Raw genomic sequence first — 57,671 nt, forward strand, 5'->3', positions numbered from 1 at the left:
CAGTTTCATCCGGAGAAGAGCCAGGATTACGGCCTGAAGGTCCTGGAGCATTTTCTCAGTTGGAAGCCGTGAGGGGACGATGCTGAAGCGCCGATTGATCCCGAAGCTTCAGATGAAGACGAGCGCTCATGGCGGATCGGATCGAAAAGTCCTGGTCACCACCATTCAATTTAAGGAAGTCCTGGAGATCGGCGATCCGGTTTCTCAGGCGAAGATCTACGAAGCGCAGGCGGCGGATGAGCTGATTTTTCTCGATCTGGATGCTTCGTCGGATCATCGCAAGCCGATCTTGGAGGTGATCCGCAGAGCGGCCGAGGAGATCTTCATGCCGTTTACAGTCGGAGGTGGGGTGAGGTCGATTGATGATTTTCGAGATCTCCTCTCGAGCGGGGCCGATAAGGTCAGCATCAACACCGCGGCTGTTGAAACCCCGGACCTTATCAACGATGCGGCGGAGGTCTTCGGCGCGCAGTGTGTGGTGTTGAGCATCGACTGTCGAAGCGAAAAAGAGGGGGGCTTCCGGGTGTGGATCAACGGAGGAAGAATCAAAACAGAGCTCGACCCGGTCGCGTGGGCGATCGAGGGGGAAAAACGAGGCGCGGGCGAGATTCTGCTGACGTCGATCGACCGCGACGGGATGCGCTGCGGACTCGATCTGGAGCTGACCCGGCGGGTGGCGGAAGCGGTCTCGATTCCGGTGATCGCGTCGGGCGGGTGCGGCGCGGCCTCTCATTTCGTGGAGGGGCTCCAAACCGGACGGGCCGATGCCGTCGCCGCCGGCACGTACTTTTGTTTTAAAGATGAAAACCCGATGCAGACCCGGTCCCAAATCCGGAATGCCGGAATTCCGATTCGAATGCATCGATAGAAGGGAGGGGGACGGGTGCCAGAGGCCGGGGGCCGGAAAAAAGGTGAAGCATTGACCTACTTTTTGGAAGGAAAACGGATTTACCTCCGCGAGGTGCGGCCTTCGGACGTCAATGAACGTTATTATCGTTGGATGAACGATCCGGAGATCACCCGATTCCTGGAGAGCCGGTTTGCGCCGAACGCGATCGAAAATCTCCGTGACTATGTCGCCGGAAAACTGGGGGATCGCGACAATCTCTTTTTGGCGATTGTCCTAAAAGAAGAGGATCGCCACATCGGCAATATCAAGTTGGGCCCGATCCAGTGGATTCACCGTCTGGCCGACATCGGCCTCTTGATCGGCGAGAAAGATTGCTGGGGGAAGGGGTATGCTACTGAAGCGATTCAGCTGGTTTCCGATTATGCTTTCAACGTTTTGAATCTCCATAAGGTGGCCGCCGGATGTTACGGCCCGAATGAAGGCTCCGCCCGGGCCTTTCAAAAGGCCGGTTTCGTGGTGGAAGGGGTTCGAAAGGAGCAGTTTTATTCAAACGGATCTTATGTCGATGATATTCTCTTGGGCCTCATTCGGCCCGACTGGAATCAAGGAAAGCGAGCGACGGGATGATCAAAGTTTTGATTTTAACGGAAGGGCGCCGGGAGATCGGCTTCGGACATGTCACCCGATGCACCGCGTTGTATCAGGCGTTCGAGGAGAGGGGGATTCCGGCCGAGCTGATCGTGGAAGGGGATGAGAGTGTCGTGGGGCTGCTTCACGGGAAACAATACCGAATCCTTTCTTGGCGGAGCGATCGGTCGAAGCTCTCTTCATTGATGACGGGCGCCGAAATTATGGTGGTCGATTCTTATCTCGCCGAGAAGGGGGTCTACGAGGCTGTCTCGAAGCAGGCGAAATGCCCCGTTTTCATCGACGATACTCAGCGGCTCGACTATCCTGAGGGGGTGGTGGTGAACGGAACCCTTTACGCGGAGGAGATGGATTATCCGCAAGGGGGCGGAAGGAGCTATCTGTTGGGGAGCAAATATATTCTCCTTCGCAGGGAATTCTGGGAGGCGCCCCAGAGAGATACCCCAGAGACGATCGGTCGTATTCTGATCACGTTCGGCGGAGATGATGCGCGCGGGATGACGCCGAAGGTATTGAGTTTGCTCGTCGACGCTTTCCCGGAGTGCAGCAAGAGGGTCATCATCGGAAAAGGTTTCCGGGACGTTGAAAAAATTGAGCGGTTGAAGGACAGCCGTACCGAGCTGATTTATTTTCCCGGCGCCGATGGGATGAAGAGAGCCATGCTCGATTCCGACGTGGCCGTCTCCGCCGGCGGGCAAACACTCTATGAGTTGGCGAGGATCGGTTTGCCGGCGGTCGCGATGGCCGTCGCGGAGAATCAGGTGAACAACGTGATGGGATGGGAGCGCGCCGGCTTTATCGATTACGCCGGCTGGTGGGAAAATCACACCGCCCTTGAAAGAGTCCTCACCTCTCTCATTCAGTTGAGAGATCAAGGGGAAAGAGCGCGAAGAGGTCATATCGGGAAAAGACTCGTCGATGGGGGAGGAAGCGGGCGCGTCCGAGATTTCGTATTGGGACTTTAGATCCGCCGGCGAGAAAGAGACGGCTTTCATGATGAAATCGACAATTAAAATCGGCCCGATCGACCGGCTGGTCCTCTTCGGAGGGGGGCCGTTGATGGTCGCGTTCGCAAAAGAGGCGATCAAGCGAAAAATCAAAACGACCCTCTTCGCCGTGAAACGCCACCTTGAAGAGGCGCTGGAAGGAGGGGCCGGTCCCACGTTGCGCGAGGTGTTGGAGAAAGAAAAGATCCCTTTCTTCCATGCCGACGATATCAACCGCGCCCCGGAGCTTCGGTCTGCGGTTTCAATCGGGACGATCGGGATCGGGCTCGGCGAGACATACACTTTTTCGAAGGAGACGATCGCCCTCTTTCACGGGAAGCTCTTCGATTTTATGACGATCCGGCTTCCGCAATATCGGGGGGGGGCGCACTTTACCTGGCAGATCCTTCGAAAGAACCGGATCGGCTGTTGGAATATTCAGGTGATCAATGAAGCGATGATCCCCGGCGTCTACGACTCCGGCGAGATCTTAAAATCGAGGGAGTATCTCCTCCCGCCGTCGGCCAAGATCCCGAACGATTATTACGACGCCGCGCACGAGGAAGGGTTCAAGCTCTTCTGCGAGTTTCTCGATGAAGTCCAGGCCGGGAAAGAATTCGGGCTGGCAAAACTCCAGGAAAACTTCAGCTCCTATTTCCCGAGGCTTCATACCCTGCGGCATGGATGGATCAACTGGTCGTGGAATTGCGACGAGATCGAGACGATGATTTCCGCCTTTGACGATCCTTATCCGGGGGCGTCGACTTTTTTAAACGGCCGTCGGGTTTTTCTGAAACAATGCCAAGCCGATGCCGGCGAGGGGACGTTCCATCCTTTTATGTCGGGGCTGATCTACCGGATGGCCGATCGCTCCGTTTTCATCGCGACCCGCGAGGGGGCGCTGGTGGTCCGCAAGGTGTCGGATGAAAAGGGGCGCGATTTGATTCCTACTCTCAACGTCGGACACCGGTTTTTCACGCCGATGAAGGTCCTGGAGGAGGCGATGCTCTACAGCGCCGAGTACAATGCGGCCGGCCTGGTAGAAGAACAGGGTGGGACACTGCATGCAACGGAGGAAGAAAAATGAGCGCGATGTTTGATCTTCTGAAAAAGATCTACCCTCTTCGGTTGGCCCCGGTGTCGGAAGACACCGACAAGGCGGCGGAAATCCTCTGCGGCGTCCTGCCGTTTCAAATCCACGAATACGCTTCGGGCCTGGAGCACAACGGCTGGACCGTTCCGCAAAAATGGAAAGCGGTCCGGGCGGAGATCAAGAAAAACGGAAAGACGATCTACGACGGAATGAAGCATCCATTGGGGGTGATCGGCTACTCCACCTCTTTCACCGGGAAAGTCTCTCTGGATGAGCTGAAAAAGCATCTCTTCTATCACCCGGTCTTTCCGGAGGCGCTGGTTTATCACTGCGATTACTACTACAAGCCGTGGCGGCGGGACTGGGGGATGTCGATTCCGCATCAGCTTTACAAAGAGCTCGATCGGGGGGAGTACGAGGTGATTTTGGAGACCGTCGCCGAACCGGGGACGATGAAGGTGTTGGACTATTTTTTGGAAGGGGAGACGAAAGAGACCATCCTCTTCAACGCCCATGATTGCCACGCGGGGCAGGCGAACGACGACGTCTCCGGGATCGTCGTGACGGTGGAGATCATGAAGCGTCTGGCCCAGAGGAAGAAGAGAAAATATAGCTACCGGGCGATCATCGCGCCGGAGCATTTGGGGACCGTTTTTTATCTGGCGAACCTGCCGGAGAAGGTGGTGAAGACGTTTCGAGGAGGGATGTTCCTCGAAATGCTCGGACATCAAAACCGATTCGCCTTGCAGAAATCGTTCACCGGAGAGAGCCTCATCGACAAAGCGGCGAAGGTCTATCTCACGCGCAATTTCTCCGATATCCATGAGGCCGATTTTAGGAAGGTGGTCGGAAACGACGAGACCGTTTGGGAGGCGCCCGGCTTCGAGATTCCCTTCATCTCGCTCTCCCGCGCCCATCCGATGTATCCGGAGTATCACTCCAGCCTCGATGATGAGCGGATCATCTTCGAGGACAAGCTGGAGGAAGCGGCCCAGACCGTCTTGGGGATGCTCGATATCCTCGAGACCGACACGACGTTGAAGCGCCACTTCAAGGGGCTGGTCGCCCTCAGCAACCCGAAATATGATCTCTACATCTCGACGGCCGACCCGAGCATCCGTCCGACGGTGGCCGAAGATCAGAAAAAATGGAATTATCTGATGGACTGTCTCTGCCGGTATTTCGATGAAAAGACGACGCTGCTCGATATCGCGATCAAACACGAAATCGATTACGCCAAGCTCTATCAATACGTAAAGAAGTATGAAGAAAAGGGATTGGTCTCTTTTGTCGAGAAAGGTTAAGCGCGTGACCGATCAGGAGATCGTTCTGAGGCTGTTGGAGGGCGCTTCGTTGAGAACCGTGATGGTCCCGGATGACGCCATGGCGTCCAATCGTCCTGAACATATCGAGACATATGACTTGCCGCATCTCCTCATCAATGGAGATTCTTTTTGGGGGAAGTCGGAAACGACCCATCTCGGTCACGCTCCGGGATCGGGGAAGACGGGAGAGGTCGCCTTCGCCTATACCAATATCGGCCCTCTCTTTTGCAGCTATAACCCCTTCACGCGGGGGGCGAGACTGATGAGCAAGAAGCGGTATAAAAAACACGAATGGGTCCTCAGAGATCATTTCAGATTGGTTTGGGACTCGGAGAAAGGGAGTGCAACGGAAGAAATAAAAAGGGAGATCGAAGCGGCCTCCAAATTCAAAATCGCCATGCTCGATTCCGAGGAGATCTGGAATATCCATCCGGTCGACCTGCCGATGTACTACTCGAAGGAGGGGGTGTTTGAGTTCAAAACGGTTGATGATCAGTATCCGACCTTCTTTCGATATCCGAGCCAGACGGAAGAGCTCCTTCAAAGATATCATGATTTCTTCAATCATCGGCCCGAAGACGATGAGCCGGGGTTTATTCGGTTGGGCGACTCCCCGCAGTTCTATTCTTTTTATTCCATCCGGTCCGACGGCAGCTATTATAATTTCTTCGATATTCCGAGAAACACGGTCCAAAGATACAAGCGGTTAAAGGTCTTTGCCGATGTCTCAAATGGATAAGCGCTCCAAAGTGGTTCACTTGGGACGAAACTTCGATTTAGGCGGTTTTAGATTAATCAATTTTGTCCGACTGGGCGCCGCGAGTGAGCGGGTTCGGCAATGGCGAAATCATGAAGGGGTCCGGAAGTGGATGTACTCCGACCATGTGATCTCCAAGAAAGAGCATCTTCGATTTATCGAAGGACTGGCAAAGGATCGCAAAAACTATTTTTGGATGGTCGCGGATCTGGAGGGGGAAGTCGGCGTGATCTCCCTGAATAAGGTCGACTTTAAAAATAAGAATGCTTACCTGGGAATCTACACGAATCCCGACGGCCGAAGAGGGGATGCCGGGAAAATCCTGATTCATTTGTTGAAGCAGCTCTGTTTCGAGATCGCGAATCTTCATTCCCTCCGATTGGAAGTGATCGATGGGAACGAACGGGCCGTCCGGTTTTATCGGAAGGTCGGATTTCGGAAAGAAGGACGATTGAAAGAATTTGTCCTGAAAGAGGGCCGATGGAGAGATGTGATCGTGATGGCGATGATCCATTCGAAAGGGTCGAAGCGATGACCTCCTGGACGATCGGGCCGAAGCAGGTTGGAGAAGGGGCGCCCGTTTTCATCATCGCGGAGCTTTCGGCGAATCATCTGCAGAAGTTCGATCTGGCGGTGGAGACGATCAGGGCGATCCGGGAAGCCGGCGCCGACGCCGTCAAACTCCAGACCTATACCCCGGACACCCTCACCCTCGATTCGGACAACGACTGTTTTCGAATCAAGCAAGGAACGCAATGGGACGGCAAGACCCTTTATCAGCTTTATCGGGAGGCGTATACCCCCTGGGAGTGGCAGCCGGAGCTGATGCGCCTCGCCGGGGAACTGGGGCTGATCTGCTTTTCCTCCCCCTTTGATAAAACCGCGGTCGACTTTCTGGAGGAGATGAAGGTTCCGGCCTATAAAATCGCATCGTTTGAAATTACTGACATCCCATTGATTGCATATGTTGCCGCAAAGGGAAAGCCGGTGATTCTCTCCACCGGCATCGCGACCCTCTCCGAAATAGAGGAGGCGGTGAATGCCTGCCGAAGCGTGGGGAACGATCGGATCGCATTGTTAAAATGCGTCTCCGCTTATCCCGCGCCGATCGGAGAATCGAATCTCAAAACCATTCCCGATTTGCAGGAGCGATTTAAAGTGGTGGCCGGGTTATCCGATCATACGAAGGGAATCTCCGTCCCGACCGCCGCCGTCGCGCTGGGGGCGAAGATCATCGAGAAGCATTTTATTTTGGATCGAAAGCTCGGAGGGCCGGATGCGGCGTTTTCTCTCGAACCGGCCGAATTCAAGGCGATGGCGCAGGGGGTGCGGGAGGCCGATGCGGCGCTCGGTTCGGTACGGTATGAATTGTCGGAGAAGCTTCAAAAGAGCAGGGAATTTGCGCGCTCCCTCTTTGTCGTGAAGGAGATCAAGGCCGGGGAGTTGTTTACCGAAGAAAACGTCCGATCGATTCGTCCGGGATTCGGCCTTGCTCCGAAATATCTTGGAAAGGTTCTCGGGAAAAAATCGAAGGTCCACATTCACAGAGGAACGCCGCTGACCTGGGCGCTCGTCGAAGGGAAATCAGATGACGACTGAATCGTATACGGCCAATTATCAATCGGGTCTCTCCTATCTCAAGTTGAATTTAAAAGATCCGGCCAGGGAGACGCTAAAGAGGGCGCTCGCGCAGGTCTCCCTAGACGAAATGCGGGAAGACAACCCGGTCTATTTGGGGATCGTATCGGCCCTCGCCGTTCTCTCGCTGGAGCAGGCCGATTTCGAGGGGGCCTGCCGATATGTCGATCAGGGGCTTTCAGTCAAAAAAGATTATCTCGACTTTCTTTTTATCAAAGCGCTTCTCCTGATGGACCAAAAAAGATATGACGAGATGCTGGAGACGCTGATCCATTATCTGTTGGCGAAGGGAAACGGCGATGTAACGGTTTATGATTATCGATACAGCCACGAGGGGGTCTTAAAAGAGGTCTACGAAAATCTCCTCCCGACGTCGTATCGGCTCGCCTTCCAGCAGGTCGAGATTAAAGCGCTCGTCCGGAAGTTATCCCACGCCGCCCGGAATGAATGGCTCAAAAAAGCGTATGAGATCATCGACAAAATCGACTGCCGGCGGAATCAACAGGAGCATTGATGAAAAAGTTATTGTTGCCGATCGGCCAAAGAGATTATGAAACGACCCAAGGAAGGATCGGGAACCTGGTGAAATTATTGTCGAAGACGTTCCGGGTGGAGCTGATCACCAATTCCAAAGAGGTTTGCGACGACCTGAATCAAAAACTCGGCCCGGACCATCCTATGATCGTCACGTTTGTCGAGCCGAAGTTTCTGCCGCTCACGTTTGACTATCGGGATAACCTTGCGAAGATATTCGTTCAATATACGCACGATCTTTGCCTGCCGAAGACCGATCTGGAAATATGGAAGACCGCCGCGTTCGACGACTTCTGGGGGCATATCTCCACCTGCGCTTTTCCCGAGATACAGACGGTCGACGCCGATGTGGTGATGTTCCCGTTGATGTCTCATGACGACGCGCCGTGGGAGGAGACCGATATTTTTTACACCACCCTCCTCTTTATGGCGAAGGAAGCCGGGATCAAAGTGGTCGGTTATCAGCTTTATCCTGTTTTCAACGGGGTGAAGCTGATGCCGCAGTTGATGGACGCGATTATCGTCCGGAAGGAGTTTGAAAGGGATTTCCACATCACGATGGGGATCGCTCCTGAAAAGATCCACCTGCTGACGGAGGAGAAAGACATCTATTCCCTTTCCACGATCGAGGACACGTACAAAAACCATATCTACAATTCTCAAATCGAAATAAGCCGGGATGAGTTGGGGGTCGTCGTTTGCAATCATGGGAAACTCAGGCCGCAGATTATCGAAATCTTCAAGGCGCTCGAGGAATCGAAGATCCCGGTGGTGTTGTTTTTATTAAAACGGGATTTCGTGATTCGAGAATTGCAGGAAAACGAGATCATCAAGGATCTCTTCTTCGATCCGATCCGGAAGATCGGCTGCCGCTTCTATTTGGTGGAGCAGCCGAGCCTGGTCCCGATCGCGATGACCTCCGATGTGGTGATTGCGCCGACCTATGTCGTGCCGTTGGAATTTGCGGCGCGGTACGGCATTAACGCCTGGGTGTATAACCGCTGTTATGATCCGCTCCCGGATGTGAACGGGGTGAGCTTCAAAAACCGGCTGGAAGATCTCACGGCGTCGCTGAAAAAAGTTTATGAGGAGAAGAGAAAAAAGGTGGGGGTCGTCGATATCTTAAACCGCTGCGTGAGGACATTCCATGAAGTTGAAAAATAAAAAGATCGCCTGTTTTCTGGCGCTCCCCCATCATACCCGATTTTTCATTCCCCTTCGGGAGGAGATTAAAAAGCAGGGGGGGGAGATCGCTTTCATCGTTCCCTTGTCCGACTATCCTTTCGAAAGGGACTTGATCAAACGGAATCTCTCTTTTAAGTATTTTACCGACTATATGACGGCGGACGTGCGGAAGAAGATCCGAGAGGCCCACATCGAGTTGTCCGGTTGTTGGACGGAGACCAGTTACAAATGGGATGGATTCAGCCGATGGTCTTTGTTCAAGCAGGGCTGGTTTTTCGATTCCCTCGTTGAAGAGTACTTCTGCATGGAGAAGTACATCGAGGTGGAAAAGCCCGACATGTTCATCGCCCACCATGAGTGTAATCGATGGGGCCAAATCATCGGGCATCTCGCGCGGAAAAAGAAGGTTCCGTTCGTAACGTTTCAGGAGGGGGATTACTACAACGACTATATCGGGTTCGTCGTTCATACCGAATACTCGAATGTCGATCTATTGTGGGGGAACAAGACGAAGGAGGTGTTAAAAGAATATCTCTGCTCGGACGATAAAATGTTTTTGATCGGGAACACCCATATCGACAGTGCCGTCAAGACGTACGGCTCTCCGGAAACGGTCGATCAGATCAAGAAGGAGCTTTCCATCCCGGGCGATAAGAAGGTGATTCTTTTTCTGGTCGATATCAAATATGGGGGAATCGTCGATCGAGAGAATTGGCAGACTTTTCTGAAGGGTCTCGACCAACTCGACTCGGAGGCGGTTCTTCTCTTTAAGTGGCATCCGAGCGTGATGCAGGGGGCGTATGAAAAAATCGAAGCGATGTTCAAGGAGATTTATCCGTCGGCCATTCTTTATTACATGTATGATCCTTATAAATTAATCGCCATCTCGGATTACTGCGTGTCGTTGGGAAAAACCACCCTGGCGATCGAGGCCCTCGCCTTCGGGAAACCCCTTTTCACCCTTCCGACGGCGGATACCCTGGATGACTATTACGTGAAGATGGGGATCGCTCAAACCGCCTTTCCCCCGGGGAATTGGTCGAATCTGCTGAATACGGTTCAAAACGGCGTCCCTCCGGAGGTGACGGCAAAGGTGGATCAATATCTGAAGGAATATTTTTATAAACTTGACGGCAAGTCGGTCGAGCGGGCGGTCGAGGTGATGGGGACCATTTTTGAGACGCGGAGCGGGCACGCAAAATCGAAACGCCCTAAACTGCAAGAAGCGGTTGCGGGCCGCGTCAGCGTGATCGTCCCCTCCGGTTCCGACGCCGAAGCGCTCCTCGCGACGATGACATCCCTCGCCCAAAAAGTTCAATGGCCCGATTGGGAAGTGGTGATCGTTGTGAACGACGAGAAGATGAAACCATTCCTCCCGGCGCTTTCCGGCGATCTGAGGATCGTAGAGGCCAACGATGACCGTCTTCCGTTTCTTTACAACCGGGGGGCGGAGTGCGCCACGGGCGACCGCTTCATTTTTATGAAGCCGGGGGTTCTTTACATCAAAGGCGCCGGGTTGCCCGATGCCATCCTTGATGGCGTTGCGGGGCTGCCGATCCGGAATGTCGACATGACCCCTTCTTGTCTCGGAATGGCGTTTGATTTCAACTCGGCCCCTTATCGGGTCACGACGGAGATTTCGGCGAATGAGGAATCTCAGAATCCGGAGTTCGTCGGAGGGGGGATGATCGGCGTGGCGCGGGCGCTCTTTGAATCGATCGGGGGATTCGATGAAGGGATCGCGAATCATCTCGCCGAGGTCGATTTTTGTCTTTCCGCAAAAGAGAAAAATTTCCCGCCGCGATATCTACCGGAATGTCTCGGTATTTTATTTAAAGAGACATTCAATTCGATTTCCGGCGACGAGGTTTCAGATGTTGACGAAGCATGGAAGCGGAGGGTCCGTTTTTTCGCCAAATGGGTCGGACAGCTTCCGAAAGATGAGAACTTCATGCACTTCGCAAAAGATTTATTAAAGGTGTGATGCACAAAAGAGATAAGCCTTTGACAGATAACCAAACCGAATAGGAGATCGGCGTCGATGATCATCGAAGTCAACAGCGCGAAACTGGGACCTCTGAAGGTGGAATCGGATCGGTTTATCACCTTTCCGGACGGCATTCCGGGATTTTCGAATGTGAAACGATATTTCCTCGTAGAAAACGACAAGGGGCACCCCTTTTGTTGGCTTCAAGCGGTGGAGGATCCGGAGCTTGCTTTTATCGTGACCGATCCGATGCTCTTCAATCCGCGCTACCAACCGCCGATTTCCTTGGAAGATTTCAAGCATCTTGAAATTGACGGGGGAGAGTCGCTCGCCTTGCTGGTCATTGTGAATGTTCCTCAAGAAGACCCCCTTAAAATGACCGCCAATTTTATGGCGCCGCTGGTCATCAACGCCAAAATTCGTTTGGGAAAACAAGTCATTCTGAATGACACGCAATATAGCCACAGGGAGCCTTTATTGATACCGGCCGCCTCCGGCCGACCCTAAAGTTTTCCTTTTCCGAACCGATAAGTAAAGGGAGCGGGAACACTATTCCTAAGAAGCTCCCGTTCGGAAGAAGAGAAACAGGGTCTTAATCATTCGGGCAAGGAGGCCCGGCGGTGTCTGGGGCGTTTTATCGCGCGTTCCGGCCCGACACAATTCAAGGAGGACTTTTCATGGCTTTAACAGTTAATACCAACATGTTTTCAGTCATCGCGCAGGGGAATCTGGCAAAAACGGAAAGCCCGTTGATGTCGTCGATGCAGCGCCTTTCTTCGGGTCTTCGAATCAACTCTTCGAGGGATGACGCAGCCGGTTTGGCCATCGCCACCCGGATGACACGGTCGATCAACGGTCTCACCGTTGCCGCGAGAAACGCCAATGACGGTGTTTCTTTCGCTCAGACGGCGGAAGGCTCCATGGGGGAGATGCTCAACAACCTTCAGAGGATTTATGAACTGGCCAACCAGGCGGCGAGCTACAATACGTCGGTCGACCGGAGTTCAATGAACCAGGAGGTCACTCAGCTGGTTTCCGAATTGAACAGGGTGGTCAGCCAGACCCGGTTCAATGGAGAAACCTTCCTGAACCAGGCGTTCAGCGGCGCCTTCCAGGTGGGGATCGAGGTCAATGAAACGATCTCGATTTCGACCACCAACGTGTCGCCGGATACCTTGGGGGTCCAGTCTTCGAGGACCGATTTTACCGACATCGCCGCCAACCGAACGGCGATCGCGAGTGCGGTCGCAGGATCTACGCTCCGGGCGAACGGTATCTCAGGGTCCGCCACATTGGCCGGGGTCGATTTAGGAAACGCCATCACCCAAAGCGATGCGAAGAACAACAGTCTCGCCATCATCAACCGGGTTAACCAATATACCGGGTCGACCAATGTGACCGCATTCTCCTTCGGGAACGCCTTTGTCGGAACCGCAGCGACCGGTAACGCGAGCGCAGGCGATGTCAACAGCGGTTATATCACGATCAATGGTATCTCGATCGGCTCCACCTCATTGGGGGCGCTTTCGAGCGGCTCCGTGGTGGCGGCCGCCCTCGCTTCGGCAATCAACGCCAAAACCTCTTCCACGGGGGTTTATGCCATTGTGCTCGGGAGCTTCGATGTCGGTTCGGCGAATACCGCCAGCATCGCGCTGGTCAATACGACCGGCGCGGCGATTACCGTGGCCATTGCGACGGTGAACGCCGGAGCGGGAAGCGCGGCGGTTGCTTACTTCGGGGCGACCGGAGGGAGTGTCTCCGCGGGGCAAAATGGACAGATCATCGTCAGCACCCCCTTGGGGACGACCAGCGCGTCGACCAACGCCGCTTCGGATACCCTCGGGCTTGGTTTCGGCTCTGCGGCCGCGTCGATTTCGATCAGCGGCAGCGCGTCGGTCAACTCGGTGACGGTCAACACCGTCGGGAGCGCCAACCTGGCGATCTTGGCGGCGAAGCAGGGGTTGGACAGCCTCAACGCCGAAAGAGCCAAACTCGGCGCGGTCATGAACCGGCTTCAATCGACCATCGCCAATATCCGAAACACGAACGAAAATACCACCGCGGCGAGATCGCGAATCATGGACACCGATTTTGCGATGGAAACCGCGAATTTAACAAAAGCGTTGATCACCCAGCAAGCGGGTATCTCGATCCTCGCGCAAGCGAACACCCTGCCTCAGCAGGTGTTGGCGTTATTGCAAGGATGATCACCCAATCAAGGAGGAAGGGGGTGGGGTTTCCCCACCCCCTTTTGAGAGAACATGGAGATAAAAAACATAGACGCGAGTCTTCCCTCCATTGTTTCCGAGAACGGCCGAACCGAAAAGAGGGAGAAGGCCGCCCAGACAGAACAAGCAGCGCAGGTCGGCGCAGAGCGTCAAGAAACGCAGAGCGCTCCTGCGGCCGCAAATTTTGAAACCGTCTCTTTTAAGGCATTTTTTGCGGTGGATGAGAACAAAAACGTGGTGATCAGAATAATGGACGATGAAGGAAATGTGGTCAAACAAATCCCGCCGGTGGAATATCTGAAAATGGCGGAGACACTTTCGGAAAGCAGAAAAACCCTATTCCATCTCGAGGCATAAATGGCGACAAACCCGATTTCCGGACTGTTGACCAACATTACCGGCATCGATACTACGACCATTATCAGTCAGTTGATGATTGTCGAAAGACAGCCGCTTCAGTCGCTGACCAACAGAAAGGCCGATTTTGAATCGAAGATCACCGCCTATGGAAATCTTTCGAGCACCCTTTCCAAATTGAAGACCTCCCTTTCTTCCCTCAAATCGGCATCGATCGAGGGGATGACCGCCTCTTCCTCGGATTCCGCCGTTTTCACCGCCACTGCCGACACCTCCGCTTCGGAGGGGACGTATAATATCAGGGTAAGCAATCTCGCCACGAAACAAAGCGTTTATTCAGAGACGTTTCTTTCGGACGGATCTGAAGTCGCCGATCTTTCCTCGGTTGCGACGCAGAAGCTAAGAATACAGGTCGGTTCTACTACCGCCGTCGAGGTGACGGTCGATGCGACGAATAATACGCTGAACGGCGTACGGGACGCGATTAACGACGCAGAGGCGGGGGTGACGGCCTCCGTCGTGAACGATGGAACAGGATACAGACTTATCCTCTCCTCGAACACAACCGGGGCGTCCAACCGGATTGTCATTCAAGCGGATGAAGACAATGACGGGGTTTATTCGGAGGCAGGGGCCGAGTCGGATACGACGGGACTTTCCAAACTTGCCCTGAACGCAACGTATGATGCGGCCGGGGCGGTGACCGGCGGTATCACCAACATGACGCAATCCCAAGCGGCGGTCGACGCCTCTTTGCTGGTAGATGGGTTGACCATTACCCGGAGCGCCAACACCATCACCGACATTTTCACCGGGGTCACCCTGAATTTATTGAACGACTCGGACGGGAACACATTGACCCTCACCGTTTCGAAGGATACGCAAAAGATAAAGGATAATGTCAACACATTCGTCGGGGCTTATAACGCGGTCATGGGGCTTGCCAGAAGTCTCTCTAAGTCCACGCCGGGGAAATCGGTTCTTCTGGCGGGAGACAGCACCGCGAATGGAATTATCAATCGATTGAATTCAGCGATCACCTCCCTCTATGCCGGAAAGAGCCCGGCGAGCCTTGGCTTGAGCCATGATTCGCAAGGGGCGCTTTCTTTGGACGCAGAAATTTTGGATGCCGCAATCGAAGCCGACCGACAGGGGGTGATCGATACTTTTGACGGCATGGCGGAGGCGCTTGAAGAGACGGTGACCGATTTTATCAATGTCCAGATTCCCGCGCGCAATGACGGGTTGAGCCTTTCGAGCAAGGGAGTCCAGAGAAACATCGACAACCTGACCTTCCGGCTTCAAACGATCGAGGCGACCTACAGAAGGCAGTTTTCCGCCTTGGAGCAGACCATTTCTCAACTTCAGGCGAGCGGCAACTTTTTATCGCAGCGGCTCGCGGCGATCACAAACGGAAGCGACTCATCCGGCGGATAATTTTCACCGAACCCCTTTAATGCAGAGCCACCCACAACAACACGACGGAGCCGACACAATGAACCTCAGTCCCAATTACCCGATGAATGCCTATGTTCAGGCCAGCCTTCAAACCGCGGCGCCTACCGCCGACCCACACAAGCTGATACTGATGTTATTTGACGGGGCGATCGAAGCGGTTCATTCCGCCAATGAATTTATGCTCAATCAGAATTTTTCGGAAAAAGGCCGGGCGGTTTCCAAGGCGATTGCCATTATCGGGGAACTGGCCAGCAGCTTGAACTATGAAGCGGGCGGGGAAATCGCGGCGAGCCTGGGGCTTTTATATGCGCACATGACCGTTGAGTTGCTCAATGCCAGTATCGACAACAATCCGGAGGATTTAAGCCACGTGGGACAGCTACTGACCGAGTTAAGAAGCGGATGGGCTGCGATCAACCTTCAGCAAACGGTGGCCGCGGAGAGCGCTCCTGAACCTCACCCGCCGCAGACCGTTACAGGCAGTTATGGAAAGGTCTAGCGCCATGGGTGCGGAGGAACTCATCAAAGAGTATGAGATGTTCAGAGTATTAACGCAGCAGATGTTGGAAAGCGTTAAAAACGATGAGTGGGACCGCATTGCTGAAATCGGGGAGCGCCGCGAAAAGCGCCTGAAAGAGTTGATGGCGCTCGACGATACCTTTATGACCGACCTTTCCGAGCGGGCGCGCTGGTCCGATCTGATTCGTCAATGCCTCGAAATGAATGGAGAGATGCAATCGTTGATCGAGGAGAAGATGGGAGCGCTGCAAAAGAATTACAATGATGGAAAGAAAATGTTTCAAGCCTATCACCCACATTCCGGAGGATAACTCCCGCCGATTCCTCTCGCCTACATCCGTGTTGTTCGTCGACGAAAAAGTTAGAGCAAGCGTCGCGGTTTAATCATTCTGTTGAAAGATAGCGTGCCCTTACGCCGGGGTCTTCATCGAAATGACCGTTCATCAAATCCATAATGTTCTGAGGACGTACTTTTACTTTTTTAATTCGAAAGAGGTTGAATCAATTTCAAAAGATCAGGAAAGTTTGACTTCTCGCGACCGTGTGACCATTTCTCCCGAAGCGAAAAAGAGATTAGAGGAAATTCCCCAATCCGAGGAAAGATAACCAGGCGAAGATCTTGCACCTCCTTAGTAGGTGGAGAATATAAGCAATACAGGGGAAAAAGTGCCGGAAGAAGAGTCGATTCAAATCCTCGTCGTGGATGATGAAGATGGACCGCAAGAGGTCCTCAGGATTGCCTTGGCGAGTCGCGGCTTTCAGGTCAAAGTCGCCAAAAATGGCCGTCAGGCCTGTCAAATGTTTGACGCGGCGCATTTCGACCTCGTTCTAACGGACCTTAAGATGCCTGGGATGGGTGGCATCGAATTGCTCCGGCAGATTCGAGAGAGATCTCCCGAAACGATCGTCGTTTTTATGACGGGGTATGCCTCCCTTGACTCGGCCATCGAGGCGGTCCGGGAGGGGGCCTACGATTATTTAACAAAGCCCTTCCGAATCGAGGAGCTTTATATCGCCGTCAAAAATGCGGTTGAACGGATCAAATTAATCAAGGAAAACAAAAAGCTTTTCGATGAGTTGAAGAGGGTCCATCAGAAAATGAAAGAAAATCCTCCTGATGAAAATTTAGGAGGGGAAAATAGAAACTTGGAATTGCTCCAAGCCCTCCAACGTCAGCTCCTGCAAATTTATACTCGGACCGGTCCCATCAATCAGGTAAAGTAAGAATCCCTTCTGATAAATATTTTCCTGCGATAAAAATGCTCGGAGAGAAGAAGAAATTATTCTTGCCTGGTTTGGTATAGTCATTGCATATATGCTTGAGAGGATTTGTTATCCCGGAGCAGGCTCATAATGAAAGAATCGGCTCATATCCTCCTGATCCACCAGAACCTCGATGAAATAGACGGAGAGATTTCATTCTTAAAAGGCCGCGGTTTTGACGTCTCTTCTCTTTCGGCTTCGAAGATCGGATCTATCTTTAAGGCAATCGATATCGGAAAAGTTGATGTCATTGTTTTAGACGGGGGTCTTTCTCCCGCGTCTATTTTCGATTTCCTGAAAAAGCTCCGCTCGATGCAATCCACCGCCTGTGTTCTCCTTTCCGAAGTCGTTTCGGATGCCAATAAGGCCGCCGCGCTTCTTCGAGCCGGGATTTTCGACATGTTGAAAGCACCCCGCCCTCTCGATCGACTGGAGAAGATGATTCGGCAAGGTTTAAAGAATCGACAAAAACTGACCCGCATCCTTCAACTCTCCGACCGGCTCGATTCTGCATACAAACAGTTGGAGGAGGATCGAAATCATCTCCAGAAGTGGAGCGACGATCTCGGACGGCTTTATACCTTGAATCAAACCTTAAGCGAATCGCTCGAAATTGAGGAAGTCGCACAATCACTGACCGTCAATTTGCGAAAAGTCATTCCGTATGACATCGCTTGTCTCTTTCTCAAAAACGGGCAGAAAGTGCAGATCTACACCGATCAACAAAAGTCGGCTGCTTTTCTCGAGCGGGTCTCCTCCGATACCATCCGAAGCGCGCAACAGCTTCTTGAGAAGGGGGATCTTCCATCGGGACCGATTGTTCGCAAGGGGGGGGCTGAGATATTGGTTCCCCTCCGGGTCGCGACGGAAAAGATCGGGATTTTGAGGTTGATTCGATTTTCAAAGGAGGTATTTAACGATTATCAATCGAGAATTCTTGCCATGATCTCGACCTCTATTTCATTGGCCATTCGAAATGCCGAGATTCATCAGGAAGTGCAGGAGTTGGCGTCTAAAGATGAATTAACCTCTCTCTTGAATCGGCGCGCTTTTTTGAATGTCGTCAATCGAGAGTTTAAAAGGACGGCGCGTTATGAGACATCTCTGGCGCTCATCCTCATTGATGTCGATAATTTCAAGGAGATCAACGATGGCTTCGGACATCTGGTCGGCGACCAGGTGCTCCGGGAGATCTCTCAGCTCATCATCAAGAGTGTTCGTGATGTCGATACCGTCGCCCGTTACGGCGGAGATGAATTGGTCGTGGTTTTGCCGAAGACAAATCTTCAGGAAGCGATGATTGCGGCGCAACGGATTCGGAAGCGCATCCGGACCGCGCTCTTTCAGTGCGGCGATCAAACTGTCCGCATTACAATCAGCATGGGAATCGCCCAGTGTCCCGCCTCGTTGATCAAAACACCGGAAGATCTTTTCCGATTGGCCGATCAGGCGTTGTATGCCGCCAAAAAGAAGGGGCGGAATCGAATCGAGAGTCCGCCGTTGTCTGCGGTCGGAGCGCGGGGGGGATCTCAAATTGATGGAATTCGACGATAAAGAAAGCAATGAAGCTTCCCAAAGCGGAGCGAACCGGAGAGGATATATCCGTGTCCCTGCGGAGTGCCCCGTCATCTATCGGATCGTTGATCCGGCCGCCCCTAAAGGAAACCCTAAAAAAAAGATCCATCATGTTCCTTCCCTTCCTCCTTTTGAACTGACGCAGACGAGAGGAACCGAGGAGGGATTGAACCCGCAGATCATCGAGCTGATTCTCTGGCTCGATTGGAAAATGAACTACCTTTTTAAAGCTCTGACGAAAGAAAAAGATGCGGAGATTTTCCCCTATCAGGCGGTGATCATCGATCTGAGCGCGACCGGAATGAGATTTTCCACTGCGAAGGAGGTTAAAGCGAGAGCCATCCTCGAATTTGAATTTATTCTGCCGATTCTTCCATTCCGTGAAATGAGCTTGATGGGGGAGGTGGTCCGGTGCGTTCGCTCCGATAAGGAAGAGCTTTCCGGTGAATATGAGGTTGCCATTGAGTTCCGGAGAATCAAAGAGACCGACCGGGAACATATTATCCACTACGTCGTGAAAAGGCAGCTCCAGCTCCAGAGAGAGGAAAGAAATACAAGATAGACGAAAGGTGTTTCGAATCGACTGACGCGGTCTCCTGACGGCCCGATTGGAAGTTGTGAAATCCTCACGATCCTCATAAAACATTTGACTTTTTCCGTTCAGAAGCATATTCTCAAAAACTTGTATCCTCCGATAAAGAAGGAGACCGGAGTAACAAAATTGAGACGAATAAAATTCCTTTCTCTTCCTGTCCTATTTATTTCGTTTTTTTTCCTCTTTTCCTCCCGTGATGGATCTGCCGCAATAGATCCCGGCGTTGTCCAGGGAAATATCGACGACATCGCGAAGACCGTCTTGACCTATTTCCCAAAGGTGAATGGATCGGTGACCTCGGTTGATAATGAAATTGTGATCGTTAACCTGGGGAAAGAAAAAGGGGTCACCAAGGGAGTCCTCCTGACCGTCTACAGGGAAAAGGAGTCTTTTTATCATCCGGTGACGGGGGTTGAGTTGGGCCGATTCGAAGAGGAGGTCGGGATGATTGAGGTCGATCAGGTGGAGGGAGATCATCTGAGCGCCCGAAAGATCTCAATCACCGAGCCGATTCGTGCGGGAGACCTGGTCCGCCTCTCCGCCGCCCGAATCCCGGTCGGTGTAACCTCCCTTTCTTCGGACGGACCCGATTTTTTGGCGACCGAATTGGTCTCCGCGCTCTCGGAGACGGGACGATTCCGAGTCGATCTTCTCCCTCTGCAAACGAACGCGAGTGATGCATTCAAGCGAAATAAGCTCTACCTGATTCGACTGACCACTTCCAAAGAAGAGGGTCGTTTTCTGATGAAGCTTGAGATTCAGAATACGCAAACGGGGAAATCTCTCTCGGAGATGACGGTCCAGGTGGTCCAATCGGAAGAGAGCGATTTGATCTTGGAACATCTGCAATACCAGCTCTTCCAACGGCAACAAGCGCAGCCGAATTAATTTCTCACCTTGTCTGTAGGAAAGTTTGATTGATGGCTGATCGGATGAAGGAGTCGGAGAAATTGAGCGAAGACGCGCTCTTCGCCATGATTGATCCTCATAATCTTCCAAAACATGTCGCGATCATTATGGATGGAAACGGCCGGTGGGCCGCCCAGAAAAACCTTCCCCGTATCGCCGGCCATCGAAGGGGAATCCAATCGGTGCGCGAGATCGTGACATTCTCCCGGAAATTGGGAATAGAAGCCCTGACCCTCTTTGCTTTCTCGAATGAAAACTGGAATCGGCCAGCTCCGGAAATATCTCAACTGATGATGCTTTTGGAGAGATACTTAAAGCAAGAGTTGAAGACGATGATGGAGAACGAGATCCGCTTTCGAACCATCGGACAGATCGAACGTCTTCCCTCTTCCGTGCTCCGGATGATCCGATCGGTTGAAGAGAAAACAGAAAAAAATAAAAGAATGACGCTGATCCTGGCATTGAGCTATGGCGGCCGGGCGGAGATGGTCGATGCGGTCCGGCGGATGATGGAGGAGTTTCAGGAAGAGAAAATCTCGATCAAAGATCTGGATGAAACACTCTTCTCCCGTTATCTCTACACGCAGGAGATTCCCGATCCCGACCTCATGATCCGGACCAGCGGCGAAGTCCGGATCAGCAATTTTCTTCTATGGCAGCTTGCTTATACTGAGCTTTATTTCACCAAAACGTTTTGGCCCGATTTCAGGCGGAAAGACTTCCTCCTGGCCCTGCTCGATTACCAGGGAAGAGAGCGTCGATTCGGCTTGGTGACGGAACAGGTTTCTCATCCAGGCATCCCTCGAAAGGAAGGTTCCCCGGGTACTTCCGTGAAACGATTGTTGGAAGACCTTCAGGGGGGAGAAGAGCGTGAATTTTAAGTCGAGTCGTCTCGCGACGGCCGTCGTGCTTCTCCCGATTCTTTATCTTCTTATTCAATATCTTCCGCCAGGTTTCTTTTTCCTTTTTGCCGCCGCGGTTATTCTTCGGGTGCAATACGAATTCTACCTTCTCGTTTTTCAGAATCGGGAGAAGGTTCCGATCTTCACCGGTTTGGGGCTCGGCTTTCTTTTCTCTTGGAGTTATTATCGGGCCGATCTCTTCTGGGGAGGGGGATCTGGTCCGGCGGTCGTCACCCTTTCGTTGATGGCCGTTTTGATCGTCACTCTCTTTTCTTTTCGCGACATCAAGACAACATTGACTCATTCCGCTGCCGTCTTCCTGGGGATCGTTTATATTTCCGGCTTTCTCAGCCACCTCATCCTCCTTCGGCAGATGGCTCAGGGAAGCGCGTTGATTCTCTTCCTTCTTCTGATTGTCTGGGCGGGAGACGCGGCCGCTTATTACGTCGGAAGGTCGATGGGGAGGCATAAACTCTATCCGGAAGTGAGTCCCAACAAGACGATCGAGGGGGCGATCGGCGGTTTGTTCGGAAGCTTTCTTGGAACGCTCGCGGCCCAATTCACCTTTCTTCCTATTTTTAAAGGGGTTGATTTCATTTTGATTCCTCTTCTGGTCGGCGGGATGGGCCAACTAGGCGACCTGGCGGAATCGATGATGAAGCGAAGCGCCGGCGTCAAAGACTCCAGCGCCTTGATTCCGGCCCACGGCGGTCTTTTCGATAAGCTGGATTCTGTTGCCTTTGCCGCCCCAGTCCTTTATTATTACCTCTTTTGGGTGAAAGGGTAGGAAAGCTAGGTTCAGCAGCTAGGTTCAATAGAGAGACCTGATGAAAAAAATCGTGATCCTCGGCTCGACCGGTTCGATCGGCACCAATACGCTGGATGTCATCCGTCGTTTTCCCGATCACTTTCAGGTCGTTGGTTTGACGGCCCGATCCAACAATGTTAAGCTAGAAGAACAAATCCGGCGGTTTAAGCCGAAGGTCGTTTCTTTGTCGGATGAAAAAGCCGCCCTTGCCCTTGGAAAGAAGTTTCGGCGAGCCGGCGTCGAAGTATTGGCAGGGGAGGCCGGAACAGTGGAAGTGGCCCGGATGGCCGAGAGCGATCTGGTTGTCTCGGGCATGGTGGGAGGGGCGGGACTTCTTCCGACCTTTTCTGCAGTTCAAAGCGGCAAGAGCGTGGCGCTGGCCAACAAGGAAACGCTGGTCATGGCGGGGGAGATCATCCAACGCGAGGCCCTGCGGAAAAAGGTCCAGATCCTCCCGATCGACAGCGAGCACTCCGCGATCTTTCAAGTGATGGTTTCAGAGCGGCCTCAAGATGTCCGGAGGATCATCCTAACGGCATCGGGGGGGCCGCTTCTTCGTTTTTCCAACAAGGCGAAGCGGACCGTTTCTCCCAGAGAGGCGTTGGCCCATCCGACGTGGAAGATGGGTCCGAAGATTTCGATCGATTCCGCCACCCTGATGAACAAAGGGTTTGAAATTATGGAAGCGCGGTGGCTCTTCGACGCGCCTCCTGAAAAAATTGACGTTGTGATCCACCATCAAAGCATTATCCATTCCATGGTAGAATTTGTGGACCGATCGGTCGTTGCCCAAATGGGACTCCCTGATATGAGGGTCCCCATTTCTTATGCGCTTCATTATCCGGAGCGAGCGCCGCTTTCCCTCCCTTCGCTGAGCTTGGATGAGATCGGGCAGCTTACCTTCGAGAAGCCCGATTTGAAAGCATTTCCCCTCCTGTCTTGCGCGTACGAAGCACTTAAGGCGGGGGGATCGGTTCCGGCCGTTCTCAATGCGGCCAATGAAGAGGCGGTGGAAGCCTTTTTATCGGAGAAGATCGGCTTTCTCAATATTCACAAGGTGATCCGTCGCACCATGGATGCTCATTTGCCCACTGCGATTCGTACGCTGGACGATGTGATCTCAGCGGACCGCGGGGCCCGGCTGGAGGCCCGCCGGCAAATTCAGAGATGCAGCGCATGAAAATCTCAGCGGCAGATCGGAAGGAGTAGGAGCATGTTTAGTTTATCGGCCATCGTGACCTTCCTCATTGTGTTGGGGGTATTGGTCTTTGTTCATGAGTTCGGTCATTATATTGTCGCCCGTTTCTGCGGAGTTCAGGTGCAAACCTTTTCGTTGGGGTTTGGGCCGAGACTTTTCTCTCGTAAATGGGGGCCGACGGAATATTGCATCTCGATCATCCCATTGGGGGGGTACGTCCGGTTGCTGGGGGACGATCCGAAGGAAGAGATTAGCCCGGAGGAGCGCGACCGGTCGTTCTTGACCCAAAGCGTGAAGAAGAAGATCGCCATTGTTGTGGCCGGTCCTCTCTTTAATCTTCTCCTCGCGCTGTTTATTTTTGTCGGCGTCTTCATGACCGGGGTTCCTTCGTTGACCTCTGAAGTCGGCGAGGTCCAGCCGAGCTCCGCCGCGGGGCAAGCCGGCATGCAGCCGGGAGATCGGATCGTCGAGATTGAAGGGAAGCCGATCAACCAATGGGAGGAGATCCGCGAGACGCTGCAGATGAATGGGGGAAAAGAGCTCCAGTTTGTCGTCGAGCGGGAGGGACAAAGAGTGAATCTGAAGATCACCCCGATGTTGAAGGAGACCCAGGATGTCCTTGGAGACTCCCACCAGCTCTGGCTGATCGGCATTCTTCCGAAGGGAACCCACACGATCAAGCAGTATGATCCGCTGACGGCGGCGATGATGGGGGCCGAACGGACCTGGGAGATGATCTCTCTGAACGTGACCGGGATTTTTAGGCTCATTCAGGGGAGAATCTCGTCCGATTCGATCGGCGGCCCGATCCTGATCGCCCAGATGGCGGGCCAGCAGGCGAATGAGGGGATCTTGAATGTGGTCCTCTTCATCGCCATTCTCAGCATCAACTTGGGAATCATCAACCTCTTTCCCATCCCCATTCTGGACGGCGGCCATCTTCTTTTCTTCATCATCGAAGGGATCATGGGCCATCCGCTGAGCCTGAAGACGCGGGAGATCGCTTCACAGGTGGGACTCTTCATCATCATCTCACTCATGGTGTTCGCGTTCTACAACGATATTATGCGGTTGTTTATTAAACAAGGATGAGGGTAGGGGCGCACCGATGTGTGCGCCCGCCTTTTGTTTCTTCCGTTGGATTTGAAACAGGGCGGACACACAGGTCCGCCCCTACCGGGTTGGGAAACAGATGAAAGTGACCCGCAGGAAGACGAGACAAATCTCGGTCGGCTCGGTGAAGATCGGGGGGGATGCACCGGTGGTGGTCCAATCGATGACCACCTCCGATACCCGAGATGTCGCCGCCACCGTCGCCGAGATCAAACGGCTCGAAGAGGTCGGCTGTGAGATCGTCCGCGTCGCCGTCCCGGAGAAAGAATCGGCCGAAGCCCTTCCGAAAATCCGCGCCCAAATCCGCATTCCGCTGATTGCCGATGTTCATTTCGACTACCATCTCGCAATGGCCGCGCTGGAGGCGGGGGTAGATGGGCTTCGATTGAATCCCGGCAACATCGGATCTCGCGAGCGGGTTGAACGTGTCGTCAAAATGGCGAAAGACAAGGGGGTGCCGATCCGGATCGGCGTCAACGCCGGCTCCCTGGAGCGGGAGCTTCTGGAAAAGTACGGTTATCCGACGGCCGAAGCGATGGTCGAATCGGCGATGCGCCATATCGAGATCTTGGAGTCGCTCGGCTTCTATGATACAAAGGTTTCGTTGAAGGCCTCGCATGTCGGCCTGGCGGTGGAGGCGTACCGGCTCTTCTCGAAGCAGTCGGATTATCCGCTTCATCTCGGCATCACCGAGGCGGGGACCGCCGCCACCGGCGCCGTGAAGTCGGCCGTCGGGATCGGCATTCTCCTCTCCGAGGGGATCGGGGATACGATCCGGATCTCCTTGGCGGCCGACTCCACCGAAGAGGTCCGCGTCGGCTATGAAATTCTCAAATCTCTCAACCTCCGAAAACGAGGGGTCAATGTCATCGCCTGTCCCACCTGCGGCCGCCTTGAAATCGACGTGATCAAGCTGGCGGCCACATTGGAATCGAAGCTCGGCCACATCACCGAGCCGATCGACATCTCGGTCCTCGGCTGCGTGGTAAACGGCATCGGGGAAGGGAAAGAAGCCGACATCGGCATCGCCGGAGGGCGCGGCGTCGGGCTTCTTTTCCGAAACGGCGAAATCATCCGGAAGGTCCCCTCCGAGCAACTGGAATCGGTCCTCTTGTTCGAGGTGGAGCAACTCGTTAAAGAGAGAAAGGCCTTGAAAGAGGGGAGGGGGTAGGCGCCCACCGCCTCCCTCCTCCCTCCTCCCGTTCTTTTGATTTTAAGATGCGTTACTCCAAACTTCTCATACCGACATTGCGTGAAGATCCGACCGAAGCGGAGGTGATCAGCCACCGCCTGATGATGCGGGCGGGGATGATCCGGAAAGTTTCCGCCGGAATTTATAATTTTCTTCCGGTCGGACTCCGTGTTCTCTCTAAAGTTGCGAAGATTGTCCGGGAAGAGATGGAGCACGCTGGCGCCCAGGAGATCTTGATGCCGGCGCTTCAGCCGGCGGAGCTTTGGCAGGAGACCGGCCGGTGGCAGCAATACGGCAAGGAGCTGATGCGCCTCAAGGACCGGCATGACCGCGACTTCTGTCTCGGTCCGACGCATGAGGAGGTCATCACCGATCTGGTCCGGCGCGAGGTGAAATCATACCGCCAGCTTCCGATCAATCTTTATCAAATCCAGACTAAATTTCGCGATGAAATCCGCCCCCGTTTCGGTTTGATGCGCGGGCGCGAGTTCGTCATGAAGGATGCCTACAGCTTCGACGCCGACCTGGAGGGGGCGAAAGAAAACTATAAGAAGATGTACGACGCCTACCATAAGATCTTCAGCCGTCTCGGTCTCCGATTTCGCGCGGTGGAGGCCGACACCGGCTTGATCGGCGGCAGCTCCTCGCACGAGTTTATGGTCTTGGCGCAGACCGGCGAGGAGGGGATCGCCTCCTGCACGAAGTGCGACTATGCCGCGAATGTCGAACGGGCGGAATTAAAAAAGGGGGCCGGGGGCCGGGGGCCGGGGGCCGGGGAAGTGAAAGGCTTGGAGAAAGTTCAAACGCCGGACAAGAAAACAGTAGAAGAGGTGAGCGCTTTTTTGAAGGCGACGCCGCCCCAGCTGGTGAAGACCCTTCTTTTCTCGGCCGACGGGCGGCCTCTGGCGGTGCTGGTTCGCGGGGATCATCAGGTCAATGAGATCAAGGTCAGGCGCCTCCTCGGCGTATCCGATCTCATTCTGGCCGACGCGGGAAAAGTCGAAGCCTGGACCGGCGGACCCTCCGGATTTTCCGGACCGGTCGGCCTAAAAAATATCGAAATCATAGGCGACCTTTCCGTGGAAGTCATGCCGGAGTCGATCGTCGGCGCAAACGAAAAAGATGCCCACTATCTGCATGCGGTTCCCGGACGGGATTTCAAGGTCGATCGTTTCGCCGATCTCCGGAATGCCGTGGCAGGGGACGCCTGTCCCCGGTGCGGCGCGCCGGTGTCGATCGATCGCGGCATCGAGGTGGGGCATGTTTTCATGCTGGGAACGAAGTATAGCGAGGCGATGAAAGCGACCTTCCTCGATTCGAAGGGGGAAGAGCAATTCTTTGTCATGGGGTGTTACGGCATCGGGGTCTCCCGGATCATCGCGGCGGCGATCGAGCAGAACCATGACGAAAAGGGAATCATCTGGCCGATGCCGATCGCGCCGTTCGCCATCCATATCATCCCCGTTCAGGATCAATCGGAGCGGGTGATGATCACCGCGGAGTTGATCTACGGGTCGATGATCCGTGCCGGGATCGAGACGATTATCGAAGACCGCTCCGAGCGGGCCGGGGTCAAGTTCAATGATGCCGATCTCCTCGGCGTCCCTTACCAGGTCGTCCTCGGCGAGAAGAATCTCCACGAAGGATTTGTGGAACTGAAGAACCGCCGCACCGGCGAAAAACAAAAGGTCGAAGTTGAAAAAGCGATCGACCACCTCATCGAATTAGTTCAAGGTCCCAGGCCTCAGCCCGCTTCTTAAATTTCTCAATCCGAATCTGTTCCGCAGGGCGATTTTCGTGATCGCCCTATTTTTTAATGTCGTGTATTTCTTTCTATTCGACTCAAACTGATCCCTACCGACCCATTTCCTTACGCATCCCCCTTCCCTATAATAGAAATAGACGCAAAAAGATCGCCCTTGTCTTTTGTAGATTCGGACTTATTTCTATAAGACCTGCTGAGAAAGGAAGCGTATGGGTGCAAAGCGGGAACCGAGACATAAAACCTCCCGGCGCTACGGGATGGACCTCTTCGGTACGGGGGGAGCGTCTCTCCAGCGCCGGTTGAATGTTCCTCCGGGGGGAAGCCGCGGCGTACGCCGGCCGACGGAGTATGCCCGCCAACTGCGCGAAAAGCAAAAGGTCAAAGATATCTATGGCGTGCGGGAAGCGCAGTTCCGTCGATATGTAGCCGAAGCGCAGCGTTCGGGAGAGCCGCTGGGGCGGGCCTTGTTGGAGATGCTCGAGCGCCGCCTGGATAATGTGGTTTATCGGTTGGGGCTGGCGCGGACCCGTTTGATGGCGCGTCAGATGATCGCGCATCGGCACGTTCTGGTGAATGATGAGACGGTGACGATCTCCTCTTATCTTGTCTCCCCTGGCGAGAAGATCGGCTTGAAAGAAGGGGCGTTGGCGATGCCGGAGGTGCAGGATGAAATGGCGGCGCGCCAGCCGACGGTTTCCTGGCTCCGCCGTGAGAACGGAGGGGGGGAGGTGACCGACCGGCCCCATCGGGAAGAGATCGATCTTGAGATCGATGAAGCGTTGATCGTTGCGTTCTACACCCGTTGACCGGCTGGGTTATGCGACCACAGGAGGGAATATGCGCTATCGCTTGATACGTTACCGCTACGCGGAGGTCGCTCAAGATGCGCCGCCGCAATCTTTGGAAGATTTATGGGGATCCCGGCGCCGCGTGATGGTGGCCCGGCCCCAATGGCGGCCGCCGGTCGATCTTTATGAGACCGAAGATCGGCTGATCGTGAAAGTGGAGATCGCCGGATTGAGGGAAGAGGATTTTGAGATCACCCTTTATGACGATACATTGGTGGTGGAGGGGGTGCGCTCCTGGCTGCTTTCCGATGCGGCGCGCTTTCACGCGATGGAGGTTCGTTACGGTCCTTTTCGGATCGAAGTGCCTGTTGTACCGAATATCGATCGCGAGCAGGTCAGCGCCCGATATGAACTCGGCTTTCTCTGTGTGATCTTACCGAAAATGGAGGTGAATCGATGACGGCGGATGAAAGAGATGGAAGAGAAGATGTGAAAAGAACCTCCCTCCCGGACGCGCTCTCGGTCCTTCCATTACGAGACACGGTGGCGTTCCCCATGGCGGTGATCCCGCTTCTCGTCGGCCAGGAGCGCTCGGTGAAGCTGGTGGAGGATGCCATGCGCTCCAATCGGATGATCTTATTGGTCGCGCAAAAGAGCGTCGAGGCGCGTCCCGCCGGGCCGGAAGATCTCTATCGGATGGGGACCGCGGCGGTCATTCAGCAACTCCTTCGGGCGCCGGATGGGACCCTTCGTCTGGTGGTCCAAGGGTTGGAGCGGGTCCGAATCGTCGATTTCGCCAGGACGGAGCCATACCTTGTCGCCCGGATTGAACGGGCACCCGAAATCATCGAAGAAGGGGTCGAGGTCGAAGCGTTTATTCGCGCCGTTCGAGATCTGATCCAGCGACTGACGCCGCTGATCCCCGAGCTTCCCGATGAACTCAGCGGCGCCATCCAGGCGCTCACCGACCTGCGTCAGATTGTCTATCTGGTGGCGACCAGCGTTCCGATTTCGGTCGCCGCGCGCCAGGATCTTTTAGAGATCAATTCCCTCCCTGCCAAACTGCGGCGGCTGATCGAATTGCTGCAGCATGAGGTCGCGGTTCGAGAGCTGGGGCAGAAAATCACGCGCGAGACCGAAGAGGAGATGTCGAAGGCGCAGCGGGACTACGTTCTTCGCGAGCAGATGAAGACGATCCAGCGGCAGCTGGGGGAGGAGAATCCCGAACAGGCGGAGATCGAGGCGTTCCGACGCCGGCTGCAAGAAGCGCCGCTTCCGGAAGAGGCGCGGAAGGAAGCCGAACGCGAATTGTCCCGGTTGGAGCGCCTGCCGCCTGCCGCCGCGGAGCATGGTCTGATTCGCACCTATCTCGATTGGTTGTTGAGCCTTCCTTGGGGAAAGACAACCGGGGGGCAAATCGACGTCGGTCATGCGCGGAAAATCCTTGATGAGGATCACTACGACCTCGAAAAAATCAAAGAGCGGATTCTCGAATACCTGGCGGTGAGAAAGTTGCGGGAAGAGCGCCGCGCCGCCGTTCCCTTGACCGGGGCCGGCGAGGCGGGACTTGTCGCGGAAGCGGGGCCGCTTCCACAAACGCCTGAAGATGAAGCGCTTCGCGAGCCGATTCTCTGCTTCGTCGGGCCGCCGGGGGTCGGAAAGACCTCGCTCGGCCAGTCGATCGCCCGCGCGATGGGCCGGAAGTTTGTCCGGATCAGTCTCGGCGGAATCCATGACGAGGCGGAGATCCGGGGACACCGGCGGACCTATATCGGCGCCATGCCGGGCCGGATTATTCAGGCGCTCCGGCGCGCCGAGACGTTCGATCCGGTCTTTATGTTGGATGAGGTCGACAAGCTCGGCGTCGGCTTTCACGGCGATCCGTCCGCCGCGTTATTGGAGGTGCTCGATCCGGCGCAGAACCATGCCTTTGTCGATACCTACTTGGGCGTGCCGGTGGATCTCACAAAAGTCCTCTTCATCTGCACCGCGAACACGATCGATACGATTCCATCCGCCCTTCAGGACCGGATGGAAATCGTCTCTTTGTCGGGTTATACCGAGGAGGAGAAGCTTCACATCGCGCGCCGCTATCTTTTACGGAGACAGCTTCGAGCGAACGGTCTCCAGGCGGAGGAGGTGACGCTCGAAGATGAGGCGATCCGGCGGATTATTCGGGAATACACACGCGAGGCGGGGGTGCGAAACCTTGAGCGGGCGATCGCCGGAGTCTTGCGGAAGGTGGCCCGGCGGATCAGCGAGGGGGCGCAGACGCCGATCGCCGTCACCGCCGACAAGATTCCGGAATATCTGGGGCGGCCTCGATTCATGAACGAAGTCGCCGAGCGGATCGATCGGCCCGGCATCGCAACGGGGTTGGCCTGGACGCCGACCGGCGGCGATGTCCTCTTTGTCGAGGCGACGATGATGCAGAGCCACGAAGAGCATTTGATTTTGACCGGAATGTTGGGCGACGTCATGCGGGAATCGGCGCAGGCGGCCGTTTCCTACGTCCGGTCGAATGCGGAGCGGCTGGGAATCGATCCGAAGATTTTCGATGGAAAGACCGTCCACATCCACGTCCCTGCCGGGGCGATTCCGAAGGACGGTCCGTCGGCCGGCGTGACGATGGTCGCGGCGATCGCTTCGCTTGCTTCGGGGCGGCCGGTGCGGAATGATCTCGCCATGACGGGGGAGATTACCCTTCGGGGGAAAGTGCTTCCGGTCGGCGGCATTAAGGAGAAGGTCTTGGCCGCCTATCGGGTGGGGGTGAAGACAATTCTTCTCCCGCAGCGGAACGAAAATGATCTGGAGGATGTGCCGGAGGAGGTGAAACGATCCCTCACTTTTATTCCGCTCGGTTCGGCGGAGGATGTTTTGAAGAACGCGCTGGTGCCCGTTCCAACGGAGAGCGGATTGTTGGTTTGAAAAAGGGGGTGTGGGTGAAACCCACACCCCCGCGCTCTCGATCGGTGAGTCTTCATTCTTCGTTGAAATCTATTTCTTCTTAATCACCCCACACGCGGCCCGAGGGCCGGCGTTGCCGATCGGGTCGGCTTTTTGGTCGTCCTCGGCGACGTGGATGACCAGCGCGGTGCCATCCGGCTGGAAGAGGGAGTTTTTCCCTTCGCCGAGGGTGACCCGATCGGTCGTTATTTCGGTTTTCGCGTTGCCGTCGGGGCCGACGCTCAGGTTCGGCAGATCGCCGGCGTGCGGTCCCTCCGGGCTTTCCAATCCATGTTTTTTCCCTTCCGGATTGAGATGACCTCCCGCCGATGTGAAATTAGGGCCCTCGCATTTTCCGACGGCGTGGATGTGCAGTCCGTGCTGGCCCGGGGAGAGCTTTGAAACGGAAATGGCAATCTTCACCCCTTTTCCTTCTTCCATAAAGGTCGCGGTGCCGATCTTTTCCCCCTGTCCATTGATGATATCGGCTTCCGCCTTCGAGTCCGCGAAAGCGGTGGCGCCGAGCAGAACCAATCCAAATGCGGCCAGAAGAGCGTATTTCATATCAGAGTTCCTCCTTTTCGTCGACGTATGTTCATGATGTGGGAAGCGGTCCGTGTCTCAGGGCCACTGCGACACCGGGCGGGAATAATTCAGAGAGTATAGGACGGTTCGGTGCAGAGAGTCAAGAATCTTTGAAAGATGGTAGTGTCCTATAGGACACTAGCTGAAAGATGGATGAACGACGATCGGTGAATGGATCCGCTCGTCGCGTTCCAGGCCGAGGTGGCTTAAGATCAGATTGCAGAGATCGACCGCTCGGAGCGAATCGGCTTTCAGGAGATCCGGGCGTTGCGTGATAAAGAGCGGTCCCTCGTCGGCCGAGTCGGCGACCCGTCCGTGAGAGCCTTTGACCAGGGCGGCGTCGAGCGGAATGACATCGAGCAAGGTCCGAAATCCGAGCGCTTTTTGGAGGAGACGCCCTCCGATTTTTAATTTCGGAAAAGAGATCGCGGGATCGATGAAAAGCTCCACCGGGTCATATCCCGGCTTGCGATGGATATCGACCGTCCTCGCGAAGTCGGGCGCCCGGCGATCATCCAACCAATAATAATAGGTGAACCAGGCGTCGCTTGAAGCGACGGCGATCATTTCCCCGGCCCGCGGGTGATTCAAGTGGTGTCGGCGTTTCCCCTCTTCATCCAAGATCAATTCGATCCCGGACGTCTTCTCCAGGACGGCGCGGACCGCATCCTCCTTCGACAGGTCGTTCAGATAGATATGGGCGACTTGATGGTCGGCGACGGCGAAGACGGCGCTCGCCCCCGGATCGAGCAATTCCCGCCCCAACTCCTCGCGGAGGGCGATCCAACCTTGTTCCCTGAAAATTCGATTGAGGTGAATCGGTTTCGTCACCGGCGTGATCCCATATTCCGAAAGAAAGAGGATCTCCGCGTCGGCCGCCGCGTAGTGCCGGATCAGGTCGCCGCAGACGGCGTCGATCTCCCGGAGGTCCTGCGCGAGAGAAGGATCGTCGGGGCCGCGCCGCTGCAGGTTGTAGTCGAGGTGCGGAAGATAGATCAGGGTGAGGGTCGGGTTGTAGCGCCGGTCGATCCACCGGGCCGCTTCCGCGATCCAACGGCTTGATTGGATCGAGGTGGCCGGCCCCCAGAAGTGAAAGAGGGGGAACGGGCCAAGATCGGCCTGGATCTCTTGCCGGATCGCTCCCGGCTGGGTATAGATATCGGGGATCTTTCGGCCGTCGGCGGGATACATCGGGCGCGGCGTGATCGAATAATCGACGGTCGAGTGCATGTTGAACCACCAGAAGAGATTGGCGCAGGTAAAATTCGGATCGGCCGCGCGGGCGATCTCCCAGAGCTTCGGCGCCTGAACCAGCCGGTTCGACTGCCGCCAAAACTTGATCTCACATTCATCCCGAAAATACCAGCCGTTTCCGACAATCCCATGTTGCGCGGGCCAGCTCCCGGTCAGATAGGTCGCCTGGGCGGCGCAGGTGACCGCCGGGGTGACCGCTTCGATCGGGACAACCTTCCCTCGCTTTGCCCATTCCGACAGAGAAGGGGTGGCGGGGCCGAGAAGCCGCTGTGTGAGTCCGACCACATTGATGACGACGGTTTTCTTCAGCATGAGGGACCGTTCATGATATCATCTGCTCCAGCACCCAACGATACTCATCGGCGATCGATTCAACCAGGTCCCGCTTCAAACCGGGGGGGAGGATGTCCCAGGTGTAGGTTTCGATCTCGAGATGAGAGGTGAACCGCCGCTCGCCCAATAATTGGAGGAGGCGCGCGGTTTCGCCCCCCGTGGAGTGAAGCGGTCCTTCCCCGGAGAAAAAGAGGGGAAGGTGAAAGTGAATCCGCCACTCGCGGGAATCGAGGCTTCGGGTGATCGGGAAGAGGTCGCTTAAATCGGCATAATGGCGAAGACCTTCTTGCGCGTTGCGCTCGATGACCTGGTGAAGGTAGATTGATTCCGAAAAAGGACGGAGTCGATCGGAGAGCGCCTTAAGCGGCTCCGGATCGGAGGGAACGGCCATCTTCAGCGCGGCGCTGATCTGAACCTTTCCGATTTGGATCCCCGCTCTTTGGAGGAGGTCGAGGGCGCTCTCCGCCTCCTCGTATTCGACCGCCATATGGGAGGTATCGTAACAGATTCGGATATGTTCGAGGAGATCGCGTTCCGCCCGGGGAACCGGGCGTTGGAGCGCGGCGGCCAGAAGCGGCGCGCCGATCGGGAGGAGATATTTCCGGAAAAAATCGACCGCCTCGATACTGTTCTCGATCAGGCCGTCCGGCTCCGGCTCGATGTCGAGGTGGATCACTTTTCCTGTCTCCTCTTTTGCGCAGACCAGGGCGGAGGCGACTCGGACGAGATTTTGAACGATCGTCTCCCAGGTTGCCGGGTCGTTGGCGATGATCCAGCGTTTGTAGGTCAGCGGAGAGGTCGAGATGCTCCCTTCCATTCCGTCAGGGAGGAGCCTTCGAAGGATCTCGATCAGCCGGAGGGTATAGCGCAGCCGCTCTTCGGTCCGCCAGTCGGGCGCGAAGACCCCCGCCTTGACCCGCTGCCGGTGAAAGGCGCCGAAGGGAAATCCGTTGAGCGTAAAGAGATAAAGACCATGGCCGTCGAGGAACGATTTAAAACGGTCGATTTCTTCTCCCGCCAGTAGCGCCTCGCTCTCTTTGGAGGAGAGGCGAAGGCCGATGCCGAACGGCGCATCGGGGGAGAGGATCGATTTGAGCGCCGGCGCATATTTCTCCAGATTTCCGAAGACCTCCGGCCATCCGTTTCCGGGATGAATGTTGGAGCAATAAGTCAGATGAAAGGCCTTGTCCGGTCCGATCCGCATCTTTTTACCGCGCTCCCAAAGGAGCGGAGGGAGCCGCTTTCTGCCCGTTCCGGTCCGTCACGTTTTCAAGTGTAAAGCGGGGAGACTGGCTCAAAAAGGCGGCCGGATTCTCATAGATGATTTTTCGAATCGATCTTTCCGAATGGCACCGCCGCCGCATCTCCAGGGCGAAGCGGGGAATGGCGATCGGAAGACTCGGTCCCCAGTCGCAGGCGGAGCTGACGCAGATCCGCTCCGGTCCGGCCCGCTCGATCATGTCGATCGCCCGCTGCGGTGAAACCTTGGTCTGGGGGTAGAGGGTGATCCCTGCCCAAAAGCCATTTTTCAGGATCATCCCGATTGTATGTTCCTCCGCGTGATCGATCAGGATCCGTCCGGGATCGATCCGCCCATCTTTCAAAAGGGTCTCCACGATGATCCGTGTCCCTTTGTATTTGTCCTCAAGGTGGGGGGTGTGGATGAGGATCATCTGATTGTGCGCGACGGCGAGGTCGAGATGGTCCTGAAAAGTCGCCACCTCGTTCCGTGTGACCCGGTTCAATCCGATCTCTCCGATCCCGAGGACGTTGGGCCGATCGAGATACTTCGGGATCTTTTCGATGACTGCCCGCGCGAGCGAGCGATTGTCGGCCTCCTTCGGATTGAGACAGAGCCAGGTGTAGTGGCGGATGCCGACCCGGGCCGCGCGCTTCGGCTCCACTTCCGTGAGCTGATGGAAATAATCGTCGAAGCCGTCGGCCGAGGAGCGGTCGAAGCCGGCCCAGAAGGCGGGGTCGGTCAGCGCCACGCAGCCGGTCAGCGCCATCTGTTCGTAATCGTCGGTCGTTCGGGAGGCCATATGGGCGTGCATGTCGATATACTCCATCATCGTTCTCCTTTCTCCGGGCGGTAGGCCCCGCAGGCCGACTTTTGGTCGAGGCCGTCGGTCGGCTCCGTCCGCGGATCGCTGAAGATCATCTGAATCCGCCCGACGCGGTCCCCGTCTGAGCCGGACAAGGTCCGGACCGCCTCCCGAAACGCCCGCATCCGAAAGTCGGCATCGACGGCGGGATCGGCGGCGCGGTCGAGACGGTCCAAGAAAGCGGCGAGATCGAGCAGCCGGGTCCGGTTTTCAATGAAGTACTCGTCGATCAACTGCACGCCGGTCATCGGGCAGGGGAGGGGAGCGCTTTCCATTGTTGTTCTCCTTTCGTTTTACACCGATCTTTTTTTTCCAGCAGCTCGATACTCTTCGAAAGAACGGTCGGATCGATTTCATGGACCTCCGCCCCTCGGCCGATTGTCTTAAGCAAAGTGAGGGTGAGCGGCCCGCCGAGATGCTCTCTGAATTCATCGAGTCCCTGCAGCAAGGCCGGGTGGCGCAGCTCCTGCAGAAAGCGGGGAAGCCCGACGGCGGAGAGGAGCGCAAGGGTCCTCTCCCAATCGGCGCGGTCGAGAAGACCGGCGAGGTAGGAGTAGGTGGTATCGAGGGCGATTCCGACGGCGACCGCCTCGCCGTGCCGGAGAGTATAGCCGGTCATCTGCTCCAGCTTGTGGGCCGACCAGTGGCCGAAGTCGAGCGGGCGGGAGGCGCCGCGCTCAAACGGGTCGCCGTTCATCGCAATGTGTTCGACATGCATTTCGGCGCAGCGACGGATCAGCGCGTCCATCGCATCGATGTCGCGGGCCACCAACGCTTCAGTCCGGCGCTCCAGAGAAGAGAAGAAGTCGGGATCTTTGATCAGGGCGACCTTGATCGCCTCGGCGATTCCGCTCCGCCAATCCCGGTCGGAGAGGGTCGATAAAAATGCGCGGTCGTTCAGGACGGCATGCGGCGGGCTGAAGGCGCCGAGGAAATTTTTCTTCCCGAAGGCGTTGATGCTGTTTTTCACCCCGACCCCCGCGTCGTTTTGGCCCAATACAGTCGTCGGCACCCGGATCAGCCGAATTCCCCGGTGCGCCGTCGCCGCGGCGTAACCGGCCATGTCGAGCAGCGCCCCCCCTCCGATCGCAACGAGATAGGAGTGCCGACAGAGTCCGGCCTCATGAATCGCTTCATGGACGCGGGCGACATGCTCCGGATGATTTTTCGCCGCTTCGCCCCCCTCGATGAGGAGAGGGGGAAGGGGTTGTTGTAGGTCGGTGTGATATTCGCTGCAGTAGGCCTCGATCGCCGCCGGCAGTTCCGGATGATGCGCGAAGAGGCCCCGATCGATGACGAACAGAGTCTTGCACGGCCGATCCGGATTCCCTTCCCCAACCGTATCGATGAAAAGTCGATTCTCCGGAGAGAAGAGATGCATCGTGAAGTGAACGGGATAGTGATAAGGAACATCGAAAACAGCTTGGATCGATTCCGACATGGAGGTCCTTTCAATCATCGGGGCGTGGCCGGTGCGGCCGACCGATTCAGGTGACTGCGAAGAGACGGGCGGTCCGGGAAGCAAATAGCGCCAATAACGAAATCATCAAGCCGGGAAGGAAACCGGCATAGAGAGCCGCGAGGGTTGCGTCGAGCAGAACGAGCGAGAGAACGCCGCGCTTCACCGCGGTCCGGATCGGAACGGCCTGCGGGACGCGATATGCTTCCCAAAAGGGAGGGATGACCCGGAAAGCGAAGAGCGCCAGAAAAGGGAGCGTCTCCCAAAGAGGAATCGCGCTCTGAAAAGCGAGCGCGGCGAGGGCCAGCAGAACCGCACCGATCAATCCGATCGAGAAGAGGATCGTCTTTTGCCTTCCGCCGTGGACCTCTCCTTTGCTGGTCAGGGTGACGGCGGCGATGTAGGTCAACGGGATCAGGCCGAGCGGTGCATAGTCGAAGAGGAGGAGCGGCGCGGCGCTGAGACCGAGGAGAAGATTGAGTCCCCGGCAGAGCCCCATATTGAGCGGGCCGACGATCGGATGCTCCTTCGTCCAGGCGTTATAGCAAATCGCCGAGAGGGCAATGGCGATCGCGAGAAGCCCGCTGGCGAGTCCCGCCGTGAACGCAGCGCCGATTCCGAATAAGAGGAGAACCGTTCCGAAGAGCGCGGCGCGGCGGGGAGTGATCCGCCCGCTCGGGATCGGCCGCTCCGGCCGTTCGGCGGCGTCCCGTCGCGCGTCGAAGAGGTCGTTGAGGACCACCCCGCCGCCGTAGAGGCCGATCGTCGAGAGCGCGAGGAGGAGGATTACAGGACCGGCGGCGCCGACGACGGCGGCGCCGGCGAAAATATCGGCCGCGGCCGTCCAGAGGTTGGCGGCGCGGATCAACTCCAGATAGGATTTTAGGAAAAGCGGTCGGGCAGGGTGGTCCCGTTGAAGAAAGAGGGAAGGCTCCTTTGTCCTCAGCATCGGCAGGGTCCTCTTCATGGGGTGGAGGTGGAGAGGCGATCGCGTTGACCGGTCTTCCCGATCTGCGGTTGATTCTAACGCAACGCTTTTAAGTATGCAACCAGATCGTCGAGTTCTCGATCGCCGATCTCCTTTTCCGAGAAGGCCGGCATGGCGCCGAGACCGTGGCGGACTTGAAACCGGATCAGCCACCGGGGAAGGGGTTTGTTATTGATCGCGGGCCCGAGGCCGGCCTCCCCTCTGGGATGACATTGATTGCAGTATTTCATAAAAGCTTCCTCTCCGCGAACGAGGGTAGAGGAAGACATCGACAGGGGAGGGGCGATCGGCTCGCTCCGCCGGGCCGGGCCGCAGCCGGAGAACAAGAGAAGCGCAGTGAGGAGCCAAGGGAGATAAAATCGGAACGGTCTTATTCCTAAGATCACGGCATCGATCCTTCCGCTCGGGTGATCCGCCAGAGGATCCCGGTTCCCTTTCGGGGCTCGCTGTTGACGTTCGGCTCCGCGAACGGAATCCGCACCTCACCTCCTTGGCCCATCGTCATCACGCCGAAGTCGACGACGTACAAGGCCGTTCCATCGGGATTAAAACGAGCCGCCACCGGGCGTTCGAGACCTCCGCCGCCGACCCGGGAGGCCGGTCCGTTCGTCTTTCCCCGGTTGACGGCGAAATCGTGGATCACGCCGGTCTCGACATCGACCCGGACGACCTTGAAGCCGACGGGGGAGAGGACTTTCCCGACCACCGGAGCTTGATCGCCGAACTGGGCGATGAAGGCCTGGCCGACATAACCGAATTGGGTGTTCTGTGAGAAGTCGAACCCGTTCGAGGAGGAGTGAACCCCCAAGACGGCGGCCGGCTCGGGCGGATCGTTCGGGTGCTCCGCCAGAAGGAGATGGGGAGATTTCTTTCCGGGGGGCGTGAAGTGTTCTCCTTGATTCAATCGGCGGAAACCATGGTAATCGGGCCACCCATACCAGCGTCCCTCCTCGACGCGCCAGAGGAGATCACCGGTGCCAAAAACCGGCCGGCTTCCGCGCACGTCATAGCTGTTCTCGCTCATGAAGAGTTGTCCGTCGGGAGAAAAGGCAAGCCCGAAGGGGTTCCGGAATCCCCATGCGATCAGTTCAGCCTCCCCGCCATTTGTTGAAATTCGCAGGAGTGCCCCGCTGCAGGGGACCTTTCCCGAAATCACCTGTCCCTTGAGGGTTGGAACACCAAAAGGAGAGAAGGCGCCGGTGGTGGCCGTATCCTTTGGATCGGGGGTTCGAGGATCGGGAGAGATGTAGTTTGTGCCGCTCAGCGTGATGTCCCTGCAGGGAATGTCGTGCGCTTCGGGGTAGCGCGCCAGCCATCCGTATTGGGCATTGTCCTCTCCGACGACGCCGGAGTTGGTGAAGGTCCCCACCGCGAAGTAAAGCGCGCCGTCGGGGCCGATCGCCGGGCCGTTGGTGTGATGATCTCCCATGCTCGGGAGATTCTCGATCAATGGGGTAATGGTTCCGTCCGGCGTGATCTTCAAGATGCGCCCTCCGAGAAGGGTTCCCCCCTCCGCGACATAGAACACCCCTTGATGGTAAGCGACGCCGTTCCAGGGGCCGTTTTTGCCGCCCGAAGCGATCACGGTGGTTCCTTCAGGGTCGATCCGCAGAAGACGGGGGGTGTCCCAGACCTCGCCGTAGGAGTAGCCCGATTCGACGACATAAGCCCGGCCTTCCTCATCGAATGTCACGCCGGTGGGGAAGGTCAGTTCAGTCGCCACCGGCTCGATCCGATACCCCTCGGGGAGGGCGATGTCGGAAGGGGAGATCTTCCTCGGCGGATCGAATGAAGTTTGGCCCCCGCCTTGTGAACCACGCAGTTCGAAGCATCCGGTCAAGATGGTCCCAATCAAAACAAGGATCGAGAAAAGAGCAATCGACCGGGAAGGAACTGGATCGGAGGAACGGATTTGATTGAATCGACGATCATGACTACCCATTTTGGTTTTGCGCATTTGATTTCAACAATGTCATTACAAAAGAAAAATCCTGTCGCTCGTCAGTATGCAACCTCCATACCTGAGGAAAGCAAGAAGGTGAGAGCGCTTTTGCGCAGATCTAACGATAAGGGGGAAGGACTCTGCAGGATCTTCGCAGCGATTTGCAACGAACTCAGATTAAAAAAAATGGTGATGCCGCTCATTGTGGTTTAACTTACAAATTTCGAAACCTCGATTATACTGTAAAGGTTGTTCCGTTATGAATGATGCGTTTCTTCGGATGATCATGCAATTTTATAAGAGAAACTATTTTTGTTTGATCACGATTTTCCTCTTCGCCGTTTCATTTCCCTCCTACACAAAAGCTTTCGAGGTTGAAAACACCCTGACGACCGAATTCTCCTGGGTCGATTTAGAGAAAGAGGAAAGTCGCCTCCGGGAGAATCACTGGGGAGATCTGATCTTCGACGGTCCCAATCTTCAGACGTCGCTTTATTCCCGATTTTCCGTCGGGGATTCTTTCTCCGCGGTCTTGATGCCGGTTCAAGTTTCTCCGCGGGAGGGGAGAGACCTGTTTTTGCGAAAGGGTTATCTCCGTTTCGAGTTTTGGAATGTCGCGCTGAAGATCGGACGCGACTCCCTCTGGTGGGGGCCGGGGCGTCACGGGGCTCTGCTTGTTTCCAACAATGCGTTTCCGTTTGACCTCATCCACGTCGGATCCGCCGCGCCCTTCTCTCTGCCCGGTTTTTTGGCGCGGCTGGGAAGGTTTGAAGTGGAAGGTTTTTTGACCCGGCTCGAAGAAAATCGAGATTTTTCGAACGTTCGTTTATTGGGTCTTCGGCTGGTTTATCATCCGCGAGAGGAAATCATCATCGGCGTTTCTCGCATCACGATGTTCGGCGGGGAGGGTCGTCCGGATCTCTCGCCGGTAGATTTTGGAAGGTTGTATTTCAGCGACCCCAATCGGTCCGGCAAGTACGAGGTCAACGAGCTGGGGGGAGTCGATGTGCGCTTGCTTCTACCGATCAGCGAGATCTTGCCGGGACAGGCTCTGGAACTCTACGGTGAATATGGGGGAGAGGATGAGGCCGGCTTCCGCCCCAGCAAGCCGGCCCTGCTTGTGGGGTTCGAATGGCTGTATGAAGGCCGGAGAGTGCTCGTAGAATATGCGAATAATCATGTGAGCGATTCTCCGAACGTCTGGTATACCCATTCTCTTTATACCTCCGGCTATACCTATCGAGGGAACATCATCGGACATCATATGGGGAGCGATGCGAAAGATCTTTATGTTCGGGCGGAATTACCGCTTTGGGAAGGCTGGATTGGCGGAGGTGATTTTGAGCAACAGCGTCGACACCTCTCCTCTCTTGTTCAAGAGAAGAGACGCCGTTGGGGGGGCGATGTCGCCTATTCCGAAAAAACAGGGTTTTCCTATTCCGCTCGGCTGATCTATGAGGAGATTGAGAATTTAAACCTGCTATCGGCGAATGAAGAAAATATGTATGTGATTCTGAATGCGAAGTGGCAGTTTTAGCCGAGGAGCAAAATGTCAGAGATGCCGGTCTGGAAGATGAGTCGATCTGAAACGACATCTTCGATCTCATCATTCTGCTTGAGGCGATGCTGCATTCCACAGTTCTATTGATGGATCTTTGACGCAACTAAGTATTATTCTGTGTGCTCTAAATACATTTTAAGTATACTCAGTATACCGAATACAACTGATATAACTTCTTTCCGTCATAAACTTGACAAATAACAAACATGGGCTATACTTTTTCAACATCATACATAAATGGCTATTTAGAATTTCCTTCTGGTATATCCAATTCCGTTTAAGATACCAATAGAAAGGCACTGTAAGTGAGGGGGCGAAGCTATGCTTGATGGTAATAAATGCCTCTCATCGGTCACTCCTGATTCATCCCGGATGCAAACACTCAAACACAACTTAAACGGTTTTCACGTTGGGCTGCGACCGGTCCAGCCAGACCGGTTTTCCTGTTCCCGAACCCTGCTACCGAGAGGAAGATCGGCCCGATAGGAACGCCGCACATTTTTGCATTTATCTTTACCGCCGGGGAACTATGACAAACGAAATGCAGGAGAGAAGTCCATGACAACGGTTGACGAAATAACGGAACCACAAGTCACGTCCCATCTTTACCCGCGTTGGTATGCTATTAGAACAAAATCACGGCATGAAAAGTTCGTCAGAAATCATCTGGCCGGGCAAGGATTCGATCCCGTTCTGCCCCTGGTTCGGCGGCTGAATCAATGGAAGGACCGGAAAAAAGAGATCGATACCCCCCTTTTTCCAGGGTATTGCTTCGCACGATTTGCCTGGAAGGATCATTTTTCCGTTTTAAAGGCACCTGGTGTGGTACAGATCATCGGAGGCTCGGGCCGGCCCGAGCCAATTCCGGATCATGAAATCGAAGCCGTGCAAAAATTGACAACAACGACCCTCTTTTATGAGCCCTTTACATATCTTCAAGAGGGGAGCCGGGTCAAGATCAGCCGGGGTCCCCTCCAGGGGGTTGAGGGGATTCTCTCACGAAAGGATGGTCAGCACCGTGTTGTGATCGCAATCCATCTTATCCAGCAGGCCGCTGCCGTTGAGATGGATATCTCTGATGTAGCGCCGCTGGAGACAGTCCCTCTAACGAACGGGATGCTCGTCGCAGGCGCAACAGAATAATCCGACAAGGCTTACTCAAATCATTCAATCTAAAAACTTCTATCAGAAATACTGGACAACGATTGCATTCTGTTACTCGGTGATTCGTATTGTCATGATACATGGTTTGTTGATTAAGTATTCACTTTAAAGGAAAGGTAAATTGGTGCGCGGATGATGAAGGCCGAAAGACTGTGTCTTCTCCTTTTTTTTAAAAAATCTAGAATCAATTTGACTGCCCAAGCGTTTTTTGTCGGATGGATGGTCCCAGCGTTCCTAATCGGAACGATTTGTCCTCAAGCGATCGTCTTTGCTCAAGGATTTCCATCTACTTTTCAGAACCCCGGCCCACTTCCAACCCTTTCCGAGTCATTCAGTTTCGACCAGGGGAAAAAAGGAAAAGAGTTATCGTACCAAGAGCCGGCTCTCGAAAAAATGCAGGAGAATCAGTTGGAAAGGCCTGCCAGGATCGAGCCGTCCCAGACCGCCGAGACAAAATTATCCTCCTTTGAGGAGTATCTCCAGGGAAAGAATTCCGAGAAGATTTCAACGGCAATCAGGCAGTTCGGATATGACCTTTTCCAGCAGCCTACAAATACCTTTACTCCCGTCGATGCGGTTCCTGTAGGACCCGACTATCTTTTGGGACCGGGGGATGAACTCCGCATTACTTTATGGGGCAAGGTTAATGCGGAACACCCGGCGATCGTTGATCGGGAGGGGAAAATCGTGCTTCCTCAAATCGGAATACTCCATCTAGCCGGTCTCACCTTTTCCGAAACGAAGAATTTTTTAGAAACAGAGCTCAGCCACTATTATAAGCCCTCCGAAGTAAAGATGAATGTCAGCATGGGCCGGCTTCGATCGATCCGTGTTTTTATTGTCGGAAAAGTTCAACGACCTGGAAGTTATACCCTTTCCTCATTCTCGACACTGATCAATGCACTCTTTGCAGCAGGCGGACCGAGCAAGATTGGGACGCTGCGGGATATTCAGGTGAAGAGAAACGGGACGACCGTCACTCATTTCGATCTCTATGAATTTCTTCTAAAGGGAGATAAAACAAAGGACATTCGTTTGATGCCGGAGGATGTCATTTTTATTCCGCCGGTGGGGCCACTCGTCGGAATTGCCGGAAACGTAAACAATCCTGCCATTTACGAGTTGAAAGATAAGGCCTCTGTCCTAGAAGTCATTGAAATGGCGGGTGGCTTAACTGCGAATGCCTTTAAAGGAAGGATACAGGTTCAAAGGATCCAAGAGCATCGATTCAGAACCCTTTTTGAGGGAGACCTTATCGACATTGAAAGAATACCGGAAAAAAATATACCTCTCATTAATGGAGATTTAATTAAAATTTATTCGGTCGTGCCGAGTAGGAACGTGGCTGTCCTGTCGGGTGCGGTTGTTTCTCCCGGGGAATATGCCGTCATCGCAGGAACGACCCACCTTCGTGACATCATCCAGAAGGCAGGCGGCCTGGTTTATTATGCTTCAAAAGAGGCGGAGTTGACCCGCGTCAAGGTGACTCAGGATGGTCCTAAAATGGAACGATCAAAGATCGATCTTTCCAGAGTGATGGAAGGGGACCCGGCGCATAATATTCCACTGGATGTAAACGACTATATTTTTATTAAAACCATCCCCGAATGGGCGCTCTACCAAAAAGTGGAAATCACCGGCGAGGTTCGATATCCGGGCATTTATACTATCCAAAAAGGAGAGACACTATCTTCTCTCTTTGATCGAGCGGGAGGATTTACCGACGAGGCCTTTCTGAAAGGGGCAGTTTTTACCCGCGAATCGGTCCGGGTCCTTCAGCAAAGACAGCTTGATGAGGCAATCGACCGGCTGGAGCAACAGCTCCTGTCCCAATCGGCATCCCGCACCGAAACGGCGCTAACGCCTGAAGCGGCAAATCAGCAAAAAGCCTCCATGGAGCAGAAACACGCCCTTCTTGCAAAGATGCGGGGGGCAAAGGCCAAAGGGAGGATCAGTATTCGAATGGAACAGCTCGAAAAATTCAAAGGAATGCCGTCCGATCTTACCTTAGAAGATGGCGATGTCTTACACATTCCGGAGCGTCCCCAGCAGGTTCAGGTGATCGGCTCGGTCTATAATCAAACCTCATTTGTATATGATCCTCGCTCCACCGTCTCTCATTATATTGCCCAAGCGGGAGGGATGACAAAAGAGGCGGAAGAAGACTCCCTTTATGTCCTGAAAGTAGACGGCACCGCAATATCTCAGAGACAAGAAAGCGGTTATTGGGGAAGAGGACTGCTTGCTTCAAAACTCGATCCCGGAGACACGGTGGTTGTTCCGGAGAAACTGGAACGGGTCTCCTGGCTTCGTGAGACCAAAGATCTCACACAAATTCTATATCAGATCGCGGTCACGGCAGGGGTCCTAATCGTTGCATTCTAGCCGGTTGGGATAAAAGGAAAGTAAAATGGAAAATGAAAGTCAAAATGTCCGTTCTACGTCTTCTAGCGCACCGCCTGAAGCGGAAGAGTTCAGCCTTCTCGACTATTGGAAAGTCCTCGTCAAACGGAAAAGGATGCTTGGCATCGTTGTGGGAGCGGTATTCATCGGGTCGATTATTTTCAGTCTTCTCCTTCCAAAAATATATGCTTCAACGGTCACCCTTCTTCCCCCTCTTCAAGAAGGGTCTCAGGGGATGGGAGCGGCAGCTTCTCAACTAGCCGGAAACCTCGGAGGGCTGGCCGGCAGCCTTTTTGGGACTAAATCTCCTGCCGATCTGTGGGTTGCGATCTTAAAGAGTCAAACGGTCCGGGATGCCATCGTCTCCCGCTTCGATCTGCTGAAGCTCTTCGAGGTGGAAACAGCCGAAGATGCACGGAACACACTGGAGCAGAAGGTTAAGATCCTTAAATCGAAAGAAGATATTATCTCGATTACCGTCGAAGATGAAGATCCTAAAAAAACGGTGGAAATCGCCAATGCCTATGTCGAAGAGCTGGATCGGGTCAACAAGAGCATTGTGATGAGCGCCGGCGGACGGATGCGGGCCTTCATCGAAAAAAGGTTAAATGAGCAGAAGCTGGAATTCTCGAAAATTGAAGAAAAGGTCAGGAACTTTCAGGAAGAAAACGGGGCGGTCAAATTGGATGATCAATCCAAAGCGATCATTGAAGCCTTTGGGATGGTAAAGGGACAATTGATGGCCAAAGAAGTTGAGCTGCAGACCTTCTTATCTTATGCCACCCCGAATAACCCACAAGCAGAAATTTTAAAAGCTCAGATCGAAGAATTAAAAATGCGGTTATCCGAACTGGAAGGAAAAACTGGAGGAAGTTCGTCTAAGAGCATTTTTATTCCGACTGCCAAGATTCCCGACCTTGCCCTGAGGTATGCCCGGCTTTTAAGAGATGCAAAGGTTCAAGAGACCGTATACGGTCTGCTCAACCAGCAGTATGAAATGGCCCGGATCCAAGAAGCCAAGGACAGCCCCACCGTACAAATCCTCGACACGGCCAAAATTCCCCAGAAAAGGGTCAAGCCAAAGCGGAAGAACATCGTTCTCTTTTCCACCTTCGGAGCGATGTTTTTCGGAATTTGCCTCTGTTTCATCATCGAATACATAGAGACTGAAAAGTCGGCCAGGAAAAAAGGGAACGGAATATTGAATGGAGGGATTCCTTCTTTTGAAATCAACGGGGAAGTTCAAGAGACCAGCGTGACAAGTCCGGGAAATTAACTTCCGTTTTGTTATCAAGCTAAAGACCTCAGCCGTTTCACCGCACTGCATCATCCTATTTGAGTAGACAAGAATCACCTATCACTTCAGGGGGGACCTTTATGAACAGGAGTCAGGATAAAGTTTTGAAGTTGGAAGGTCTGGCTGAAATGGTTCGTCGCTTGAAAGAGGATAAAAAAACGGTGGCCCTTTGTCATGGCTGCTTCGATATCATGCACATCGGTCATCTTCGCCATTTCGAAGCGGTCAAGGCAATGGCGGATGTCGTCGTGGTGACGGTGACGCCCGACCGTTTCGTAAACAAGGGACCGAACCGTCCCGTCTTTCCCGACGACCAACGGGCGGAGTTGATTGCCGGCCTGCGTGTGGTCGACTGGGTTGCAATCAATAGTTGGAGTTCTGCCGTCGAGACGATCCGTCTCATCCGGCCAAATCTCTTTGTGAAAGGCCAAGAGTACGAGCCTCAGACACAGCAGGTCAATCCCAATTTTTTTGCAGAGGCAAAAGCGGTTGAAGAGGTGGGAGGAAAGGTGACGTTCACATATGAATTTATCTCCTCCTCCACCGCAGCGGTCAAGCGCCTCTGGAATATTCCTAAATAACACCATGGAAAGAAGGGCGGAGCAGGGAAATTAATGAAACCTCTTCATTACGATACGATTATTTTCGATTTGGATGGGGTGGTCACCGATACGGCCAAAGTCCATGCCATGGCATGGAAAGCGCTGTTCGATGATTATTTACAGACACGTACCCTCCAATTCAATGAAGCGTTCCGTGTATTCGACATAGAAGAGGATTATGCCTCGTACCTCGATGGGAAGCCTCGATATGACGGGGTGAGAAGCTTCCTTGGATCGAGGGGAATCGCACTGGCAGATGGCGACCCGACAAATGGGCCTGAGCGTGAAACGGTCTGCGGCCTTGGGAATAGAAAGGATCGCATTTTTTCCAAGGTCCTTCGCGACAATGGGGTCAAAGTGTTCGATTCGACTGTCCGTCTTGTCAGGGAATTGGAAAAGATGAAAATCTGGCGGGCTGTCGCATCATCCAGCAAAAATTGCCGGAGCGTTCTTCAGATTGCCGGCCTCGAAAACCTATTTGACACAATAGTCGATGGCGTGCTGTCGGCCGATCTGAAACTCAGGGGGAAGCCTGACCCCGATATTTTTCTCAAGTGTGTCGAACTGCTCGGCACCACACCTGAACGAACCGTGGTGGTGGAAGACGCCATCTCGGGAGTGCAGGCAGGCAGAAACGGCGGTTTTGGATTAGTCATCGGGATCGACCGGGCGGGGCTGGGAGAACAGTTACAGAAAAATGGCGCCGATGTCGTGGTGACCGACCTGATCCGTGTAAGCCACCACACTATCGATTCATGGTTTGATATGAAGAATAAAATCTCACGCAGCATTCCGCACTCTTCAACGTTGCATACTTTGTAAAGGAACGGTTTGAGAATGTGATAAAGGGTGGGAGCAATGACGGTTGAGTTGATCTTGAAACTTCCGCATCACGCCTGGAGCCAGGTCAAGCAGGCTTTCTTCAGAACCGAAAAAACACGAATCCTCTTATGGGGATCAATCGGCAGCTTGGTGGTTCGAGCCATCGGAATGGGTCTGCGGATGCTCGCAGGTATTCTCCTGGCTCGGATACTCGGGGCTACTGGCTACGGGATTTATGCCTATGCCGTGACATGGCTCGGCTTTCTCACCATCCCGACCATCATGGGTTTGGATCAGGTCCTCCTGCGCTTTGTGGCCGCTTATAAAGAAACCCGGGGGTGGTCCGCTCTCAAAGGAGTCGTGAAATTTTCTATTCTCCTCGGTCTCGCCGCGGCAGGGGTGACGACCCTTTTTTCAATCTCCTTTGTCTCCCTCTTCTCCGATTCTAATTGGGATTTTCAAGCCACGATGTGGATCACGCTGGCGCTTCTTCCGATCGTCGTACTCGGCCAATTGCGTCAATCCGCGCTCCGGGGGTTGAATCATCCGATGGTTGCCCAGATTCCTGAAAACATCGTCTATCCGGGACTTCTTCTTCTGTTCGCTTTCGGTGCCTCGCTTACAATGAAATCGCCCCTCACCGTGATTCAGATTGCTGTTGCGAATGCCGCGGCATGGGTCGGCTCTTTTTTGACCGGAACCTTCTTACTGGCGCGGAGGATGCCTTATCCCGTCAGCGCCTCCGAACCTTCATACCAGAAAACGGAGTGGCTGAAAATGGTCCCTCCCCTGATCTTTATCGGCGGGGCGTATCATCTCCTCAGCCGGGGGGACCTCCTGGTCCTCGGCATCGTCGGGACGAGCCGGGAAGTGGGGGTCTACTCCATCGTCAGCCGAGGCGCAGAACTGATGCTTTTTATCTACGACGCCATTACCCTGGCAGGCGCTTCCCTCTTTTCGAGCATTTACGTCACGGGAGATTATAAAGAGCTCCAGCGGTTTACGACCCTTGCCACGAAGACGATTCTCTGGATCTCCTTACCAATTTTTTTTATCCTTATCGGGATCGCTCCTTGGTTTCTCGGGCTCTTCGGCGCTGAATTTGTGGAAGGATATGGGGTGATGAGACTGCTAACCACTACTTATTTTATCGGCAGCTTGAGCGGTTTTGTCATTACGATGCTTTATATGACGGGCCACCAGCGGGATGTTGCCATTGTCATGGGGGTCATGGCGATCGTCAATCTTGCCCTTTCTTTCCTTCTCATCCCATGGCTTGGGATCACAGGAGCCGCCATCGCGTCGGGGACCACGCTCATATTATTGAAAGGGACGCTCGTCATTGTCTTATATAAAAGGGTTGGGATTATTTCGCTCCCTTTCAGCTTTAAAAGGGCCTGCGGCACGCAGCAGAGCGGATAAAACCTCCATTCATTTGATAGAAGGAGCAAACTCCAATGAGCAATCCTCTGATTTCGATCATTACACCGGCCTTCAACCACGGCCGCTATATCGGCCGCTGCATCGAAAGCCTCCTTGCCCAAACCTACTCCAATTGGGAGATGGTCATTGTCGATGACGGATCGACCGACAACACGGCCGAAGTCGTTCAATCGTATCGAGACTCACGCATCACCTACCTCTATCAAAAAAACAGGGGGGTCAAGGAATTGGCCGGCACGATCAACACCGGCCTCGCGAAAACAAAGGGTGAATTCGTGACCATGTTCGGCAGCGACGATACCTGGCCCTCTTATCGGCTGGAAAAGCAGATTCCGATCTTCGACGAACCGGATGTGGTTCTCTGCTTCGGGTTGGGATATCTGATCGACGAAAATGACCAGATTCTCGGCAGTATCAATCCTCCTCCCGACCTGAATCACGTGCAGAATCGGCCGGTCGGATCGATCCTTCATCGGCTGTTTCTCTCCCATTTCATATTTCAGCCGAGCGTCCTTCTTCGTCGAGCGGCGCTCGAAAAAATCGGAGGCTACCTTCAGCCTGCCGGGCTCCTCGCCGAGGATTATCCGACCCATATGGCCCTTGCATTGGAAGGGGAATTCCGCTATCTCGATCTTCACCTTGCGAATTATCGAATGCACCCCGGGCAGATGACCCGCAACCACTATCAGGGAATGGTTGAAACCGACATCCCGTATGTTCTGGAATTTTTCAGACATCTGACCCCGGAAATGCAGAAACGGACAGGATGGACCGAATCACGCCTGAGCCGGGAGCTGTCGAGGCGGCTTCATAACGCCTATTTCGAGGTCGGCCGCCGGGATCTTCTTGCGGGGAATTGGGTGAAAGCGCGCCGTCATTTTATCAACGCCTTGGGCCGCGGGAGCCTCACCACAAAAGCGAAAGCTTTTCTCGGGATCTCCTGCAGTCTTCTCCATACCGACATGGAAGGGGTCATCCAACTTTCGGGCCGAACCCCGCTCCGCTGAGACGACTGGAAAACGAACAAAATGCAGAAAATGGTGCGCCATCACCGTCTCAGGATCCATTTTGGGTTCTATAAAAACGCGTTACACTTACTCTTTTCAGGAGTTTTACCTTTTCTGATGAGCATTGTCTCCATAACAAATCTAGCGGGGTGCATACGCGAATCCCAGGAAATGGGAAAATTTGAAATCGCGCACCCCTCTCCGATCTTTCAGGATATTACGAGAATTGCCTTCCTCTACACCTCTCCCGGCGGCCAGGTATCGATTCATTTTTCAACCCTCGAGAGCCATCATCGGAATCCTGAGGGGGATGAGTTCCTATTTTCTTCATACGAGACTGCGTCCCAGGTGTTAAAATCGCAGGTCGTCAAAGGGGCCCCCGAGGCGCGGGCCTATTCCTATTCAAAAAATTTGAATCGATATGTTTTGGGCACTTCGATCGACCCCCAGATCTTTCTTTATGATCCCGATCGCTTGACTTTGGAGCGGGTTTTCGAGGGTCCAAAGTCGAATGCATTTATCCATCGCCTTGCCGTGAAAGACGATTACGTTTATACCATCCTGAGCACCCCCTCCGCACCGATCCGGGGATTCAACGGCATCCTGAAGGTTCATTTACAAACAGGAAAACATCAGGTGATTCCCTTCTCCGATAAAATGGAGCAGGGATGGGGGGGGGTCCAGACCGTCGATCCGACCGGGCGGATCTGGTTTTACCGGGCATTCCCGATGCGGATGATGTGGTACGACGCCGTACGCGGAATGAGGAACCGGACACTCGCCGGTTATGAAGGCTGGACGGTAGAGAGTTGGGACAGTTGGCGAGGGGAGGATTATCTGGTCCTCACCAACAGCCGCGGGGAATTCATCAAGAAACGGGTCGATTTGCAGACGATGACCGAACAAGAAGGGGGCTCGGAGTTCGCAACCGAGCAGGACCGGCTCTTCTTGGAATCGGTCCGGGTGGACCTTTACCATAACGACCCCTTTGCCGAACCGCTCTATTTTCGACCCGGGAGCGCTTCCTTTTATCAGCGAAGTGCCGGCCAGGATCTTTTTTCATCGGTTGGTAGCATCGATCTGGGAAAGTTCGAAGTGATGGGATTTCATCTGACCCCTCAGGAAGGAGCGACGCGGTGGATCCATCCCCAATTGGGGGAGTTGGAGGTGTTGGGGATCTCTCCCGCCGGCGATCTACTCGTCTGGCTGAGAGGCCGCAAAAGTTATGCGGTTGCGGAAATTCAATCCGGAAAACTGACGCCCCATGAAATCAACCTCTCCAACCTCTCGCCGGCGGATATCACTTCCCTGGTGGTCACGGATGACGGATCGTTGTATGGGGGAGGAATTCTCACCTTCTCTCACCTCTTCCGGTTCGACCTTCCCACAAATCGAACCGCTCTTCTGAAGGGAGCCATCCCTGACGCCGAGGGACAAGTCAATTCTATGTTTCTGGGTCTAGATGGAAAGGTCTACGGCGCCGGATACCCCGACTCCGTCCTGTTTCGATTCGACCCTTCCGCCCCATGGAATCCGGGAAATACGGCGACCCACAACCCGACCCATTTGGGCGCCATGGGGCACCATCGGCAGACCCGGGCGCGGAAAGGGATTCAAGATCTCGATGGCACGATCTGGTATCAGAGCGTCACCGACTATGCCTTTCCGATTGCACATGCCCTGGCGAAGGCCGATTTTGAAAAGAGAACCCTGACGGTCAAAACCGACCTGGATGATGGATTCCCAGAAGTGGAGGCGCTTGCCGTCTTCGATTCCGAACATCTGGTGCTTCTGGGACGCAAAAATGGAAAGCCGGGGCTCTATCGATTGAATCAACGCGAATTCCGGATCGAGGAGGAAAAGGTTCTTGCTGAATCGGGCGGAATCCTGGTCAACCTGGATCCTTACGATCGGAGCAACTCTCGGCTCTTCCTGACGCAAGGGAGAAAACTCTATGGAATTAATCCGGACCTTTCCATCCGCTTCATCCATAAATCCCTTCGTGAAATATCGGCAGTTGTCCCCGGAGAGGGGCAGGATATTCTCTTGATTGGAAAAACCCACATCGAGAGAATTAATTTGACATCGGGAGCAAAGGATATCTGGTGGAACAGGGGAGATAAGCCAGGCCACTATATATTCAAGCACCTCTCATGGACTCCCGTTATATTTCATAAAGGACTTTTGTATATTGCGGATGAGGAGAAATTATGGAGATTTAACCCTCCGAGGAGCTGAACGTATGAGACTTTGTTATATCGGAAACTACGCTAACATTCATACTCGCCGATGGACCGGCTTCTTCGCTCAACAGGGACACGAGGTTCATGTTATCTCCACTACGCCGGTTCGCGAGGATGAGGTTTCTTCCGTTAAAATTCATTCGTTGGCCACTTATCGGACCGGAAATTATTTACTGGACCTCCTGCTTGGATTATTGAGCATGTTCCGGAGGGTAGCCGACTTGAAGCGGCTCATCCATGAAATCGCCCCAGATGTTGTCCATGTCCATTACATTACTGATGCTGCTCTTTTTGCTCTTCTGACCGGTTATCGGCCGATTGTATTGACTGCGTGGGGGTCCGACATTTTGGTTTCACCGGAGCAGTCCTGGATTCGAAAGCAGGTGGTTAAATACATCGTCAGCAAGGCAGATCTGATCACCTGTGATGCGGACCATATGAAGCGCAGGATCGTTGATCTGGGTGCCGCTCCCGATTCCGTGGAGATTATTTTTTTCGGAACGGATATTGAGAGATTTCAACCGAAGCGTCGAGACAACCGTCTTCGTTTAAAGGTGGCGCCGGCGGGAGGCCCTGTGATCATCAGCATCCGAAATCTGGAACCGGTCTATGATATCGAATCGATGGTGCGTGCCGTTCCGTTTGTGTGTGAACGCTTTCCCACTGCGACCTTTCTCATTGGGGGGTCTGGCTCGTTGCGCGGGTCACTCCAGGATCTGACGAAGGAACTAGGCATCGAACAGAATGTCCTTTTTCTAGGATCTCTGTCACAGGAGGAATTGCCGTCCTATCTGGCGTCTTCAGACGTATATATTTCCACGGCACTTTCGGATGGAGGGATTTCAGCGAGCACCGCCGAAGCGATGGCCTCCGGTGTTCCCGTTGTCATCACCGATGTCGGGGACAACAGTCAATGGGTCCAAGATGGCATGAATGGATTTCTGGTTCCTCCCAAAGACCCTTCCTCCGTTGCAAAAAGAACCATTCAGTTGCTGGAGGCGGCCGACATTCGTTTACGGATGGGAAAAAGAGGTCGCCAGGAGATCATGGAGCGAAACAACCTCTATACCGAAATGAAGAAAATGGAAGGATTGTACCACGTATGGGCGGAAAAGGCCCCCTCCAGGAGTCCGGCGGGAAAATGAACCGATTTCCGATTCAAAGCGAACCATTGTTTACTGGCCTGCAAAACAACGAATTCAGGTTCAACCCCGTCCTGAGTTCGAGGAGGGCTTCGAAGCTTGCTATGGCGGGAGCCATTTCTGCGAGTCTTGCCACGATTTTTATCGGCACGGCACATCAGGCGCAGTTTTCTCACGGGGAGGTGATCCTTCCCTGGCAATTTCCGCTCTCCGCGCTGCTCTCATTTTTCCTGAGCGGTCTTTTTTTACTGATCTATATCGCTTCGACCCCCAGGATGTTCTGGCCGGCCCTGGCGGTCACCTCCGTTTTGACGGCCGGCATCTATGTTCTGCGGTTTCCGATTTTCGACGAATGGCTGGCCGGAGCGATTGTCGTCGGCGGCCTGATCGCCGCGGCGAAAGGCCGGGTTCCCCGCCGGAAGATCCGGGTTCATCGCGAATGGGTTGTCTTATTCATGATATTGAGTGGCTATATGTTATTGGAAAGTTTGATTGGCATTTTTGTCCATGGAAACCTCAAATCGGCGCGGTTTTCGATGACCTTCGGCGTCGTTTTTGCCCTCGGCTACCTTCTCGCAAAATACGACTTCCCTCGACCAACCTCTCATCAGGTCACCCTCTTGGTGGCGTGGACCAGCCTTGCTTATTATCTCCTTTATGTCGTTCATGGCGCTGTTTTCTTCTCTTCCGTGCACACCACCATTTTAGAAGGGATCGGCTTTGCCGGCTCGGGTTATCAAACTGCAACCGGGATGGTGGCGGCCCCGACCGCTTTGATCTTGATCGGACGGGAACGAGGAGGGCGGCGCCTATTGGGGTGCGCCGTATTGATCCTCTCTCTCCTCATCTCGGCCCTTTCAGATTCGCGCGCCGGAATGCTCGCCGTCGTCGGAGCGATGGCTGTCAGCCCGTTTGCCATCGGAATGGCGCGGTCGTTTACGATCGCCTTCGTGGGAGTTGTTGCCTCGATCGTGATCGGCACGATCGCATTCGAACGGCCGGAGTGGCTGCTGGACATCGGGGAGGCGATGATAAGCGCCCTCAATGTAGAGGGAGGAAGTTCGACCTATGAATATTTTGGTCGGACGGTTACCGCCGCCAAGGGAGATGCGGGCCGATTTCTATATGTTCGGGGCGCGGTTGAAACCCTCGTTCAAAATCCCCTTCTGGCCCTTACAGGGGCGGGGACTTATGGCTACTTCCCGGTCGCGGGCCCCTACTATGAAAAGGTGGCCGATGAACAGGGGGTGAATACCGCCATTGTCAACTACGGATCTTCTCTGGGCGGGGTGGTCGAGCCGCCCCGGCCTCCCGCCATGGGGGCCCTCATCGCTGAGACCGGTATATTCGGAACGGTCCTCCATCTTCTTTGCGCCCTTGCCGCCGTCTCAACGATTGTATTCCGGCGATCTCGCACGAACAAACTAAGGCTCTTCCTGGGGCCGAATATCCTGATTGCCTCCACCGTCTCCTTGGCGCTCGCCTGGACCTACTTCGGAGAGATTCAGGATATGATCTTATTCTACCTGCTCATTATGCCGTTCGGCCTGGTCCATACCTGGGGAAACGGGACCGGCACGGGAAAACCGGAGGGTGGTTCATGAAGTTGACCGTTTTCAGCCATGCGAGCATGTTGATTGAAAATCAGGGTACAAAGTTGATGACCGATCCGTGGCTGCTCGGCTCGTGTTACTGGCGATCGTGGTGGAACTATCCCAAGCCCCTTCCTTATACGGGACGGGTGGAGGACCTCTCTTACATCTATATTTCACACCATCATTGGGACCACTTTCACGGCCCGTCCCTCCGCGTGTTGCCGCAGAGTGCGACGGTTCTGGTCCCCAAGGCCCATCACACCCTGCTGATCGACGATCTGTCAGGGTTTGGTTTTAAGAATATTGTCGAAATGCCCCATGGAAAATCGGTGGTTCTTGAATCGGGACTGAAATTGACCTCTTACCATTTCGGCCTGTCTCTTGACAGTACTTTGGTGATTGAGAATGGAGAAACCACCATCGTGAACATGAACGACTGTAAAATCACCGGCCTGCCGCTGCGACAGTTTTTAAAGCGCCATCCCCGGGTCGATTTATTGTTTCGCAGTCACTCCTCCGCTTCGGTCTATCCACATTGTGTCGACGCAGAAGACGAAGGGGATCTACAATATCGAACCAACCAGGATTACATGACCGAGTTCCTCCGTTCCGCGGAGATCATCAAGCCGCGCTATGCCATTCCCTTTGCAAGCAATCACTGTTATCTCCATAAAGAAACGATCCGCTACAACAGCACCATCGTCTCGCCGCTCGACGTGAAGGGATATTTTGACCGGCACAAGCCGGAGGGGACCGATTGTCACGTCATGATGGCCGGAGACGTCTGGGACAGCAAAGAAGGTTTTCATCTCCAGGGAGCCGACCCTTTTACAAACCGGCCGGCCTATCTTCAAGAGTACGCAAAAGAGGTCGCTCCCAAATTGGAGGCGTATTATCTCGAGGAGGATAAAGTCACGCTGCCTTTCTCCAAATTCAAAACCTATTTCTCCGGCATGCTGGAGAAACTGCCGCTCGTCAGCCGGCCTCTTTTCAAACCGGTCGTCGCGTTTCAACGGAGGTCGGTCCCCGACGCTTATTGGATCGTCGACTTCGGCCGCCGGTCGGTTTATGAAACGGCGGCGCTCCCGTCCGACTGGAGCGTGGTGATTGAAACCCATCCGGCCGTCTTACGCGACTGCATCCAGAGGCGGATGTTCACCGTTTTTATGCCGAGCAAACGGCTGTCGGTGCGCCTGGCCAAAGGGGCGTTAAAAGACCTGTTCATTCTGACACAGCTTTTAGAGATGGCCGAATACGGCTATTTCCCTCTCGTCAATATCTTGAATCGGCGGTTTGTTTCCGCCTGGCTCCGGCGCTGGCGCGAGGTGATCCACTATTTCGGGATCGCGGCGAAGATGTTCATCCGAAGAAAAAAAGAAGACCCCCTCTCGGCGGCCGTTCCGCGCGTGACCTCCTGAAGCGTCGCCGGGACCCTTTTCGAAGGATGTTTCGGTTCGAGTCATTTTCCGGAAAAGGAATTTGAATGAAGATATGGCTGTTGAAAATCGGGGAGCCGATCCCCTTGGGCGCCACCGTCCGAAAGCTGCGGACCGCCATGATGGCCGATAAGCTGGCGGAACGGGGACACGACGTCGTCTGGTGGACCAGCGCATTTGATCATCACAAAAAAAAGATGGTTTTTAAAGACAACGAAGAGATTGTCCTGCATCCCCGGATCCGGGTCAAGGCGTTGATGGGAATGGAATACCAGCGGAATGTCTCGATCAGGCGATATGCCGACCACTGGATCATCTCGAAGAAATTTAAGAACGCCGCGGAGAATGAGTTCCTCCCGGACGCCGTCATCACCGCCATGCCCGATTATCATCTCGCCTATGAGGCCGTTTCATTCGCGCGCCGCCACCGCATTCCGGTCTTCGTCGATATTCGGGATCCGTGGCCGGATGTTTTTCTGGAGGTGTTGCCCCGGTGGATCCGGCCCTTTCTCAGGAAGATGCTCTTTTATGATTATGGAAAGCTCTCCACTCTCCTTGCAGAATCCGACGGCATTCTCTCTGCAACGAGTACCTGGCTGGAATGGGCATTGCGTAAAACGACAAGGTCCCGTAAAGAAGGGGATCGTGTTTTTTTCCTGGGAGCCCCCAAGTTTCCCCGTGAGAACGTCTCCCGCCCGGACTCAAAACTCGCCCCGATTCGCAAAAAGATTGAAGGAAAATTCGTTCTGACGTTTATCGGGACCTTCAGCCATGTTCACAATCCGGTTGCAGTCATTGATGCGGCAAAGGAATTAAAAAAGCGCGCAACGGCAGGAAATCAACCCATATTCATACTTGCCGGAGACGGTCCCCTCCGCAATCAGATGATGGAGCGCGCTCGGGGTATGGAGAATATCCTTTTTCCAGGTTGGATGAATGGAAATGAAATTACAGAGCTCCTTTCTGTCTCATCCGTCGGACTGGTTCCGTTCGGCGTCGAGACCGATCAGTTCCCCAATAAAGCTTTTACTTATTTGAGCGCCGGACTCCCGGTCCTCTCCTGCGATCAGGGAGACCTCCGGCGCCTGCTCATCGAGTATCAGGCCGGATTCCATTTTTCGCGCAACAACCCGTTCCAGCTCGCAGACATAGTTGAAAAGCTCTCAAAAGAGCCGGTCTTATGGAACGAGATGCGATGCAATGCGAACCGGCTTTTTGAAGAACAGCTGGACGCAGAAAAAATCTATACAGCGTTTGCAGAGCATGTGGAAAGATTCACGGCTCACACCGAAAGGCACCTCAATTACGCAATACAAGATCCAGTCAATGTAACATAAAGAATTCCATTACCCTAATAGCGACAGGAGGATATCGATGTTGGATCGCAAAGAGCAGGAAGCCAAGTTTCACAACCAGCGAGAGCAGGATCGGCTGCAGTTGGATGAAAAAGAATTTCAAAAGAAGTATGCGAATAAAAGGTTCTATGCCGTTGCCCGAAAGTCATCGGCCTATCTCAACGACTGGATGGATCAAAACTGCAAAGGCAAAGCCGTGCTCGATTACTGCTGTGGCACGGGAGGGGTCTCTTTAGAGCTGGCACAGCACGGCGCATACGTTTATGGGATCGATATCTCAGAGGAATCGGTCAGATCGGCCGCGAACAGGCTGGCA

General features: G+C 54.3%; 55 protein-coding genes (2 of these 55 only partly in view). 46 read left to right on the forward strand and 9 right to left on the reverse strand.

What is annotated here, in order from left to right:
- From hisH to lon, 31 genes are all read left to right on the forward strand, one after another.
- A protein-coding gene (gene hisH, locus MNODULE_RS20495; RefSeq protein WP_168063049.1) for an imidazole glycerol phosphate synthase subunit HisH crosses the window boundary here: on the forward strand, positions 1 to 72 show its 3' end. 546 nt of this gene lie to the left of the window's left edge; only the last 72 of its 618 coding nucleotides appear in the window; the start codon falls outside the window, past its left edge; the stop codon is at positions 70 to 72.
- 7 nt (positions 73 to 79) lie between these two features.
- Complete coding sequence (gene hisF / locus MNODULE_RS20500) at positions 80 to 868, forward strand: imidazole glycerol phosphate synthase subunit HisF (protein ID WP_168063050.1); 789 nt, start codon at positions 80 to 82, stop codon at positions 866 to 868.
- A 15-nt stretch (positions 869 to 883) separates the two neighbouring features.
- The gene (locus MNODULE_RS20505) at positions 884 to 1,477 is read left to right on the forward strand and encodes a GNAT family N-acetyltransferase (RefSeq protein WP_202882291.1); all 594 of its coding nucleotides are present in this window, start codon (positions 884 to 886) and stop codon (positions 1,475 to 1,477) included.
- Positions 1,474 to 2,463 (forward strand): PseG/SpsG family protein, encoded by a 990-nt coding sequence (locus MNODULE_RS20510; RefSeq protein ID WP_168063051.1) that lies wholly within the window; start codon positions 1,474 to 1,476, stop codon positions 2,461 to 2,463. The genes MNODULE_RS20505 and MNODULE_RS20510 overlap by 4 nt, the downstream gene beginning before the upstream one ends.
- A 28-nt stretch (positions 2,464 to 2,491) precedes the next feature.
- Complete coding sequence (locus tag MNODULE_RS20515; protein ID WP_168063052.1) at positions 2,492 to 3,571, forward strand: hypothetical protein; 1,080 nt, start codon at positions 2,492 to 2,494, stop codon at positions 3,569 to 3,571.
- The gene (locus tag MNODULE_RS20520) at positions 3,568 to 4,881 is read left to right on the forward strand and encodes a DUF4910 domain-containing protein (RefSeq protein ID WP_168063053.1); all 1,314 of its coding nucleotides are present in this window, start codon (positions 3,568 to 3,570) and stop codon (positions 4,879 to 4,881) included. Before MNODULE_RS20515 ends, MNODULE_RS20520 begins: the two co-directional genes overlap by 4 nt.
- Positions 4,865 to 5,641, forward strand: coding sequence for a hypothetical protein (locus tag MNODULE_RS20525; protein WP_168063054.1), 777 nt, complete (start codon positions 4,865 to 4,867; stop codon positions 5,639 to 5,641). Before MNODULE_RS20520 ends, MNODULE_RS20525 begins: the two co-directional genes overlap by 17 nt.
- The gene (pseH, locus tag MNODULE_RS20530) at positions 5,634 to 6,194 is read left to right on the forward strand and encodes a UDP-4-amino-4,6-dideoxy-N-acetyl-beta-L-altrosamine N-acetyltransferase (RefSeq protein WP_168063055.1); all 561 of its coding nucleotides are present in this window, start codon (positions 5,634 to 5,636) and stop codon (positions 6,192 to 6,194) included. Before MNODULE_RS20525 ends, pseH begins: the two co-directional genes overlap by 8 nt.
- Positions 6,191 to 7,258, forward strand: coding sequence for a pseudaminic acid synthase (gene pseI, locus MNODULE_RS20535; RefSeq protein WP_168063235.1), 1,068 nt, complete (start codon positions 6,191 to 6,193; stop codon positions 7,256 to 7,258). Before pseH ends, pseI begins: the two co-directional genes overlap by 4 nt.
- Positions 7,248 to 7,811 carry a tetratricopeptide repeat protein gene (locus MNODULE_RS20540; protein ID WP_168063056.1) on the forward strand — a complete coding sequence of 188 codons (564 nt, stop codon included), beginning with the start codon at positions 7,248 to 7,250 and terminating at the stop codon, positions 7,809 to 7,811. Before pseI ends, MNODULE_RS20540 begins: the two co-directional genes overlap by 11 nt.
- A complete protein-coding gene (locus tag MNODULE_RS20545; RefSeq protein ID WP_168063057.1) occupies positions 7,811 to 8,995 on the forward strand; it encodes a hypothetical protein in 1,185 nt (394 codons plus the stop codon). The genes MNODULE_RS20540 and MNODULE_RS20545 overlap by 1 nt, the downstream gene beginning before the upstream one ends.
- A complete protein-coding gene (locus MNODULE_RS20550; RefSeq protein ID WP_168063058.1) occupies positions 8,979 to 11,000 on the forward strand; it encodes a hypothetical protein in 2,022 nt (673 codons plus the stop codon). Before MNODULE_RS20545 ends, MNODULE_RS20550 begins: the two co-directional genes overlap by 17 nt.
- 57 nt (positions 11,001 to 11,057) lie before the next feature.
- The gene (gene fliW, locus MNODULE_RS20555; RefSeq protein WP_168063059.1) at positions 11,058 to 11,510 is read left to right on the forward strand and encodes a flagellar assembly protein FliW; all 453 of its coding nucleotides are present in this window, start codon (positions 11,058 to 11,060) and stop codon (positions 11,508 to 11,510) included.
- Between the two features lie 170 nt (positions 11,511 to 11,680).
- A complete protein-coding gene (locus MNODULE_RS25160; RefSeq protein ID WP_272953307.1) occupies positions 11,681 to 13,210 on the forward strand; it encodes a flagellin N-terminal helical domain-containing protein in 1,530 nt (509 codons plus the stop codon).
- Positions 13,211 to 13,264: 54 nt separating this feature from the next.
- Complete coding sequence (locus MNODULE_RS20565) at positions 13,265 to 13,588, forward strand: flagellar protein FlaG (protein WP_168063060.1); 324 nt, start codon at positions 13,265 to 13,267, stop codon at positions 13,586 to 13,588.
- Positions 13,589 to 15,025 carry a flagellar filament capping protein FliD gene (gene fliD, locus MNODULE_RS20570; protein WP_168063061.1) on the forward strand — a complete coding sequence of 479 codons (1,437 nt, stop codon included), beginning with the start codon at positions 13,589 to 13,591 and terminating at the stop codon, positions 15,023 to 15,025.
- A 58-nt stretch (positions 15,026 to 15,083) separates the two neighbouring features.
- Positions 15,084 to 15,545, forward strand: coding sequence for a flagellar export chaperone FliS (gene fliS / locus MNODULE_RS20575; RefSeq protein WP_168063062.1), 462 nt, complete (start codon positions 15,084 to 15,086; stop codon positions 15,543 to 15,545).
- A 37-nt stretch (positions 15,546 to 15,582) separates the two neighbouring features.
- Complete coding sequence (locus MNODULE_RS20580) at positions 15,583 to 15,876, forward strand: flagellar protein FliT (protein ID WP_168063063.1); 294 nt, start codon at positions 15,583 to 15,585, stop codon at positions 15,874 to 15,876.
- Between the two features lie 355 nt (positions 15,877 to 16,231).
- Entirely contained in the window at positions 16,232 to 16,789 is a 558-nt protein-coding gene (locus MNODULE_RS20585) for a sigma-54-dependent transcriptional regulator (protein WP_168063064.1), read from the forward strand.
- A gap of 129 nt (positions 16,790 to 16,918) precedes the next feature.
- Entirely contained in the window at positions 16,919 to 18,382 is a 1,464-nt protein-coding gene (locus MNODULE_RS20590) for a GGDEF domain-containing response regulator (protein WP_168063065.1), read from the forward strand.
- Positions 18,366 to 18,965, forward strand: a complete 600-nt coding sequence (locus MNODULE_RS20595) for a PilZ domain-containing protein (RefSeq protein ID WP_168063066.1) — start codon at positions 18,366 to 18,368, stop codon at positions 18,963 to 18,965. The genes MNODULE_RS20590 and MNODULE_RS20595 overlap by 17 nt, the downstream gene beginning before the upstream one ends.
- 159 nt (positions 18,966 to 19,124) lie before the next feature.
- Positions 19,125 to 19,886, forward strand: a complete 762-nt coding sequence (locus MNODULE_RS20600; protein WP_168063067.1) for a hypothetical protein — start codon at positions 19,125 to 19,127, stop codon at positions 19,884 to 19,886.
- Between the two features lie 32 nt (positions 19,887 to 19,918).
- Positions 19,919 to 20,788, forward strand: coding sequence for an isoprenyl transferase (locus MNODULE_RS20605; RefSeq protein WP_238339671.1), 870 nt, complete (start codon positions 19,919 to 19,921; stop codon positions 20,786 to 20,788).
- Positions 20,778 to 21,596 carry a phosphatidate cytidylyltransferase gene (locus MNODULE_RS20610; RefSeq protein ID WP_168063068.1) on the forward strand — a complete coding sequence of 273 codons (819 nt, stop codon included), beginning with the start codon at positions 20,778 to 20,780 and terminating at the stop codon, positions 21,594 to 21,596. The genes MNODULE_RS20605 and MNODULE_RS20610 overlap by 11 nt, the downstream gene beginning before the upstream one ends.
- A 40-nt stretch (positions 21,597 to 21,636) precedes the next feature.
- Entirely contained in the window at positions 21,637 to 22,797 is a 1,161-nt protein-coding gene (locus MNODULE_RS20615; RefSeq protein WP_168063069.1) for a 1-deoxy-D-xylulose-5-phosphate reductoisomerase, read from the forward strand.
- A 33-nt stretch (positions 22,798 to 22,830) separates the two neighbouring features.
- Positions 22,831 to 23,907 (forward strand): RIP metalloprotease RseP, encoded by a 1,077-nt coding sequence (gene rseP / locus MNODULE_RS20620; protein ID WP_168063070.1) that lies wholly within the window; start codon positions 22,831 to 22,833, stop codon positions 23,905 to 23,907.
- Positions 23,908 to 24,007: 100 nt separating this feature from the next.
- A complete protein-coding gene (ispG, locus tag MNODULE_RS20625) occupies positions 24,008 to 25,099 on the forward strand; it encodes a flavodoxin-dependent (E)-4-hydroxy-3-methylbut-2-enyl-diphosphate synthase (RefSeq protein ID WP_168063071.1) in 1,092 nt (363 codons plus the stop codon).
- A gap of 47 nt (positions 25,100 to 25,146) precedes the next feature.
- On the forward strand, positions 25,147 to 26,880 hold the full coding sequence (locus tag MNODULE_RS20630; protein ID WP_168063072.1) for a proline--tRNA ligase: 1,734 nt from the start codon (positions 25,147 to 25,149) through the stop codon (positions 26,878 to 26,880).
- A 214-nt stretch (positions 26,881 to 27,094) separates the two neighbouring features.
- Positions 27,095 to 27,691 (forward strand): 30S ribosomal protein S4, encoded by a 597-nt coding sequence (gene rpsD, locus MNODULE_RS20635; protein ID WP_168063073.1) that lies wholly within the window; start codon positions 27,095 to 27,097, stop codon positions 27,689 to 27,691.
- 31 nt (positions 27,692 to 27,722) lie between these two features.
- Positions 27,723 to 28,133, forward strand: coding sequence for an Hsp20/alpha crystallin family protein (locus tag MNODULE_RS20640; protein ID WP_168063074.1), 411 nt, complete (start codon positions 27,723 to 27,725; stop codon positions 28,131 to 28,133).
- A complete protein-coding gene (gene lon / locus MNODULE_RS20645) occupies positions 28,130 to 30,601 on the forward strand; it encodes an endopeptidase La (protein WP_168063075.1) in 2,472 nt (823 codons plus the stop codon). The genes MNODULE_RS20640 and lon overlap by 4 nt, the downstream gene beginning before the upstream one ends.
- Positions 30,602 to 30,670: 69 nt before the next feature.
- Here lon and MNODULE_RS20650 read toward each other — a convergent pair whose 3' ends face one another.
- The 9 genes from MNODULE_RS20650 to MNODULE_RS20690 form a co-directional block, all read right to left on the reverse strand.
- Positions 30,671 to 31,183: a superoxide dismutase family protein gene (locus MNODULE_RS20650; RefSeq protein WP_168063076.1), complete on the reverse strand. Its 513-nt coding sequence runs from the start codon at positions 31,181 to 31,183 to the stop codon at positions 30,671 to 30,673.
- A 159-nt stretch (positions 31,184 to 31,342) separates the two neighbouring features.
- Positions 31,343 to 32,767 carry an alkaline phosphatase family protein gene (locus tag MNODULE_RS20655; RefSeq protein ID WP_168063238.1) on the reverse strand — a complete coding sequence of 475 codons (1,425 nt, stop codon included), beginning with the start codon at positions 32,765 to 32,767 and terminating at the stop codon, positions 31,343 to 31,345.
- Between the two features lie 13 nt (positions 32,768 to 32,780).
- Positions 32,781 to 33,995 (reverse strand): metabolite traffic protein EboE, encoded by a 1,215-nt coding sequence (gene eboE / locus MNODULE_RS20660; protein ID WP_168063077.1) that lies wholly within the window; start codon positions 33,993 to 33,995, stop codon positions 32,781 to 32,783.
- Between the two features lie 4 nt (positions 33,996 to 33,999).
- Positions 34,000 to 34,860 carry a TatD family hydrolase gene (locus MNODULE_RS20665; RefSeq protein ID WP_168063239.1) on the reverse strand — a complete coding sequence of 287 codons (861 nt, stop codon included), beginning with the start codon at positions 34,858 to 34,860 and terminating at the stop codon, positions 34,000 to 34,002.
- A complete protein-coding gene (locus MNODULE_RS20670; RefSeq protein WP_181071142.1) occupies positions 34,860 to 35,171 on the reverse strand; it encodes a hypothetical protein in 312 nt (103 codons plus the stop codon). The genes MNODULE_RS20665 and MNODULE_RS20670 overlap by 1 nt, the downstream gene beginning before the upstream one ends.
- Positions 35,141 to 36,337, reverse strand: coding sequence for a 3-dehydroquinate synthase (locus MNODULE_RS20675; protein ID WP_202882295.1), 1,197 nt, complete (start codon positions 36,335 to 36,337; stop codon positions 35,141 to 35,143). The genes MNODULE_RS20670 and MNODULE_RS20675 overlap by 31 nt, the downstream gene beginning before the upstream one ends.
- 46 nt (positions 36,338 to 36,383) lie before the next feature.
- Positions 36,384 to 37,304 carry a UbiA-like protein EboC gene (gene eboC / locus MNODULE_RS20680; RefSeq protein ID WP_168063079.1) on the reverse strand — a complete coding sequence of 307 codons (921 nt, stop codon included), beginning with the start codon at positions 37,302 to 37,304 and terminating at the stop codon, positions 36,384 to 36,386.
- A gap of 74 nt (positions 37,305 to 37,378) precedes the next feature.
- On the reverse strand, positions 37,379 to 37,729 hold the full coding sequence (locus MNODULE_RS24885) for a c-type cytochrome (protein ID WP_202882296.1): 351 nt from the start codon (positions 37,727 to 37,729) through the stop codon (positions 37,379 to 37,381).
- Positions 37,726 to 39,183: a PQQ-dependent sugar dehydrogenase gene (locus MNODULE_RS20690; protein WP_202882297.1), complete on the reverse strand. Its 1,458-nt coding sequence runs from the start codon at positions 39,181 to 39,183 to the stop codon at positions 37,726 to 37,728. The genes MNODULE_RS24885 and MNODULE_RS20690 overlap by 4 nt, the downstream gene beginning before the upstream one ends.
- Positions 39,184 to 39,255: 72 nt before the next feature.
- Here MNODULE_RS20690 and MNODULE_RS20695 point away from each other — a divergent pair, with 72 nt between their 5' ends.
- The 15 genes from MNODULE_RS20695 to MNODULE_RS20765 all read left to right on the forward strand — a co-directional run.
- Positions 39,256 to 39,498 carry a hypothetical protein gene (locus MNODULE_RS20695; protein ID WP_168062947.1) on the forward strand — a complete coding sequence of 81 codons (243 nt, stop codon included), beginning with the start codon at positions 39,256 to 39,258 and terminating at the stop codon, positions 39,496 to 39,498.
- A 73-nt stretch (positions 39,499 to 39,571) separates the two neighbouring features.
- Positions 39,572 to 40,822, forward strand: coding sequence for a capsule assembly Wzi family protein (locus tag MNODULE_RS20700; RefSeq protein ID WP_168063081.1), 1,251 nt, complete (start codon positions 39,572 to 39,574; stop codon positions 40,820 to 40,822).
- A 582-nt stretch (positions 40,823 to 41,404) separates the two neighbouring features.
- On the forward strand, positions 41,405 to 41,989 hold the full coding sequence (locus MNODULE_RS20705; RefSeq protein WP_168063082.1) for a UpxY family transcription antiterminator: 585 nt from the start codon (positions 41,405 to 41,407) through the stop codon (positions 41,987 to 41,989).
- Between the two features lie 429 nt (positions 41,990 to 42,418).
- Positions 42,419 to 44,395, forward strand: coding sequence for an SLBB domain-containing protein (locus tag MNODULE_RS20710; RefSeq protein ID WP_168063083.1), 1,977 nt, complete (start codon positions 42,419 to 42,421; stop codon positions 44,393 to 44,395).
- A 25-nt stretch (positions 44,396 to 44,420) separates the two neighbouring features.
- Positions 44,421 to 45,689: a GumC family protein gene (locus tag MNODULE_RS20715; protein ID WP_168063084.1), complete on the forward strand. Its 1,269-nt coding sequence runs from the start codon at positions 44,421 to 44,423 to the stop codon at positions 45,687 to 45,689.
- A gap of 101 nt (positions 45,690 to 45,790) precedes the next feature.
- Complete coding sequence (locus MNODULE_RS20720; RefSeq protein WP_168063085.1) at positions 45,791 to 46,291, forward strand: adenylyltransferase/cytidyltransferase family protein; 501 nt, start codon at positions 45,791 to 45,793, stop codon at positions 46,289 to 46,291.
- 33 nt (positions 46,292 to 46,324) lie between these two features.
- The gene (locus MNODULE_RS20725; RefSeq protein ID WP_168063086.1) at positions 46,325 to 47,134 is read left to right on the forward strand and encodes an HAD family hydrolase; all 810 of its coding nucleotides are present in this window, start codon (positions 46,325 to 46,327) and stop codon (positions 47,132 to 47,134) included.
- A gap of 36 nt (positions 47,135 to 47,170) precedes the next feature.
- A complete protein-coding gene (locus MNODULE_RS20730) occupies positions 47,171 to 48,556 on the forward strand; it encodes an oligosaccharide flippase family protein (RefSeq protein WP_168063087.1) in 1,386 nt (461 codons plus the stop codon).
- Between the two features lie 35 nt (positions 48,557 to 48,591).
- Positions 48,592 to 49,584 carry a glycosyltransferase family 2 protein gene (locus MNODULE_RS20735; RefSeq protein ID WP_168063088.1) on the forward strand — a complete coding sequence of 331 codons (993 nt, stop codon included), beginning with the start codon at positions 48,592 to 48,594 and terminating at the stop codon, positions 49,582 to 49,584.
- A 171-nt stretch (positions 49,585 to 49,755) separates the two neighbouring features.
- Positions 49,756 to 51,822, forward strand: a complete 2,067-nt coding sequence (locus tag MNODULE_RS20740) for a hypothetical protein (RefSeq protein ID WP_168063089.1) — start codon at positions 49,756 to 49,758, stop codon at positions 51,820 to 51,822.
- A 4-nt stretch (positions 51,823 to 51,826) separates the two neighbouring features.
- Positions 51,827 to 52,972 carry a glycosyltransferase family 4 protein gene (locus MNODULE_RS20745; RefSeq protein ID WP_168063090.1) on the forward strand — a complete coding sequence of 382 codons (1,146 nt, stop codon included), beginning with the start codon at positions 51,827 to 51,829 and terminating at the stop codon, positions 52,970 to 52,972.
- 101 nt (positions 52,973 to 53,073) lie between these two features.
- A complete protein-coding gene (locus MNODULE_RS20750; protein WP_168063091.1) occupies positions 53,074 to 54,573 on the forward strand; it encodes a hypothetical protein in 1,500 nt (499 codons plus the stop codon).
- The gene (locus MNODULE_RS20755) at positions 54,570 to 55,982 is read left to right on the forward strand and encodes an MBL fold metallo-hydrolase (RefSeq protein ID WP_168063092.1); all 1,413 of its coding nucleotides are present in this window, start codon (positions 54,570 to 54,572) and stop codon (positions 55,980 to 55,982) included. The genes MNODULE_RS20750 and MNODULE_RS20755 overlap by 4 nt, the downstream gene beginning before the upstream one ends.
- A 65-nt stretch (positions 55,983 to 56,047) precedes the next feature.
- Complete coding sequence (locus tag MNODULE_RS20760; protein ID WP_168063093.1) at positions 56,048 to 57,337, forward strand: glycosyltransferase family 4 protein; 1,290 nt, start codon at positions 56,048 to 56,050, stop codon at positions 57,335 to 57,337.
- 37 nt (positions 57,338 to 57,374) lie between these two features.
- Positions 57,375 to 57,671, forward strand: the start of a protein-coding gene (locus MNODULE_RS20765) for a class I SAM-dependent methyltransferase (protein ID WP_168063094.1). Its footprint extends 495 nt past the window's final position; only the first 297 of its 792 coding nucleotides appear in the window; it begins with the start codon at positions 57,375 to 57,377; its stop codon lies off the right edge, out of view.

Origin of the sequence: Candidatus Manganitrophus noduliformans (assembly GCF_012184425.1) — a bacterium.
Lineage (GTDB): Bacteria > Nitrospirota > Nitrospiria > SBBL01 > Manganitrophaceae > Manganitrophus > Manganitrophus noduliformans.

Bases quoted from the DNA above. Each gene is read 5' to 3' on its own strand.
- hisF (WP_168063050.1), top strand. From the start codon at position 80: ATGCTGAAGCGCCGATTGATCCCGAAGCTTCAGATGAAGACGAGCGCT.
- MNODULE_RS20510 (WP_168063051.1), top strand. From the start codon at position 1,474: ATGATCAAAGTTTTGATTTTAACGGAAGGGCGCCGGGAGATCGGCTTC.
- MNODULE_RS20515 (WP_168063052.1), top strand. From the start codon at position 2,492: ATGATGAAATCGACAATTAAAATCGGCCCGATCGACCGGCTGGTCCTC.
- MNODULE_RS20520 (WP_168063053.1), top strand. From the start codon at position 3,568: ATGAGCGCGATGTTTGATCTTCTGAAAAAGATCTACCCTCTTCGGTTG.
- pseH (WP_168063055.1), top strand. From the start codon at position 5,634: ATGGATAAGCGCTCCAAAGTGGTTCACTTGGGACGAAACTTCGATTTA.
- pseI (WP_168063235.1), top strand. From the start codon at position 6,191: ATGACCTCCTGGACGATCGGGCCGAAGCAGGTTGGAGAAGGGGCGCCC.
- MNODULE_RS20540 (WP_168063056.1), top strand. From the start codon at position 7,248: ATGACGACTGAATCGTATACGGCCAATTATCAATCGGGTCTCTCCTAT.
- MNODULE_RS20545 (WP_168063057.1), top strand. From the start codon at position 7,811: ATGAAAAAGTTATTGTTGCCGATCGGCCAAAGAGATTATGAAACGACC.
- MNODULE_RS20550 (WP_168063058.1), top strand. From the start codon at position 8,979: ATGAAGTTGAAAAATAAAAAGATCGCCTGTTTTCTGGCGCTCCCCCAT.
- fliW (WP_168063059.1), top strand. From the start codon at position 11,058: ATGATCATCGAAGTCAACAGCGCGAAACTGGGACCTCTGAAGGTGGAA.
- MNODULE_RS25160 (WP_272953307.1), top strand. From the start codon at position 11,681: ATGGCTTTAACAGTTAATACCAACATGTTTTCAGTCATCGCGCAGGGG.
- MNODULE_RS20565 (WP_168063060.1), top strand. From the start codon at position 13,265: ATGGAGATAAAAAACATAGACGCGAGTCTTCCCTCCATTGTTTCCGAG.
- fliD (WP_168063061.1), top strand. From the start codon at position 13,589: ATGGCGACAAACCCGATTTCCGGACTGTTGACCAACATTACCGGCATC.
- fliS (WP_168063062.1), top strand. From the start codon at position 15,084: ATGAACCTCAGTCCCAATTACCCGATGAATGCCTATGTTCAGGCCAGC.
- MNODULE_RS20580 (WP_168063063.1), top strand. From the start codon at position 15,583: ATGTTCAGAGTATTAACGCAGCAGATGTTGGAAAGCGTTAAAAACGAT.
- MNODULE_RS20590 (WP_168063065.1), top strand. From the start codon at position 16,919: ATGAAAGAATCGGCTCATATCCTCCTGATCCACCAGAACCTCGATGAA.
- MNODULE_RS20595 (WP_168063066.1), top strand. From the start codon at position 18,366: ATGGAATTCGACGATAAAGAAAGCAATGAAGCTTCCCAAAGCGGAGCG.
- MNODULE_RS20605 (WP_238339671.1), top strand. From the start codon at position 19,919: ATGGCTGATCGGATGAAGGAGTCGGAGAAATTGAGCGAAGACGCGCTC.
- MNODULE_RS20615 (WP_168063069.1), top strand. From the start codon at position 21,637: ATGAAAAAAATCGTGATCCTCGGCTCGACCGGTTCGATCGGCACCAAT.
- rseP (WP_168063070.1), top strand. From the start codon at position 22,831: ATGTTTAGTTTATCGGCCATCGTGACCTTCCTCATTGTGTTGGGGGTA.
- ispG (WP_168063071.1), top strand. From the start codon at position 24,008: ATGAAAGTGACCCGCAGGAAGACGAGACAAATCTCGGTCGGCTCGGTG.
- MNODULE_RS20630 (WP_168063072.1), top strand. From the start codon at position 25,147: ATGCGTTACTCCAAACTTCTCATACCGACATTGCGTGAAGATCCGACC.
- rpsD (WP_168063073.1), top strand. From the start codon at position 27,095: ATGGGTGCAAAGCGGGAACCGAGACATAAAACCTCCCGGCGCTACGGG.
- MNODULE_RS20640 (WP_168063074.1), top strand. From the start codon at position 27,723: ATGCGCTATCGCTTGATACGTTACCGCTACGCGGAGGTCGCTCAAGAT.
- lon (WP_168063075.1), top strand. From the start codon at position 28,130: ATGACGGCGGATGAAAGAGATGGAAGAGAAGATGTGAAAAGAACCTCC.
- MNODULE_RS20650 (WP_168063076.1), bottom strand. From the start codon at position 31,183: ATGAAATACGCTCTTCTGGCCGCATTTGGATTGGTTCTGCTCGGCGCC.
- eboE (WP_168063077.1), bottom strand. From the start codon at position 33,995: ATGCGGATCGGACCGGACAAGGCCTTTCATCTGACTTATTGCTCCAAC.
- MNODULE_RS20665 (WP_168063239.1), bottom strand. From the start codon at position 34,860: ATGGAGTATATCGACATGCACGCCCATATGGCCTCCCGAACGACCGAC.
- MNODULE_RS20670 (WP_181071142.1), bottom strand. From the start codon at position 35,171: ATGGAAAGCGCTCCCCTCCCCTGCCCGATGACCGGCGTGCAGTTGATC.
- MNODULE_RS20675 (WP_202882295.1), bottom strand. From the start codon at position 36,337: ATGTCGGAATCGATCCAAGCTGTTTTCGATGTTCCTTATCACTATCCC.
- eboC (WP_168063079.1), bottom strand. From the start codon at position 37,304: ATGCTGAGGACAAAGGAGCCTTCCCTCTTTCTTCAACGGGACCACCCT.
- MNODULE_RS20700 (WP_168063081.1), top strand. From the start codon at position 39,572: ATGCAATTTTATAAGAGAAACTATTTTTGTTTGATCACGATTTTCCTC.
- MNODULE_RS20705 (WP_168063082.1), top strand. From the start codon at position 41,405: ATGACAACGGTTGACGAAATAACGGAACCACAAGTCACGTCCCATCTT.
- MNODULE_RS20715 (WP_168063084.1), top strand. From the start codon at position 44,421: ATGGAAAATGAAAGTCAAAATGTCCGTTCTACGTCTTCTAGCGCACCG.
- MNODULE_RS20720 (WP_168063085.1), top strand. From the start codon at position 45,791: ATGAACAGGAGTCAGGATAAAGTTTTGAAGTTGGAAGGTCTGGCTGAA.
- MNODULE_RS20725 (WP_168063086.1), top strand. From the start codon at position 46,325: ATGAAACCTCTTCATTACGATACGATTATTTTCGATTTGGATGGGGTG.
- MNODULE_RS20730 (WP_168063087.1), top strand. From the start codon at position 47,171: ATGACGGTTGAGTTGATCTTGAAACTTCCGCATCACGCCTGGAGCCAG.
- MNODULE_RS20735 (WP_168063088.1), top strand. From the start codon at position 48,592: ATGAGCAATCCTCTGATTTCGATCATTACACCGGCCTTCAACCACGGC.
- MNODULE_RS20740 (WP_168063089.1), top strand. From the start codon at position 49,756: ATGGGAAAATTTGAAATCGCGCACCCCTCTCCGATCTTTCAGGATATT.
- MNODULE_RS20745 (WP_168063090.1), top strand. From the start codon at position 51,827: ATGAGACTTTGTTATATCGGAAACTACGCTAACATTCATACTCGCCGA.
- MNODULE_RS20750 (WP_168063091.1), top strand. From the start codon at position 53,074: ATGGCGGGAGCCATTTCTGCGAGTCTTGCCACGATTTTTATCGGCACG.
- MNODULE_RS20755 (WP_168063092.1), top strand. From the start codon at position 54,570: ATGAAGTTGACCGTTTTCAGCCATGCGAGCATGTTGATTGAAAATCAG.
- MNODULE_RS20760 (WP_168063093.1), top strand. From the start codon at position 56,048: ATGAAGATATGGCTGTTGAAAATCGGGGAGCCGATCCCCTTGGGCGCC.